Origin of the sequence: Bacillus sp. AM 13(2015) (assembly GCF_001518755.1) — a bacterium.
Classification (GTDB): Bacteria; Bacillota; Bacilli; order Bacillales; family Bacillaceae; genus Bacillus; species Bacillus safensis.
In genome coordinates this window covers 1-56112 of sequence record NZ_LKCP01000057.1, presented here as the reverse complement: position 1 = coordinate 56112, position 56112 = coordinate 1, and the positions used below count along the sequence as shown (strand labels likewise).

Below are 56112 nucleotides of genomic sequence, written 5' to 3'. Positions count from 1 at the left end.
TCCTGGGAATGTATTCGGACCGAGCGGTGAGGGTCATATTCGCTGTTCATATGCTTCATCACTTGATCATCTTCAGGAATCACTTTCAAGAATTCAGCGCTTTTTGCAGGCTCGACAAGTGAAGGAAGAAGCATCAGCCATTTTAAAATAAAAAAAGGCATCAATCCAAATGGACTCATGCCTCACAAATTAGGGGGGAATACTAGAAAGCATTCTTGTTTTCAGGTATTCCCCCTTTTGATCTAATCTAAACCCATTTAAAAAATATTTTGCGTAACTGCCCGTTCTGTGATATAGTTTTTAATTGCGTATAAACGAATAATAAAACATTTATTTAGGAGTTGTTATCATGGCGACAAAGTTTGAAGTAGGCAGTGTTTACACTGGTAAAGTAACAGGATTACAAGCGTATGGTGCGTTTGTTGCATTAGATGAAGAAACTCAAGGACTTGTGCATATTTCTGAAGTAACACATGGCTTTGTAAAAGACATCAACGAGCACCTTTCAATTGGTGACGAAGTACAAGTAAAAGTTCTTTCTGTTGATGAAAATGCAGGTAAAATCAGCCTTTCTATCCGTGCGACACAAGAAGCACCTGAAAGAAAAGAAAGCAAACCAAAGAAACAAAGACCACAGCAAGTGAAAGAAGAAGCTGCTGCACCACAAGGTTTCAATACGCTTAAAGATAAACTTGAAGAGTGGATTGAGCAATCAAACCGTAAAGACCTTATCAAGAAATAATAAAAAAGCACCGCTTCAAACGGTGCCTTAGATTGTTGACAAAGGGCTAAAATGATCTTTATTTTAGCCCTTTTTCTTTTTTTCAGCGTGATAGAAAACCTTTGAAGTCTAGGAAGGGCGAGTACTGCTGGAGCGGAGCGAATTTAGAATTCGTGAGCACCAGCGCGCAGACCTGACAACGAATGCGAGGGTTTGTCTACACGCTGAGGCTGCCTCATGTAGGCAGCCTTTTTTATGTCCTTTTATTTAACGAACCTCTGGATTCGGTTCGTCACGGCGAACAGCTTCTTCGCTTGGCTTGAACAACAGACCAAGGTTGACAAGACCTGCAATTCCAACAAGACCATAAATAATACGTGATAATGCAGAACCTTGTCCGCCAAAGATCGCTGCTACTAAGTCAAATTGAAAAAAGCCGATTAGTCCCCAGTTAATAGCACCGATAATCGTGAGCACGAGGGCAATACGCTGAATAGCACTCATCGTGATTCCTCCTTTCGCTACAGCATCAATACATTTATATTTTGCAGATTTTTAGCCAAACTATGCGTAAGAAAATGGATGAAAGCAAATTACTTTACTTTTGGAATGAATGAGGCGCATAATGTAGCGCGAGGAGGAGATCACATGGATCGATTTACTTATTGGAACCCAACGAAATTAATTTTTGGAAAGGGAGAAGTATCAGCCCTTTCAGATGAACTCAAACACTACGGAAAAAACGTATTACTTGTATATGGTGGAGGCAGTATTAAACGAAACGGCCTTTATGACCAAGTTGTCAGCATCCTAAAAGAATCAGGAGCTGCCATCACTGAACTTGCTGGCGTAGAGCCAAACCCGCGCTTAACGACAGTAAGAAAAGGGGTCGAGCTTTGCAAAGAGAACGATATTGATTTTATTTTGGCAGTTGGCGGCGGCAGTGTCATTGATGCGACAAAAGCAATCGCTGCTGGTGCGAAGTACGATGGAGATGCTTGGGATATCGTGACACGTAAGCACGTCCCAATGGAAGCTATTCCGTTCGGTACTGTGTTGACACTTGCCGCAACAGGCTCTGAAATGAACTCTGGATCAGTTATCACAAACTGGGAAACAAATGAGAAGTATGGCTGGGGAAGTCCAGCAGTTTTCCCGAAATTCTCTATTCTGGATCCAGTCAACACATTCACTGTGCCTAAAAACCATACGATTTATGGCATGGTTGACATGATGTCACATGTGTTCGAACAATATTTCCATCACACGGAAAATACGCCTTATCAAGATCGCATGTGTGAAGGACTTCTTCGCACTGTCATTGAAACGGCACCGAAGTTGATCAACGATCTAGAGAACTATGAGTTGCGTGAAACGATTTTATTCACTGGTACAATTGCGCTCAATGGAATGCTTTCAATGGGGGCACGCGGTGACTGGGCATCTCATAACATTGAGCACGCAGTATCTGCTGTCTATGATATTCCTCATGCAGGCGGACTTGCGATCTTGTTCCCGAACTGGATGAAACATGTGATTCAAGAAAACCCAGGCCGTTTTAAACAATTAGCGGTGCGTGTATTTGATGTAGATCCTGCGGGCAAAACAGATGAAGAAGTCGGCTTAGAAGGAATCGACAAGCTATCAGCTTTCTGGACAAGTCTTGGTGCACCAAGCCGTTTAGCGGATTATGATATCAACGATGAGAAAATTGATTTAATTGCAGACCGTGCAATGGCACGTGGTGAATTTGGTCAATTTAAAAAGCTAAACAAAGAAGATGTTTTAGCCATTCTGAACGCTTCTTTATAATTGAACAACAAAAGATAGCTGCTTGCGGGCAGTTATCTTTTTTTGAGTTCATCGTGTACATATGTTACAGTAGTCTTTCATGTTTTTGGATATATTCGTTGTAAGGAGATGTTTCAACAGATGGAGAATTTTATTTACTACAATCCAACAAAATTGATGTTTGGAAAAGGACAGCTAGAAGGACTCAAAAGCGAACTCGCTCGTTATGGAAAACGAGTGTTACTTGTATATGGCGGCGGCAGCATTAAGAAAAATGGTCTTTATGACAATGTCATCCGTGCGTTAAATGAAGCAGATGCTGAAGTGTTTGAGCTGTCTGGTGTTGAACCAAACCCGCGCCTCACAACAGTGAAAAAGGGAATCGATATCTGCCAAAAGGAGAACATTGATTTCTTATTAGCCGTCGGCGGCGGAAGTGTGATCGACTGTACAAAAGCGATTGCAGCCGGAGCAGAGTATGACGGTGATGTGTGGGATATTATTTCAAAGAAAACAACCGCTCAAAAAGCACTGCCGTTTGGCACAGTACTGACACTTGCAGCTACTGGTTCAGAAATGAACCCGGACTCTGTCATCACAAACTGGGAAACGAATGAAAAATATGTGTGGGGCAGCTCTGTCACTCACCCTGCTTTTTCGATTCTAGACCCTGAGCATACGTATTCTGTGCCAGAGAATCAGACGGTGTATGGCATGGTTGATATGATGAGCCATGTATTTGAACAATACTTCCATAATGTCAAAAACACGCCTCTACAAGATCGGATGTGCTTTGCTGTTCTTCAAACAGTCATCGAGACAGCACCAAAGCTTCTTGAAGACTTACAAAACTATGAACACCGTGAAACCATCCTTTATGCAGGAACGATTGCTTTAAATGGCACGCTGCAAATGGGTTACTTTGGCGACTGGGCATCCCATACGATTGAGCATGCTGTATCGGCTGTCTATGACATTCCGCATGCAGGCGGACTTGCCATCCTCTTCCCAAACTGGATGCGCCACACACTCGATCATAATGTCGAACGCTTTAAAAACCTTATGCTGAACATGTTTGATATCGAAACAGAAGGAAAGTCAGATCGTGACATCGCATTGGAAGGAATCGACAAACTGTCAGCGTTCTGGACAAGCCTTGGTGCACCAAGCCGTTTAGCTGATTATGACATTGGTGAGGATCAGCTGGACAAAATTGCTGACATTGCAGCAAAAGAAATGGAATATGGTGGTTTTGGAAACTTTATGAAACTTAACCGTGATGACATTCTATCGATTTTGAAAGCTTCTTTATAATTCAGATTGCCGCTTCTCCGAATGAGAAGCGGCTTTTTGCTATGCCAGTGACGATCACTTGATTTCAAAAGCTAGTTCCGCTAAAGTGAAAGGGACAGAACTAACGTAATGGAGGGCTTACAAGCGATGACACATATTCAATTTGACTACTCGAAAGCGTTACCTTTCTTTCAAGAACATGAGCTTACATATTTAAAAGATTTTGTGAAGGTGGCCCATCATAATATTCATGAACAAACGGGTGCAGGCAGTGACTATTTAGGCTGGGTGGACTTGCCGAAGCAATATGACCGCGAAGAATTTGCCCGCATTAAAAAAAGTGCAGATAAAATTAAGTCTGACTCTGACGTCCTGCTTGTTGTCGGAATCGGCGGGTCATATCTAGGTGCACGTGCGGCGATTGAGTTTTTGAACCATTCTTTCTATAACACTTTGCCAAAAGGCAAGCGCAAGACACCACAAATCATTTTTATTGGAAACAACATCAGTTCTTCTTATTTAACAGATGTGATGGATCTATTGGAAGATGCAGATTTCTCCATTAATGTGATTTCAAAATCTGGTACAACAACAGAGCCAGCCATTGCGTTCCGCATCTTTAAAAAGCTCCTCATTGAAAAATACGGTGCTGAAGAAGCGAAAAAACGTATTTATGCGACAACTGACAAGGCACGCGGTGCACTGAAAACATTAGCAACTGAAGAGGGCTATGAATCATTTATCATCCCTGATGATGTAGGTGGACGCTATTCTGTATTAACAGCAGTCGGTCTTTTACCAATCGCTGTGAGCGGTGCAGACATTGATCAGATGATGGAAGGTGCGGCAAAAGCAAGCGAAGACTTCGCTTCATCTGAGCTTTCTGAAAATGCGGCTTACCAATATGCTGTCGTCCGCAATGTCCTTTACAATAAAGGCAGAACGATTGAAATGCTGATTAACTATGAGCCAGGTCTGCAATATTTCGCAGAATGGTGGAAGCAATTATTCGGTGAAAGTGAAGGCAAAGATGAAAAAGGAATCTATCCTTCATCTGCTAACTTCTCAACAGATCTTCATTCACTTGGCCAATATGTTCAAGAAGGAAGAAGAGACTTGTTCGAAACAATCGTCAATGTAGACAAGCCTCGACATGAGCTTGTGATTGAAGCAGAAGAACAAGACCTTGATGGCTTGAACTATCTGGCAGGAAAAACGGTTGATTTCGTCAATAAAAAAGCATTTGAAGGAACAATGCTTGCCCATACAGATGGAAAAGTACCGAACCTTATCGTGACAATTCCTGAGATGGATGCTTATACATTCGGATACCTTGTGTACTTCTTTGAGAAAGCATGTGCGATGTCTGGATATTTACTAGGCGTCAACCCATTCGATCAGCCTGGAGTAGAAGCTTATAAAGTGAATATGTTTGCTTTACTAGGAAAACCGGGCTTCGAAGAGAAAAAAGCAGAGCTTGAAAGCCGTTTAAAACAATCATAAGGCGAAAAAGCACACCTTTACATAAAGGTGTGCCCAGATTGTTGACAAAGGGCTAAAATGATCTTGATTTTAGCCCTTTGTCTTCTTTTCAGCGTGATAGAAAACCTTTGAAGTCTAGGAAGGACGAGCACCGGAGCGGAGCGAATTTGACATTCGTGAGCACCGGAGCGCAGGACTGACACAGAATGCAAGGGTTTGTCTACACGCTGAGCACACCTTTACATAAAGGTGTGCCTTTTTTGTTTTCTTCAGGTTCCTGTGCAAGCTTTCCTGTGTACTGTACATAGAATAATAAATGGAGGAGGGTGAAAAATGAGGACGAATCATGTCTATATTCATGATATTTCTGGCCAGGCAATCGTGAACTTTGGCAATGTCGGACGCATTTGTTCTAAGAGTGCTACGAAGGAAACAGCAGGTTCCGGCAGCGATAACGAGACGAATCAATCAACCAATCAAAGCTTATTTGATGCCGCGTTTACAAACAATGTACAAATCGCGAGAGGAAATGTATGAATTCCTCTCTTTAACGAACCCTAATAAAAAAGGAGGGTTTCGTATGATTCATGTACCATCCAGGCTGCCTGGTGAAAGCTTTTCACTTTACCATTTAGAAGAAACGATGAAGCCGCTCGGTTATGTCATTAATGGGAACTGGGATTATGATCACGGGTATTTTGATTATAAAATTGATAACCGTGATGGCTATACCTTTCTCAGAGTTCCTTTTACAGCCGAGAAAGGCCAGCTGGATCAGCCAGGTGTTGTGGTGAAAATGGGACATCCATTTCTCTTAAAGCATGTATATCAAGACAAGTTAGATGATCATGCGATGGTTGGAAATGTGGGCGCATCCTTTAACCAATTCCAAGAACCAAAAGAGAAAGATGGAGATGTATCAAAGGCTTATGCTGAGATTGGCTTTTCGCTCGTCAAGGAATTAGAAGACGCACTGCTTTAAAGGCTGATCAGTTCATCCTCTGGATGAAGCTCATAGCCAAAGGGAGGATTCATCATGGGTCCTTCTTTTTTTTGTACGCCAACGATGATTACATGATGCTCTAAAAAGTGATGGAGCGCTGTTAAGAATGTTTCTCCGGCTAATGAAGCTGGTACAGGTATGATCGTGACGTTTTTATGCAAGGTCATTTGTCGTTTTTTTGTTAACGCCGTAAGCTGTTCCTTTATCAGAAAATGTTCAACCATTAAATGATTGACAGCATCAGAGGTATGAATGACTTGGTTGGCACCAGCACGTTCGGCATTTTTCACGTAACGATCTGTTAAGATTTCGATTAAACAATATAGCGAAGGGTTTAAGCCTTTTGCTGCAAGTAAGGTTAAGACACTCTGCATATCGGCTGTCACTTCATTTTCATGCTGATCTGCGGTAATCATCAGTGCATCTGCACCGGTAATATTGGCTTTACGGAGTGTGCCGTCTTCGGTCCCATGTCCTTTAATAAAATGAACATTTTCCAAAAGAGGCCCCTCTTTCAAGGAGTCATCAATCAGCACAATCGGCATGGCTGGATCAATCGTTTGAAACGACTGAAGTAGTTTGTTCGTCTTCTCATTCCAGCCGACGATAATCAGGTGTCCTTTCCCTTTAAAGGCTACCTTGCCCTCAACATAATGGTGCTGCTTGCTGAACACAGCGGCGGCAAGTGTGGCGAAATAAGCGGTGACAAAGCTGGCTCCGATAAAAATGAGTGCCATACCCGCCACCTGCCCTGGCATGGTTTGCGGCACAAAATCACCGTAGCCAACCGTAGAGACTGTAATGAGCGCCCACCAGATCCCATCAAAGATCGTATGATACTGCTTCGGTTCTAGTAAAACGATTAATTGTCCAAAAAAAGAAGCAAGAAACAAATGATAATAGCAATTCGAAGATAAAGCGGCCACCTTAGCCAAGCGATAAAGATACGATTTGATTTCATCGGACTCTTCCTTTCAGGAGAATGCTAATGTCAGTATGCCCGATTGAGGAAAGATTTTTTCATCTTCGTCATGTATTGAAATAGAACCCATATCTTAAAATAAGGGAGAAGAAGGAGGGAATTCGAATGTCGTTCGTTCAAAAGACCGTACTTCTTTTTATTGGTGTGCACTTTTTATCATCAGCTGTCATCTTACTCGTGTTTGATTTAAATGCTGTGAATCATTTTATGAGTGATTTTTCATGGCTTCACTTTTTTCAAGACCTTTATGGTACAGTGACCTTTTATACAGCTTGCTTAGGTGTGTTCTTCTTTTTCATTGGTGCGGTCATTCCCCTGAAAAAGACCTAGTGCTTTTTGCTGTACATGGTACATAAAAGTCATTAAAATTGTAAATAAATATATAAAATAAAAAGGAAGCTGATGAGCATGCTGTTTTTTTATTTTTTAACATTTGCCGCATTGGGATTATCATTTTGGGCACAATTTAAAGTGAAGAATAATTTTGAAAAGTATTCAAAGGTGGAAGCATCCAGTATGAAAACAGGTGCTGAAACCGCTCGATATATTTTAGATCGCAACGGGTTATACGATGTGCCCGTTGAACCGGTAAGAGGAACTTTGACTGATCATTACGACCCGACTCAGCGTGTGGTTCGTTTATCTGAACCTGTGTACTACGGCCACTCCATTTCGGCCATTTCAGTCGCATCACACGAGGTTGGACATGCCTTGCAGCATCAGGAATCCTATGGTGCGCTTGTTTTGAGACATAAGATCTTTCCTGTCGTGAACTTTGCATCTGGTGTTGCTCCGCTTCTTTTCCTTGGTGGAATTTTGCTCAGCAGCCTTAACTTAATCGGGCTTGGGATCATTTTGTTCTCAGCAGCTGTATTCTTTCAGCTTGTGACATTGCCTGTCGAGTTTAATGCAAGTTCTCGTGCAAAAGATATCATTGTTTCAGAAGGAATCATTAGAAGCAGTGAAGAAAGAGGCGTGAACAAGGTGTTAAATGCTGCAGCTCTTACGTATGTAGCAGCGGCCCTTGTCTCCCTGTTTGAATTGCTCCGTTTTGTAATGATCTTCCTAAATGGCCGTAATGATTAATTGATGCCAGAGGAGGTGAGCCCTTACCAGTGTTAGGTAAGGGTTTTTTTGTACATTTTAAACGTATTTTTAGTCATATTACTCATTGCTGCGACAGCATTTTTTGTTGTCACTGAATTTGCGATTGTGAAAATTAGAGGCTCTAAAATCAACCAGCTGATTGAAAGCGGTGATAAGAGGGCCATCCATGTTCAAAAGCTGATATCAAATCTGGACGAATATTTGTCCGCCTGTCAACTTGGAATTACCATCACAGCTTTAGGCTTAGGGTGGCTGGGTGAGCCGACGGTGGAGCATTTTCTGCATCCGCTTTTTGAAAGAATCGGGCTTCATTCCGCATTAACTGACATCCTTTCGTTTATCATCGCATTTGTGATCATTACGTTTTTACATGTTGTTGTTGGAGAACTCGCGCCTAAAACAATTGCCATTCAAAAGGCAGAGGCCGTCAGCCTTGTGACAGCAAAACCACTCATCTTTTTCTATAAAGTCATGTACCCGTTTATTAAAGCATTAAATGGGGCCGCACGAAGCATCGTGAAATTATTTGGTTATCATTCTGTCAAAGAACATGAAGTGGCGATCAGTGAGGAAGAATTGCGACTCATTTTATCTGAAAGCTATGAGAAGGGTGAGATTAACCAATCTGAGTACAAATATGTGAATAAAATCTTTGAATTTGATAACCGAGTGGCGAGAGAGATCATGATCCCGCGTACAGAAATTTCAGCTATAGAGATTGAACAGACCTTAGAAGATGTGACCCATTATATGCTGAACGAAAGGTACACACGCTACCCTGTTATTAAAGAGGACAAAGATCATGTGATTGGAGTTATTAATAGCAAAGATGTATTTAAAGCGAGTTTCCTAAATCAAGATGTATCTATTGAAGACTTAATGCGTCCGGTGATCCGAGTCATTGAAAGCACCCCTGTTCAAGAATTGCTCATTTTGATGCAAAAGGAACGAATCCATATGTCAGTGCTCGTAGACGAATACGGAGGTACAGCGGGACTAGTCACAGTAGAGGACATATTAGAGGAAATTGTCGGAGAGATTCGAGATGAATATGATCAGGATGAAACACCTCACATCGTGAAAAAAGGTGATTTCCATTATGTGATGGATGGGAAAGCATTGATTGATGAAGTAAATGATTTATTGGATTTAGCCATTGAGAATGATGATGTTGATACAATTGCAGGCTGGATGATGACGCATAAATTTGATTTTGACATTGGAGATACGATTGAAGCAGAAGGCTGTGAATTTACGATCATTGATGCTGAAGACCACCATATTCGAACCATTGAAGTCAAAAAGGTTCATTTTTCTTAAAAACCTCGTACTGCTTGACGAGGTTTTTTTGCTTGGTAAACTTTAGGTAAGAAGATTTGTTTCACATAAAAAGGGTATGAATTTATAGAAACGTCAAAAAGGGGCAGCTCATATGAAAAAAATCAATGTACAAACAGACAGACGCGATGACATGATCGACGTCACACACGAGGTTCTCCAATATGTCAGGGAAACAGGCATACAAAACGGAACTGTCATCGTCTATTGTCCACATACGACAGCAGGGATTACCATTAATGAAAATGCGGATCCAGATGTGAAACGGGATATGCTTCGCCGGCTTGATGAAGTCTTCCCGTGGGAACATCCAAAGGACCGCCATATGGAAGGGAATACGGCAGCACATATGAAAGCGAGTTATATGGGGGCGTCTCAGCATGTTCTCATTCATGATGGAGATCTTGTACTTGGCACGTGGCAGGGAATCTATTTCTGTGAGTTTGACGGGCCGAGACATCGTCATTTTTATGTACAAGTGTCGTCAAACGAGTAAGAGATGGGGGAAGTAAATGGGGGATATCAAAAAGTTACTGCAGATTGAACATGGAATCATCCAAGCGCCAATGGCAGGAGGAGCTGTGACACCGCAGCTGGCAGCCGCAGTTTCGGAATACGGAGGGCTTGGCAGCCTGGCAAGTGGATATGTGCAGCCTGACCATTTAAGACAGCAGATTAGACAGGTCAAACAACTGACATCTCGCCTGTTTCAGGTCAATGTGTTTGTACCAGAGCCAATTCCAGAAGTGAAAAAAGAGGATGTGGCATTTTGGGAAAAGAGACTGCCTGCACGCCCGTCAGCAGATAGGATACCAAGCGAAGAAGAATTGTGGGATGATTTTGAACAAAAAATCAACATTCTTCTGGAAGAAAACGTTCCGATTGTTTCCTTTACATTCGCCTGTCCTAAAGAACAAACGATTCACCGCTTAAAACAAAAGGGAACCTTTTTAATCGGAACGGCCACAACAAAAGAGGAAGCACTTCTTTTAGAGGAAAAAGGAATGGATGCTATTGTTCTGCAAGGAAGTGAAGCAGGGGGGCATCGCGGCACATTTTTACATGCAAAAGGAGACGCACTGCTGGGACTGATCAGTTTGATCTCTGATGTCAAACCGCTCTGCCGCGTGCCATTGATTGCCGCGGGAGGCATCACGGACCGAGCAGGTGTGAAAGCAGTGCTGGCGCTTGGAGCAGATGCGGTTCAAATCGGCACAAGGTTTTTAGCCAGCCAGGAAAGTGCTGCGGCAGAAGTATACAAGAAGGCCATTTTACAGGCAGAAGGCAGTGAAACAAGGGTGACAAGGCTTTTTTCTGGGAAAAGAGCGAGAGGCATTGTGAATCAGTGGATGGAGGATGAAAGCCTGCATGAAGATAGGGTTCTTCCTTATCCGGTTCAGCATGTATGGACAACACCGATGCGAAAAGCAGCCGCTGCCGGCGGTAACCCTGAACAAATGGCTCTGTGGGCAGGACAGGGCGTTGGACGTATTCGCTCAATTTTAACCGTTGAAGACATCATGTACGAACTGACGAAGATATAAAATCATGACGGGTGGTGTGACAGGATGGACATCTTAAAACATTCCTACCGAAAAAAAGGTCAGATTGAATTCTGGTTTGATGATTTTCCTCATTCTCCTGCCGTCCTTACGCCCATTCGTCACTACTATTTTGTTCGATACGTGAAGTGGAGCAGGCACGATCCACCGGTCACAAGAAAAGATTTAGAAGAAATGGAGATCCTTGCGAACACGATGCTTGGCACACTCCAAAATTATCGTAAACGCAAGGCATACAAAAGCCCCTTGTCATAACCAATAGACAAGAGGCTTTTTTTAGCTGCCAAACATTTGCCTGAGATAAATCACATCCATCCGGGTAGTCTGCGGTAATAAATAAGCGGATTGAACTGCACCTGGCCGTCTTCGCTTATTCAGTTTGTCGATAATTTCTGCCGCTGTTAAAATTCCAAGCCCATGACCGTAATATTGATCTTCTCCTAAGTAAATCACATTTTCCCCGCGCCATTGCGACTGCTGATAGCTAAACTCTGGATTTTCGAAATATAAACAATCTCCATAGATAAAATCATTTCCGCGCTCTGTATAAATTGACAAAGTATCATAGTGCCAGTCATACAGTGTTAAACTGCGAAGTCTTCGGTTAAACTTCTCCTCTCCTACTGTTTGCAAGACCCCCATATAAAACACAATGACAATCGCGGTTGCGCATTCAAATGCATATTTTGAACCATTTTCAAAAATGTCTTTAATGCCTCTAGATGGCTCCACTTGATAGCGCAGCTCTAGTGCTCCTGCTTCCGATACACGCCAAAACGCATCATTTGCACGCGATCTTTGAAAGATGGCAAATGAGGCACCGCTTTTATTCAAATCTCTTGCAGCATTCATAATGTTCGATCTTAAAGTGACCTCAAATAACAAATCAGATGCTTGCCTATAGCGGAACGTACCATTCGAGGCCTGTAACTGCATCAAAATGATCCGCTTTTGTCCTTCTAGCTGAAACGATTCCAGCTGCTCATTAGTCACTGGCTGTCCTGAAAGGATAATCATATGAAAAGCGCCCCCTTTAGTATTAGCGTATGCAGGGTGCTTGGGCAAGGAATCAATTTGTGAAAATAAACAAAAAGTCATCCTTTTTATTTGAAAAACATGAAAATAATATCAAGCCGTCCGATATATAAAATAACGTTTAAAAGGAGGAAAAACATGAAAAGTGTCATAAAATGGTTGAAAAAACCATCGATTTCTAAAAGATTGATTATTTCATTCACACTTGTTCTCGTCTTGCCCATTATTACACTCAGTACGATTTCATATCAGATTGCCAAAGAAGAACTAGATCATGAAATCATGTACGGAGCAAATGCAAGAGTCAATGAACTGAATGACATGATCGAGCAAAAGCTTTCGAATAAGGAAAATGCGGTGAAACTTTTTACTGAAACATCTACTGCTGCAGACTTTAAAAAAGAAAAACCAGGACGAACTGTATGAGCATCTTGAGATATACAGCAAAATCAATGAAGAAGATGTGGTTGGTTTTTATGCAGCAAGTAAAAATCGTGATTTCATTCAGTTTCCTAAAGTAGACATGCCAAAAGGCTATGATCCAACAACACGCGATTGGTATCAGCAAGCGATGCAGAATGAAAAAGGAGAGCCAGTTGTCACCAATCCATACATTTCTGCTACAACAAACGGCATGGTAGTCACGATTGCCCAGCGCCTGAAGGACGGGTCGGGAGCGATCGGAATTGACATTGATGTGCAAGACATTGTAGATAAAATAAAAGATATAAAAATTGGACGAGAAGGATATCCAATTATTGCAAATAAAAACAAACAAATTGTAGCCCATCCAGAAGAAAAATCAGGATCTAAGGTCACAGAAAATATTTCATCTATCCTTTACAGCGGCAAAGAAGGAACATCAACTTATGAGAATAAAGGAGAACAAAAACGTATCGTTTTTGTAACAAATGATTTAACAGGTTGGAAAATTGCTGGAACGATGTTTGTCTCAGAAACAGAAGAAGCAGCACAGCCAGTTTGGAATTCTGCCATTATTCTTTTAATTTCTTCATTTATCCTTGGCGGTGTCGCTATCTTCTTTATCGTTCGCTCGATCACAATTGGACTGAGAAGGCTTGTTGATTTCTCAGAAAAAGTGAGTGAAGGGGATTTAACAGAAACCCTCGAAACGAAATCGAAGGATGAAATAGGAGATCTCACAAGAAGTTTCAGCAAGATGAGTGAATCTCTTCGTGACGTCATTCGTGCTGTACAGCAATCTGTCGACAATGTGGCTTCGGCTTCAGAGGAGCTGACGGCAAGTGCCAGTCAAACGAGTCAAGCAACAGAGCATATCACGATGTCGATTGAACAATTTTCAAATGGAAATGAAGCACAAAACGAGAAAGTAGAATCTAGTACGAATCAGCTTGTGGCAATGAACGAAGGATTACAAGATATGTCACAAACCTCATCTGAAGTAGCTGCTGTCTCACTTCAATCAACAGAGGCGGCTGGTCAAGGCGGGCGAATTGTTGAAAGCACAGCGAGCCAAATGAAACATATTGATACATCCGTACAAGAAGCAGAACAGGTCATGAAAGAATTAGAATACAAGTCTAAAGATATTACGAGTATTTTAAATGTCATTAACGGCATTGCGGATCAAACAAACTTACTTGCGCTTAATGCAGCAATCGAAGCAGCAAGAGCAGGTGAATCAGGACGCGGCTTCTCCGTCGTTGCCGAAGAAGTGCGAAAACTAGCTGTCCAATCCGCAGATTCAGCGAAAGAAATTGAGAAGCTTATCCAAGAAATTGTGTTAGAAATTGCTAAATCTCAAGATATGTTCAAAGCAGTCAATCGAGAAGTAAACGCAGGGCTCGGTATGACAGAAGAAGCTAAAGAAAGCTTCCAGCACATTTATGAGGCGGCAGAAGGAATGTCGAAAAAACTGTCACAATTAAACGATACAGCCATTGACCTATCGAGCGGTTCAAAGCTTGTTTCACAAGCGATGCAGGAAATGCGCCAAGTCTCAAGAGAAAGCGCAGCAAACATTCAGGACATTGCGGCTTCAGCAGAAGAGCAGCTAGCATCTATGGAAGAAATCACGTCTTCTTCTGTAACACTTGCTAACATGGCAGAGGAGCTAAAAGAGCTCACAAGTCAATTTAAAATTAATTAAATAATGATGAAAAAATATCCAGAATTGTCTGGGTATTTTTTTTATTTTTAAACGTCATTTCCAGTCTCTAAAAATACACCTTTCATCCGATATTAACTTTAGAGAAGTAAAGGGGGAAAGTTAAAATGGGAAAAATGATCCAATGGTTCAAAAAACCATCCATTTCAAAAAAATTAATCATTGCCTTCTTGGTAGTTCTTATCCTGCCGACCGTGGCACTGACAATTAGTGCGTTTTTTACATCAAAGACAGAGCTAGACAAACAGATTATGGGCAGTGCGATGAGTCAGGTCAATGCATTTGATACCTTAATCAATGAGAATATTGGAAACAAATCAGATGCTGTGACACTGTTCTCAGATTCACTCAAAGCGTCTAATCTTCAAGAAAAAAATAGAAATGCGACCATTAAAGAATTACAGCAATTTGGAAAAATTAATGAAAAAGATGTTTCTGCGATCTATGCAGGCTCTGAAAAGGGGTTGTTTATGCAATACCCAGTTCAAAAGATGCCGGATGGCTACGATCCAAGAGAACGTCCTTGGTATCAAGAGGCATTGAAAGCAGAAAACGGCAAACAAGTCATCACAAAACCATATGTAGCAGCATCCACAGGTAAAATGGTGATCACAATTGCCCAAAAGATGAAAGATGGTTCAGGAGTCATTGGTCTTGATATGGAAATTGACAGCCTGCTCCAAAAACTAAAAGAAATCAAAATTGGGCAAAAAGGCTATGCTTTCATGATGGAGAAAGATCAAACGGTTTTAGCAGATCCAACCCAAAAGTCAGGAAGTCAGGTCAATGAGAATCTGGCCAGTATTATTTATAAAAACAAAGAAGGAAGCGGCAGTTATACCCTCAAAGGAACAGATAAAAAGGTTGCATATGTCACCAATGAATTAACCGGCTGGAAAATTGGTGGAACGATGCTCGTATCTGAAGTAGAAGAAGCGGCAAAGCCCGTTTTCAATACAGCCATTATCGTATTCAGTGTCACACTCGTTGTAGCAGGAACCCTCATTTTCTTTATCGTCCGCTCTATTTCAAAAAGATTATCCAATCTTGCCCGCTTCTCGAAAAAAGTCAGCGATGGTGATTTGCGCGATAAACTTCAGATCCAGTCAGATGACGAAATTGGACAAGTTGGTAAAGGCTTTAATACGATGATTGATTCATTGAGATCCCTCATTGGAGCCGTTCAAACTTCAGTCGAAAATGTCGCATCTTCATCAGAAGAACTGACTGCCAGTGCAGGACAGACAAGTAAAGCAACTGAGCATATTACACTAGCCATTGAACAATTCTCTAGCGGAAATGAAAGCCAAAATGATAAAGTCGAATTGAGCTCAGTCGAGTTAGAGGAAATGAACCGTGGTCTTCAAAATATGAATGAATCGGCTGAATCTATTACGGCTTCATCGATCAAATCAACAGATATCGCAGGAGAAGGCGGACAGCTTGTTGAAAAAACGGCTTCTCAAATGAATGTCATTGATCAGTCCGTGAAAAAAGCAGAGAACGTCATTAGGGCGCTTGAAAATAAATCTAAAGACATTACCCAAATTCTCGGTGTCATCAATGGAATTGCCGATCAAACGAATTTACTTGCACTAAATGCAGCAATTGAGGCAGCAAGAGCTGGTGAATCTGGCAGAGGCTTCTCCGTTGTAGCAGAAGAAGTAAGAAAACTTGCGGTTCAATCTGCTAACTCGGCAAAAGAAATTGAGAATTTGATCAATGAAATCGTGCAAGACATCGACGTATCCCAGGAAGTATTCACTGCGGTGAATCGAGAAGTTCAATCAGGCCTAAGCTTCACTGAACAAACGAAAGTAAGCTTCCACAATATTTTCGAAATGACAAAAGAAATTTCTAACCAGCTTCAAACAATGAATCAAACCGTTGTCCAGCTTTCAAAAGGCTCTGCACATGTGTCAGAGGCTGTTCGTGAGATCGCAGACGTATCACGTGAAAGCTCAGCGAATATTCAAGACATTGCTGCTTCAGCAGAAGAACAGCTGGCATCAATGGAAGAAATCAGCTCATCCTCTGCCACACTCTCTTCGATGGCAGAAGAATTACGCGATTTAATTAGCAAGTTTAAGGTTGAATAGACATGAAGAAAAGAGCCTCCAACTAGAGGCTCTTTTTATTTATTGAATAAAAAGAAATAGGTAATTGTGCTTATTTTTTGGGTTTTTTGAACATTATTCCTTGAAAAATAATTCATATTACCTAAGAATAGAAGAGAAAGACCACAAATCATAAATCAAAAGGAGTAGAGTTATGAAAAAAATCAACTTTTTTAAGCACTTTACGATGTCGAAGAAATTAATTACTGCATTTTTAGCGATTCTCCTAGTGCCAATTCTCGTATTGGCCGCATTTTCTTATGAAGTGGCATCAAAGTCTCTCAATGATGAGATTATGTCTAGCGCTGCAAATGGTGTTCAACAATTAAATGAACTCATTAATAAAGATATACAGCCTAAAATTGACATTGTTTCATACTTATCCAAATCGGTCAAAAAGAGTGAATTGGCTGCTAAAAACAAAGATTTACTCAAAGTGAAATTAGAGCAATTATCGGAAACAGATGACGATGTAGTAGAAGTATTTGTTGCAGATCAAAATGGTAAACTAACTGAATATTCCGAGATACACAAAGATAATGCAAAGAGCGCAAAAAATGAACCATGGTTTCAGCAATCGATGGGAGAGAAGAAGCTCATCATTTCAGATCCTTTTGCCGACAAGTCATCAGATGACCTGCTCATCACAATATCAGAGCAATTAGCAGATGGATCTGGTGTGATCGGGGTAAATGTACGATTAAATACGGTTGTAAAAGATACAAACAGTATCAAAATTGGCCAAGAAGGCTATGCGTTTATCGCCACCTCAGATCAGCGTTATGTTGCCCATAAAACCGATAAGGCTGGGACAAAGCTGACAGGTGACTTTATCTCGAAATTGTATGATAAAAAACAAGGCAGCTTTGAATATGAATACAATGGCCAGCCGAAGCAAATGTTTTTTGACACAAATGAAGCAACAGGCTGGAAGCTTGCTGGAACGATGTATGTGAATGAAGTAAAAAAAGCCGCTCAGCCAGTGCTCGACTTAACAATGATCATCCTTGCGGCTGCGATTGTCATTGGCGGAATCGCGGTTTATTTTATTATTAAATCGATTCGAAAGCCACTGATAGAGCTCTCTGAATCGGCTGAGAAAATCAGTCAAGGTGATTTGACCCAGCATATTGAAGTTCGTACGCACGATGAAATAGGTAAACTTGCGCAAAGCTTTAACGACATGTCAGCAAAGCTGAAACAAGTCATTCAAGCTGTTCAAAATTCGATTGAAAATGTGGCTGCTTCGTCTGAAGAATTAACGGCAAGTGCAGGACAGACAGCTCAAGCGACCGAGCATATCACATCCTCTATTGAACAGTTCTCAAACAGCACTGAACATCAAAATGATATGATCGAAAAAAGCTCAGTTCAGTTAAACGAAATGGATCGCAGCCTATCGCATATGGTCGACACGACCTCTCATATGATGGAATCATCGATCGAATCGAGCAAAACCGCTCAGGCTGGAGGAGAACTCGTTCAAAAAACAGCAGGTCAAATGCAAACTATTGAGCAGGCAGTAAAAGAAGCAGAGCTTGTCATTGCAGGTTTAGAGCAGAAATCAAAGGATATTACAAATATTCTGGGGGTCATCAACGGTATTGCGGATCAAACGAATCTCCTTGCTTTAAATGCTGCGATCGAAGCTGCACGAGCAGGTGAAGCAGGCAGAGGTTTCTCTGTTGTCGCAGAAGAAGTCCGCAAGCTGGCAGAGAAGTCAGGAAGCTCTTCAAAAGAAATTGAAAGCCTGACGAACGAAATTGTGGAGGAAATAGAAAAATCGCAGAAAATGTTTAAACAAGTAGCAGGTGAAGTACAGTCTGGATTAAACATTACAGATGAAACAAAAGTGAGTTTTGAGAAAATCACTGATAAAACATCAGAAATGACAGAACAAATGAAACAAATGAACGGATCAGCCAAAGAGCTATCGCATGGCTCAAATGATATTTCTCATGCGGTGAATCAAATCAAAGAGCTCTCAAGAGAAAGCTCAGCAGGCTTCCAAGATATCGCAGCTTCAGCAGAAGAACAACTTGCATCTATGGAAGAGATCAGTTCTTCCTCTGCCACTTTATCTCAGATGGCAGAAGAACTAAGAGAGCTCATTAAACAATTTAAAATGTAAGAGAGTAGCGAAACACCTGACGCCAAAACGTCAGGTGTTTTTCCATTCAATGCATATAAATTGGGTAATTTGGACTTATTTAGACTTTAATAAGTTAAAAAAGTAAAGAACCTAGTAGTACTTCCGATATATATACTATCTTACTAAAAGGAGTTTTCTTTTTTATGAAATTCATACAGTATTTCAGAAAGCCATCTATATCAAAAAAGCTCGTATTCTCTTTCTTATTTATTCTTTTATGCCCAATCATCGTATTGGCATTCTCTTCATATCATACGGCAAGCACCTCCTTAAATGATCAAATTATGCAAAGCGCAAAGGAAAATGTAGAGCAGCTAGATAAAAATATTACGAAGGTTGTAAAAGTGAAAACAGACGCAGCCGATTTCTTTAGCAAATGGATCACGGAGAAAAAGCTCAAGCAAAAAGGCACGACCGATATTCAAGGACGCTTTGAGCAGTTCATGAGTATGAATGATGATACAGAAGGTATTTTTGTCGCTTCAAGTGACGGCAAAGTGTTTTCAAGATATCCTAATCAAAAAATGCCTGCCGATTATGTCGCAACTGAGCGGGATTGGTATAAAGACGGCTGGGCGAAAAACGGCGAGCTGTCTATATCAGCTCCATATGCAACGGCATCAACCGGTACGCTGGTGGTGACGATTTCTAAAAAACTAGAGGATGGATCAGGCGTCATCGCGATGAACCTAGACATTGCGAATCTAGTAAAAGAGTCCAATAGCATTAACATTGGGAAACAAGGCTATGCCTTTATTGGAAGTCCGGACCGCACATATGTGGCACATCCAAAGAAAAAAGCAGGAACGAAATTATCTGGTGAATGGTTAGAAAAAATGTACTCACAAGATAACGGATCTATGAGTTATATGTTTGAAGGGAAAGAAAAGCAAATGGAGTTCACGACAAACAAGGCGACTGGCTGGAAGATTGTCGGGACGATGTTTGTCAGTGAAGTAGAAGAAGCTGCACAGCCAGTTTTTAATATGGCCGCCATCATTTTAGCCGGCGCGCTTATCATTGGCGGGATTCTGATCTTCTTTATCATCCGTTCCATTACAAAACCACTTTCCACTCTTGTCTCTTCTTCGAAGAAGATCAGTCAGGGAGATTTGACAGAAAAAATTGATGTCCGCTCAAAAGATGAAATTGGACAGCTTGGCACAAGCTTTAATGAAATGAGTGAGTCTCTAAGAGATGTCATTCAAGCTGTACAAACATCTGTTGAGAATGTCGCTTCATCATCTGAAGAACTGACGGCAAGTGCAGGTCAAACAACAAAAGCAACCGAACATATTACATCGTCTATTGAAACATTCTCAAACGGCAATGAAAATCAAAGCGAAATGGTGGAGCAAAGCGCAGTTCATTTAAAACAAATGAATGAAGGACTGAACGAAGTTGCCGAAACGTCTGATGTCATCACAGCTTCATCTGTTCAATCAAAAACTGTCGCAGAAACAGGCGGCCAGCTTGTGGAGCAAACTGTCGGCCAAATGAAGACGATTGACCATTCAGTGAAAGAAGCTGAAGGCGTGATTAACGGACTAGAGCATAAATCAAAAGATATCACAAACATCCTAGGCGTGATTAACGGCATAGCGGATCAAACGAATTTACTTGCACTAAATGCCGCTATTGAAGCAGCACGCGCAGGCGAGTCAGGCAGAGGCTTCTCTGTTGTTGCGGAAGAAGTGCGTAAACTAGCGGTTCAATCATCAGATTCAGCAAAAGAGATTGAAAAGCTTGTGAATGAAATCGTCTCTGAAATTGAAACATCTCAAAATATGTTCAAAGCAGTGAATGAAGAAGTAAAGAACGGTCTTACTATTACAGATCAAACGAAAGAAAGCTTCTCACAAATAAATGAGCAAACAGCGGAAATTGCAGCAAGAATGAATGAAATGAATACAACAGTGCGCGAGCTGTCGAAAGGTTCTGAGCAAATTTCTAAAGCAGTGAATGAAATTGCAGATGTATCAAGAGAGAGTTCAGCAAGCATCCAAGATATCGCAGCTTCAGCAGAAGAACAGCTTGCTTCGATGGAGGAGATTAGTTCTTCATCCACGACTCTTTCCCAAATGGCGGAAGAATTACGCGATTTAATTAAAAAATTCAAGATCAGCGAATAAGGTCAAGTGGTTCTCCTCGAGGGGAACCGCTTTTCTTTTTAAGAGGACATCTCGTACAATAGAGGAAATCGAAAGAAGAGGAGAGATAGAATGCGTTTATCAGATAAGAAGGTCATTGCGTTTGTCAGTGATGATTTTGAAGATTTAGAGCTGTGGTATCCAGTTCTGCGTTTAAGAGAAGAAGGGGCGACTGTCCATCTTGTAGGTGAAAAAGCAAATCATGAGTACATCGGGAAGTATGGTGTGCCGGCAGTATCTGATGCAGATTTTTATTCCATTCAAGCTGATGATTATGATGCTGTGCTTGTCCCTGGCGGATGGGCGCCTGATAAACTGCGCCGCTATCCAGAAGTATTAGACATCGTCCGTACATTTGATGCGAAGGCAAAACCAATCGGGCAGATTTGCCATGCCGGCTGGGTGCTGATTTCAGCAGGAATCCTGAAAGGCAGACAAGTGACAAGTACACCTGGTATTAAAGATGATATGACAAATGCCGGTGCGGACTGGTTTGATGAGGCGGTCGTCACAGATGGCCACCTCATCTCCAGCAGACGTCCGCCGGACCTTCCGCCGTATGTAAAAGCATTTGCGGATGTGTTAGCGGCAAAATAAGCGACTGACACGAAACTTAAAAAACAAAGGGCGAACCAAAAAATAATTCGCCCTTTGTTCATCATTTTATGCCCTATACATTTTGTCTGTCGGCAGGATACATCACGCCCATTTGTCTTCTTGCTTCGTCCATGACGGACATGGTTTGAACAGATAACGCAAATGTATTGACCGGGGACTGCCCCATTCCCTGCTGAATACACTCAATAAAATGATTGATTTCATAAGACATAGCTGGCTGATCATCTTTGAGCGAGATGTCAGTTTGATGTCCGTCACGGTCATGTATCGTGATTCGTGAAGGCCGGTGGAATTGATCAATCACCATCGAGGCATCCTCGCCTTGAATTTCAGCCGATAAATGAGACGTTGAAATTTTAGAATGAAAAAGAAGTGCTTGATGCCCGTCATACCGTAAAAGGACTGAACCATTCCCATCCACACCAGAAGAAAGCTTATAGCCTCTCGCGGTGATTTGATTCGGCAGACCAAATAAGGATATGACTGGGTAAACGAGGTACACCCCGATATCCATTAACGAACCATTGGATAACTCCGGCTTAAAGGCATTTGGAAGCTCGCCGTTTCGATAGGCATCGTATCTTGAGGAATATTTACAGTAATGCGCGACCACTTGCCTGATAGGTCCAAGCTGATCAAGATGCTGTTTGATTTGCAGAAAGTTTGGCAGAAATGTCGTTTTCATCGCTTCCATTAAACACACTTGATGTTTTTTCGCTGCGGCAATCATTTCTTCCACTTCTTTTCGATGAGAGGCGAATGGTTTTTCGCATAAAACATGCTTTTGATGCTCCATCATTAACATGGCTTGCTCTTTATGAAGGGCATTTGGACTCGCAATATACACGGCATCGAACGTATCACTTTCCGCCATTTGTTGTAAGTTCGTAAAAACCGTCTCAATCCCGTATTTTTCGGCAAAGGCCTGTCCTTTTTCAGCGGACCGTGAATAGACGGCTGTACATGTAAAGTCAGCGATTCCTTCACCAGCTTGTAAGAACCGATCTGTAATCCAGTTCGTTCCGATGACAGCAAATCGAATCATGTGATTCCCTCCTTCTGCTTTCCTCTGATTATACATGCTTTGAAAGCGTTTGTATGAAAGAATATTCTTTTTATTGAAAAGCGGATGAAACCTTTATATAGGCTGATGCGTCTTACATAAAGGATATAAATGTACGAAAAGTGGGTAGTTTCTTCCTTCTTCGGGTAATACTCAGGATAGAAGGGAGAGGAGGAAACATGAAGCGCGTCCTGCATATAGGAAGTACATACACCTTTGCGCTTTTATTCATAGTTGCTGGTATTTTTCATGTAATAGAGCCGGGCGGCTTTGCTCGCATGATGCCAGGCTGGCCATTTCCATATGTAATGGTCTATGTGACTGCATGTCTTGAATGGCTGCTGGCCGTGCTGCTGCTTTTGCCGAATTCCAGGCTTGCAGCGGCAAAATTCATTGCTGTCTATCTTGTACTCATTTTCCCGGCAAACTTATTTGCTGCACGTGAGGGAATACCATTTCCAGGTCAAGAAAATACAGAACAAGCTTTGCTATGGATAAGACTTATTGGACAGCCGATTCTCATTGTATGGGCGATGTCTATTGCAAAATGGGAAAAAAAGCTGAAACAATGATCACCATATCATGATCAAGTAGTGTACAATTTACTCATAAAATAGCCCGTGTTTGGAGGAACGATATGAATTCTATGCAAATGTGGAGCAGTCGATTTAGAAAATTTTTTCTTGATAACAAGTTTGTTCTCTTTTTACTCGTCCTGCTATTAATCGGATTGAATATCCTTGTTTTCATGAAAACATCATTTATTTTCACACCGCTCATTGTACTCGTCAAAACCATTGCCTTACCGATTATTTTAACGGGGGTTGTGTATTATTTATTAAATCCAATTGTCAACTTGTTAGAGAAAGCAAGAATCAAGCGGATCTATTCCATTTTGCTTTTATATATTGTCATTATTGGGATTATTACAGTGACCATCGTGTCTATTATTCCTTTTTTACAAGCTCAAACCATGAGTCTATTTCATAATCTTCCGAAATACGTCGATACAGTAGAAGAACAAATTAGACAATTAACAGGAAGTAACTTTATTAATCAAGTGCAAAAAACGATGAACTTTAACGTGTCTGAATTGGTAAGTAAAGCATCTAGTCAAGCGACGAAGATTTTGGAAAGTACCTTTACCGGTGTAGGAACATTCTTAGGGGCGCTCACAGAAGTTATCATCTCGATCGTGACGGTGCCGTTCATTCTGTTTTATCTATTAAAAGACGGCAAAAAGCTGCCTGACTATTTCTTGAAATTCATTCCAAATAAAATGAGAGAACATACACATATCGTGCTTCACGAAATGAACCACCGGCTGAGCTCGTATATTCGCGGACAGATTATTGTCAGCTTCTGTATCGGTGTTCTTCTGTTAATCGGTTATATGATCATTGGACTTGACTATGCGTTGCTGCTTGCTATCATTGCGGCATGTACAAGCGTAGTACCTTACCTTGGTCCAACAATTGCGATTACACCAGCGATTGTGATTGCACTTGTGACGTCACCAGTGATGCTTTTAAAACTCATTATTGTCTGGACAGTTGTTCAGCTCATTGAAGGTAAATTTATTTCGCCTCAGGTGATGGGGAAAAACCTTCATATTCACCCAATTACGATTATTTTTGTTCTATTAACAGCTGGTAAATTGTTCAGCGTCATCGGCATCATTGTCGCTATTCCGACGTATGCCGTTCTGAAGGTTATCACAACCCACTTGTTTGATTGGTTTAAAATGCGGTCCAATTTGTATAAAGAAGAAAAGGTTTGATGTCATAATCTTTTTTTGAAAAAAATATAGTATCATAAAGACGAGCTTTCGATAAAGGAAGCTTGTCTTTATGTGGACATAGCTGTTTGGCGTGTTCAAAAGATCAGAATTGAAAGGAAAGAAAATCATGAATCTATGGGATTTATTCGTGGCACTGGTTTTAGGAATTGTCGAAGGATTAACAGAGTACGCACCTGTTTCATCTACAGGTCACATGATCATTGTCGATAATCTTTGGTTAAAATCAAAGGAAATTATTACGCCAGAAGCGGCTAACACATTTAAAGTCGTGATTCAGTTAGGCTCTATTTTAGCTGTCATGATCGTGTTTAAAGATCGTATTTTAAACTTATTGGGCTTAAAGAAAAATATCACCGAAGAACAAAAGCGCAGCGGGCATAAGCTGACCATCGCCCAAATTGCTGTTGGACTTGTTCCAGCCGTCATTTTAGGATTTTTATTTGAAGATTATATTGATAAATACTTATTTGACGTCAGAACGGTCGCTGTCGGTTTGATTTTAGGGGCAGTGCTGATGCTTGTCGCTGACTGGATCAATAAACGGAAAACAGAAACAAGCTCTGTCGATAACATGACGTACAGACAGGCGCTTTATATTGGACTGTTTCAATGTTTGGCATTATGGCCAGGCTTCTCGCGCTCAGGTTCGACGATCGCAGGCGGGGTTATTCTTGGTTTGAATCACCGTGCTGCGGCAGACTTTACATTTATCATGGCGATGCCAATTATGGCGGGAGCAAGCTTGTTAACCCTTGTGAAAAATGCTGAATATTTAACAACAGACATGCTGCCATTCTTTATCGTCGGCTTTGTGAGTGCGTTTGTTGTGGCTCTCTTTGTTGTTCGATTCTTCCTAAAACTGATCAATAAAATCAAACTGGTGCCTTTTGCGATATACCGAATTATCCTAGGTGTGATTTTATTTATCCTGTTCATGTAATATGTAAACTACTCTTTATAAAAGAGTAGTTTTTTTGTTATTTCGCCTAATTAAACAGTAAAAACACCCTCTTAATTGGTAGAATAAGAATTTTTTTCATAAATTAGTGTTTAAGAGACAGAGAAAGGGGTAGTACATAAACATACCAATTAAAGGAGGAGTTAGAAAATATGAGAAAAACAAGTAAAATGTTTGTTGGTTCTGTCATCGCCACGTCAATGATTGCTGCCCCTCTATCTCTTACGACTTTTGGTCAAACGGCTGAAGCTGCTACAACAACAGGTGTTGATGGAAGTGTCTCAATTGATCCAGTAGCCATTGCCGATAAAATTGAACAAGCAGTAAAATCATCTCAAAATCGTGATGGATTCGTAAAAAACGCGGCATACAGTGCGTTCTATGAAGCAGGTCAAAACTACAACGTAGTTGTCCAAAACTTAAGCCAAGATCACGACTTTAGCGGTCTGAACAATGTTGTCTACTATGATAGTGTTGAATATGACGGTATTACGTTTGGGATTTGGGTATTTGAAGATGGTACGTTTGTCAACAATGGTGACGGTGGATATATTAACTGGACGTTTGTTGGCAGCTTTGACCGAGAAGATGGAAGCGGAACTGTCGATTTTCATAAAAGATTCTAATCTTAGAAGTCTGCCGGTGAATCGGCAGACTTTTTTATAACGCAAATTCTTCTATTTCAAACCCTAAATCTTCAATGATGTGATGATCCGTTTGGACTTGCTGGCCTTTTGTGGTTAAATAATCACCAACGAAAATCGAATTTGCCGCATAAAGTGCGAGCGGCTGGAGTGTCCGTAAATTAAACTCTCTACCTCCAGATACCCGAATTTCCTTTGTTGGATTGACAAATCTCATCATTGCCAGCACTTTCAATGCTTTGATCGGATGTGTCCGTTCTTGATGCTCAAGCGGTGTTCCTTCAATGGCATGAAGAAAGTTGACTGGAATTGAATCCGCATCAAGTGCTCTAAGCGCAAAAGCCATTTCAACGATTTGCTGATTGGTTTCACCCATTCCAATAATGACCCCTGAGCAAGGTGACATGCCAGACTGTTTGACCTGCTCAATGGTCGACACGCGGTCATCGTATGTATGAGTTGTCGTAATGTGAGCATGATGTTCATGATGTGTATTGATATTGTGATTATACCGATGAACACCCGCTTCCTTCAGCCGCTTCGCTTTGTCTTCATTTAATAACCCAAGACAGGCACACACCTTCAAAGGCATCGTTTCAGTGATTTCCTTTACTGCTGCTGTAACTTCATCTAATTCCCTATGAGAAGGCGCTCTCCCGCTTGCCACAATACAATAAGTCCCGGCTTTTCTTTTGAGAGCCTCACGCGCCCCTGCCACAATGGTTTTTTGATCAAGCATTGTATATCTTTCAACCGGTGCTTTTGAAATCATCGACTGTGAACAATATCCACAGTTCTCAGGGCAATATCCACTTTTTGCGTTGAAAATCATATTTAATTTCACCTTTTTTTGAAAAAAATGAAATCGTACTTGATAGGCTACATGCATAATAGGTAACAATTCACTATCGTCAGCTTCAAGAATGTCTAAAGCCTCTTGCACCGTAATCGGTTCATTTTTCATGGCCTTCTCCGCTATCGCTTCCAAAGATAAAGACAGTTGCTCTTTCATCATTAATGCCTCCCTTATTATGTTAACTTATTTTTATTAAAAGTTAACATAATGGAGAGGTGTTGGCAATCACGAATCAAATGAAACCAACTTTAAACATCAAAAGGCGATGACTCCATGTCATCGCCTTCAGATATGTAAAGCTAGATTGCTTATCGAACCGTAATATAGTTAATGACAAGCTCGCCTTGTGAATTATAATAAGAAACGGTTACTGAACCGCGTTGTACGGCACGAATCCAAGTGAAGTTTGGAGCCGTTTGATCTAATTGAATCGCATACGTTGCACCCGACACAGAAATTTGGCTTGCTGGAAGAGAGACGGCGATTGAAGAACCTACAGAAAGCGTACGGTTCACTGTAATTACTTTATTCATAATAGGAGCTTTTGCTATGACTGGTTCTTTTGGCTGTGCAGCTGCATGAGCACCTTCAGTTTGGGAGAACGTAAGAGCACCTAAAGCAGCTAAAGACAATGTACAGACTTTCATGAATTTTTTCATCGGTAACACTCCTTTTTTTGGTATATACATATATTAATATTAATAGAATTATATGTCAATTGAAATGTGTGAAAAAAGAGTAATTATGGTGAAAATTGTCACATATTATGTCGGGAAAGACATATATTTAAAAAAACACATGATTTTTTATTCATATGCTCTTTCTTTTTTAAGGGAAAAAAGAGGTATAAAAAAAGCTGGGTTCATCCCAGCAACGTAAAGCAGATGAAAGAGTGATTACTGGTCGTCTCGCTGTTTTGGCTGACGGCCTTTTTGCTTCTCTTTCTCTCTAATGTAGTTAATAAAATCGATGGTTTGTCTTCGTGCTTCTTCGGAAAAATCTGAGGCGGCTTTAAACGCAATTTGCAAATCAGGATCGTCTGCAAGATCGTCATCGTGTCTGCCTTTGTCCTTACCTGTGAGAAGATAATCGGTTGAGACCCCATATAACTCAGCAATTTTCACAATCATTTCACCGTCGGGCTTTCTCAAGCCATATTCCCAGTTTGCATAAGTGGACATCGCCTTTAATCCGAGTTTTTTAGCAACTGTTGACTTGCTCCATCCATGCTTCTCTCTTAATTCAGTTAAAATCTTCCCAGTCAAATTATCCATCAGAAACACCTTTTTTCATGTTATGAGTAAATTTTATCATGAATTACACGGAAAAGATAAATAAATACACAAAAAGAATAAAAATATGGTTGACTTACTCGTTTTGTGTATATTATCATAATGAATATAACTTACACATATTGAGTAAGAGGTGGAAAGATGAAACTTGAAAATTTACGAGAAGAGCGCATATTGCAAGGAAAAACACAAACCTATATGGCGAAAAAATTAGGTTATAAGTACACAAGCGGCTATGCGAATATAGAGATGGGCAGAACGAAGCCAAGCTTAGAAATAGCAAAGCATATTGCAGATCTGCTAAATACCGGTGTTCAAGAGCTTTTTTTTGGTCAGAAGTTACACAATAAGAGTAATTATCTAGAAGAAGATCAGTTCTTAGAAAAGGAGAGACGAGCAGAATGAATATTGAACATCCAATGGTGACACAGATGAGTAACTTTGGTTATCCAAAAAGCTACTGGTCATATGACATGAAACGATATGGATACCAAACAGAAATTGATGACAGTTTGGAGGGATCTGAAGAAGATGAGACATCAGCTGATGTTTGATGCTAGAAAAGAAGCGCAGCTTTGTTTAGACCAAGCTGGCGGCTGGATCGCCTTTTTTCAACAGAAACCGATGTTTGTTTTTGCCACAGCAGAAGAGAAAGAGACATATATGACCCTCCTGAAAGCTAAGTCGATGACAATAAAGGAGGAATCAGGGCGACGTGAAACGATGGAAGCAAATCATGACATTTTTGAAATGCTTGCTCAAAGCGAGTAAAAACGAACAAGACATCCGCCAGTGGGCAGAGGATGACGGGAGATCATAACATGGTCATCCATTTAATCATTGAACATGAACATTTGTTAACAAAAGAGACATTGATGAAAAGAATACGATCAGCTGCAAAAGTACAATGCCCGCAAAAATTAGAAGGCGCACTATCACTTGAAATTCGTTTATTTGATCACATGCCGCTTAACATTGCTGACTGCCAAAAAAAGCGTACATACGCAGAAAAAGGGTTGATACGCCCGATACACGTCAGCATCTTACAGCCAAGTCTACAGCATATTCAAGAAGCACTTCATTCTATAGCTGATCAAGTCCCTCTGCAGATTGTCGATTTAAGAGTTTCCCAGTTTTATAGTATGTGTGAAAGAGTTGAAATCATTATCAATACGGTAGGTAGTGGCACGAGGCCATCACCAAAAAAGGAGACAAGCATATGAACGAGCCAAAACAACTATTCATTCAAGATAACCAAACATTTGTCGGTGAGATGGAAAAAGGAAAAATTCAAGTCATCGTGTTAGATGGAAATGTAGGAACGGCTTATCAAATGGATGTACCTGAACATGGAAAAACCATTATTCAAACGGCAAAAGGTCATTTTGCAAGAGTAGATCACGAGATTGGTTTTAAAATCAGCTAACTGACTAAACACATCAAATCATAATACGTCCAAGACGGAAAGCCTGCGGACACTGATCAAGACCCTGTTAAAAGGGGACCTGATTGGTGTCCGTTTTTTATTTTCTTAAAAAAGGGAGAGAGCGAATATGCAAGATTTACTCATTGAATATAAAAGAGCCTTAAAGAATGCTAGAAAACAATATGAACCATTTAAAGAAAAAGAAGAACATCAGCTGTCCGTTCAAGACAAGCATGATAAAAAAATGATCGCCAGTATGGTGAGCGATCTAGAATACGTAGTAGAATGGCTACAAATCGGAAGAGAGCCAGGTGCGCGCAGAGGGTTAGACAGACGTTCAGTCTATCAGCGAACCATTCTTGCAAATCCAGAAGTGTTAGAGGCTTTATCACATGAATATACCCTTATTCAAGAGAAAGAAAGAGAAGTCAGTGAGAGAGACAAAAAACGAATTGATGAAGCTTTGTCTGTTTTAACAGATCGAGAAAAGGATGTATTCTTTATGCACACAACACAAGGATTATCGTTTAGCGAGATTGCGGTCATGCTGGATGTCAAAAAAGGAACTGTGCAAAAACATATGGAAAGAGCGCGGACGAAGATGTCCAAAAAAGTACAAGAACGCCTATTCAGAGCTGCTGAATAGGCGTTTTTTCTATCCAAAATAAATCAGCTAAAGCTTGTCTTACAGTTGCCACCTATAGTTAGAAAGACCAAACGAATGTTTGCTAGCCCTACACAAATGATTCCTTCAAAGGGAATCATTCGAATTAAAAGGAGGCGGCAGGTGAATGTAAATGAAAGATAAACGGATAGAGGCCAAGCAGGATTATATGAAGGGGATGACGTACCAGCAAATTGCTGATCATTACAATGTCTCGATCCATACCGTCAAATCGTGGAAAAGGCGATACGGATGGCAAAGACAAAAAACTTCGTCAAAGCAAGCACACTCAATCTTCAATCAATTTCTTTCAGATGAAACGATTGAAATCATGGAGAAAATGGATGGACGCACATCGCTTGATTTAATCTGGGATCAAATTCAAATTCAATATGCAGCCATTATTCGGGCGCAGCGAATCATGTATGTAGCAGATCAAGAGGACATGATCAAAGAGTTGAAAAAGGCGGCATACATGCCTTCTTCATTAGAAGAAACAGGAGAAGGCATTCAGCCAGAACTAGACATCACCTCAGAAGAATATTCGTTTCAATTTTCATGGGATCGGCATGCGACGTTTCTAAATGCACAATCCCGTGCAATGGGTGAACTCAGGCGTTTAATAAAACAGTTTGAAGAGCTCGCACATGCGAAGGATGAACGAAGATTAAGGCTGAAACAAATTGAACTGACGATCGAAAAAACAAAAAAAGCAGTGCGTGAAGAAAAAGAGGAAGATCTTCAAATCATGATCAAGCGAAAAGAGGACGACTCATGACGCCATTGATTGAAAAAGAAGTCAATCCTCACTTTGAACACTTTCTATTCGATTGGAATCAAAAGTTTCAATTTTTAGTTGGAGGCTATGGCTCCTCTAAAAGCTATCACATTGCTTTAAAGCTCGTCTTAAAGCTGCTGGAAGAAAAGCGGACAGCACTTGTCATTCGAGACGTGTATGATACGCACCGCGAATCAACCTTTTCTTTATTACAAGAGATCGTCAGCGACCTCGGCATCGACCATGTGGTGAAGTGCCGAAGTTCGCCGCTTGCACTGACGTTTCGAAACGGCAGCAGCATCTTATTTAAAGGGCTGGACAAACCTGAAAAATTGAAATCAATCAACAACATCTCGATCATTTGGATTGAGGAATGTTCAGAGGTTTCTTATGAAGGATTTAAAGAGCTGCTTGGAAGGCTAAGGCATCCATCCTTACCGCTTTATATGATGTTATCGACCAATCCTGTTGGTCAGGATAATTGGACGTATAGACATTTTTTTCGAGATGAACAGCTGAAGCGTTTTGTTTTAGATGATGAAACCTTATACAAAAAGCGAACCGTTGTTATCAAGGATACGTATTACCATCACTCCACGGCAGAAGATAATCTATTCCTTCCTAAAAGCTACGTGAAGCAGCTGGATGAGCTGAAAGAGTATGATCCAGACCTCTATCGCATTGCGAGGAAGGGATATTTCGGGATCAATGGCACAAAGGTTTTTCCTCAGTTTGAGGTGAGAAGCCATTCTGATGTATTAGAAGCCATTCAGCAGATTGACAGACCGCTGAAACGAGCAGGCATGGATTTTGGATTTGTTGAATCATACAATGCGCTCATTCGGCTAGCTGTCGATCATGAAAAAAAGTACTTATATATTTATTGGGAATATTACGACCGCGGGAAAACAGATGATGAAACAGCCCTTGACTTGAAAGAGTTCATTGAATCAAAAGAACTGATTAAAGCCGATGCAGCCGAACCTAAAACCATTCACTATTTTCGGCAGCGCGGCTTTCAAATGGTGGCGGCACATAAGTTCCAAGGCTCACGTTTACAGTATACAAAAAAGATCAAACGGTTTAAGAAAATTATTTGTTCTGATGCATGTCCATATACCATCTATGAACTTCAATCACTAACCTATAAGGCAGATAAGGATGGACGTCTAGAGGAAGATGAATTTCAAATCGATCCACACACATTATCAGCCATCTGGTATGCGCTGGATGATTATGAAGTGACAGATTTGAAACAGACTGCCTCGGAGCGTGTCCGTCCAAACAGAGAGAGGAGGTCCATACAATGAAACAATTGAAAGCAACCATTATGAAGGCAAACATGTCTGATCATACAAAACAAATGTATGCAGATGAATTTTCCTACGAAAAGGATGACATTGTTCCCCCGCCTTACAATATTAATGAATTAAAAAGTATGGCAGAATATTCAACCATTCTTCAGCAATGTATTGATGCGTATAAGACCAATATTTTAGGCTTTGGTTTTGGTGTAGAATATGCCTTTGACTTTAATGCAGAAGGCGTGAAACCGGCAAAAAAGAAGGCAGCAGAGAAGGAATGGACAAGACTTGAAGAGTTTACGAAATACATGAACTATGATGAGTCTGCTGATGTGGTGCTTGGCTATGTCATCGAAGACCGGGAGAAAACAGGGAATGGTTTTTTAGAAGTTCTCCGAGATGGCCAGGGAAAGCCGGCAGGAATCGAGTATTTAGATGCGCTCCATATCCGCATTTGCAAGCTGAGTGAGCCAGTCGACGTCGAATTTCGGTATACAGAAAACGGCGAATTGAAAACAATGAATCGAAAGAAGCGATTCCGTAAATATGTGCAGGTGATCAATGAAAAGAAAGTCTTCTTCAAGGAGTATGGTGATCCGCGCATTTTACATTGTGAAACAGGCAAATACGATGACACCACCCCAGAGTCGCTGCGTGCAACAGAAGTGATTCATTTTAAAATCGGCAGTGGAACGTATGGGATTCCCCGCTGGATTGGCAACATCGTCAATATGTATGGGGCACGCAAGGCAGAAGAACTGAACTACCTTTATTTTAAACAAGGGCGGCACGTACCTGGTGCCATCATTGTCGAAAATGGAATGCTGTCTGAGTCATCCTATCAGCAGCTTCAAGATTATATGGACGATATTGAAGGCTCTGATCATGCACATAAGTTTCTATTGCTTGAAGTCGAAGGTCTCCCGACGGAAAAAGGGTTAACTGGAGAAGAAGATGTTTCAAATGTCAAAGTGAACTTCAAATCCTTAGCAGAGATCTTGCAAGAAGATGCACTCTTTTTAGAATACGATGAAAAAACAAGAAACAAAATCCGCTCTGCTTTTCGACTGCCGCCTATTTATACAGGTGAGTCTCAAGACTATAACAAAGCGACAGCCGATACGGCGCGGAAAACAACAGAAGAACAGGTATTTCAGCCTGAACGGCATCTCATCACAGGGAAACTCAATACCCTTTTCCTGCCGGATCTTGATATTTGGCATGTCCGTTTCCTATTAAATGGTCCTGACTTTAGAGACCCATTAGAGATTGCCAAGGTTCTGACACCATTTATTCAGGCTGGGGCAGTGTCACCAAACGATTTGCGAGATCTCGCGGGACGTATCCTTGGGAAAACGTTAGAGGAATGGCCGGAGGATCTCTATCACAGACCTTTAGAAAGCCGCATGACATCAGCTGAACAACAGCCTCAACGAGAGCCAGATCAGTTGAAAGAATAAACCGAAGCGCGTGCGCTTTTTTGAAAGGGGGTGAACATATGCCAAGAGAATTAAAAAACGCAAAAATTACGCATGTTTCCTACGTGGACAGAGCCGCAAACAAAAAGAAATTCTTTTTGATGAAGGCAAAGAAAAGCCAGCCTGACTTTCAAAAAGAGGTGAGTGTGCTGACAAAGGCAGAAGATGCTCATCGCCTTGTGTATGGTGTCGTGTATGAACCGAATACACCTGATGCACACCAAGACTTTATGTCTGCCAAAGAAATTGAAAGAGCAGCACATGGTTTTATGCAAGATGCCCGCCACATTGACAAGCAGCATGATTTTCAACATGGTGTTGGAGAAGTGGTTGAATCATACATTGCACCAGCTGATTTTGAAGTAGGCGGTGAGCTGATCCGAAAAGGATCTTGGGTGCTTGTAACAAAGGCTTCTCAAGAGATTTGGGATCAAATTCAGAAAGGCCACATTACAGGATATTCAATGGCAGGAACGGCGGACATCGTAGCAATTGAAGAACAAGATCAGCTCCTATCTCAAAGCACGAATGAGAGAGGGCTTTTTTCTTTGCTGAAAAATTTCTTTTTGAAAGAGGAAGGTGCAAACATGTCACAACAATTTTGGAGCGTTTTAGACCACCTGCTGGAAACCTTACAGTCAAGTGATGGTGATGAGGCGGGTGTAAGATCAGCGCTTGAGCAATTGCTGCCAATCGTGCAGGAGATTTTGAAGACAGAAGATGTGCTTCAAACGATTGGTGAAAGGCCAGCCTCCGTACAAAAACAAGACGCCGCTTTGACGACGGAGCAAGTACGAGAGCTTGAAAAAGCAAAAATGGCCATCGAAAACGTCTTACAGCATGCTGAACAGCAGGAAACAGATCAAACTGGGGAAGAACCTGTCCAAAAGGTGCTTGAACAAGTCGTAGCACCAATTCGTCATCAGCTTTCTTCTTTAGAGAAATCAGCCAGCAGAGAAAAAGCTGCGCTTGAGCAAGTGCTTCAGCAGCAGCTTTTGCCTATTTCAGAGCGGATTCACATGCTTGAAAAAGCGCGCGGCATGTCAAAACAAACAATCCACGATACACAAAACGACAGTACAAAGCCCATATGGGATGGCTTACTATAAGCCTAAATAAGGAGGAAACAGTGTGAGAAATCAAGAGTTGATTCGCAAGGCCGAAATGACACTTGCCAGCTTAAAAACCGGCGGTCTCATGAACGCAACCCAATCCAACACATTCATTAGAATGATGCAAAATACACCAACCGTTTTAAATGATGCACGTATCATTCCAATGGAAAGTGATTCACAAAAAATCGAAAAAATCGGCTTTGGCCAGCGTATTTTGCGCCCAGCAGAAGAAGGCAAAGCGCTTGATGCGAAAGACCGTGTTGTCCCAGCGACAAGCACTGTCCAGCTAAATGCGAAAGAGGTCATCGCAGAGATCCACATGACCTACGACAGCATTGAAAACAATATTGAGAAAGACGGCATTCAGCAGACGATTATGCAAATGCTCGCTGAACGAGCAGCGGTTGACATTGAAGAGCTCATCGTCAATGGCGATACGACTTCAGCAGATCCATTTCTAGCTCAAATGGATGGCGTGAGAAAACAAGCAGTATCTCATATCGTAGATGCAAATGGAGCGGAAATCAGCCGCCAAATGTTTAAGCAAGCTTATAAAGCGATGCCGTCAAAATATTTACGCGTTCCTCAGGATTTCCGTTTCTACACATCCCCAAGCTTAGAAGTTGAATGGAAGGATCAAGTAGCAAACCGTCAGACGGGCCTTGGAGATGCGGCCATTCAAGGCGGACTTTCTTCTGCATTCGGTGTGCCGGTCAAAGGTCTTGCCAATATGCAGCCATATGACGAAGCGGGAACAGATGTATCAGATATTTTGCTGACACATCCTAAAAATATTATCGTAGGTTTCTCTCGAAATATTCGAATTGAAGTAGAAAAAGATATTCGCAGCCGTAAATTTATTATTGTCCTCACAGCGAAGCTAGACAGCAAATTTGAGGAAGAGGATGCTGTAGCAAAAGTGATGAAAGTGAAAGAGTAGGTGACGGCAGACCATGATCATTTCTGCTGAAGAACTGCAGGCCTATTCTGTATTTGATCGTGTGAAAAATCGATCTGTAGAAAGACTGACAGCAGATATTATCGAAGCAGAAGCTGCGGTATTTCAGATCGTAGGTCACGATTTCTCAAGCGAAAATATATCAGCCTCTCCCTGAAAAAGCAAGAATCGCATTATTAAAAATGGCCCAATATTTTGCCATGCTGAATGATGACGAATCTATGATGAAAGGCTTTATGTCAGAGAAAATGGGCGATTATTCATATGCAAAGGCAGCTGATCAAGTGAAAGGCAGACCCTATGTATATGCCCTGCTTGTAGATTACATTGAACCAACATTGACTGCCGGCAGTGCCAAACTAAAGGTGAGATCATTATGAGCTATCAATCTCTATTAACAGATCGCTGTGATCTTTTTCACCTTGAACATAAGGAGTCTGCCCGCGGGAAATTTGGAATACCAGCTGATGATTTACAAATGACACTTTCCTATCCCGATGCTCCCAGCCTGGCCGATCTAGCTTGTTATGTCATAGAAAAGAACCAGTCACTTGTGCAAGAAGAGCCGAATACAGTCATTTATCAATCCTATCTTGTCCATTTTCCTTTAGGAAGTGATATTCGCTTGCATGACAAAATGGTGTGGAATGGCGTGTCACTCAAATTACAGCAGCCTAAAAAAGTGAAAAATCATCACATCGAAGTGATGGCAGTCAGGAAGGAAAATCTATGAAAATTGATGGACTTGACCGGCTGATTTCACAACTGCAGACAGCGTGTGATGGCGGCTTAAAGGCAGAATATCAAGTTTGGCTGGAGGACATGGGCCTAGAGTTTTTAGACATCATTCAGGATGAATTAATCAAGGAGAATGCTGTTGATACAGGACGGCTTCTAAAATCCTTTACACAAGGCGACAAGGAGAATCATTTTTTCCTTTCAAAGGGCGGTCTCACACTTGAAGTGGGAACGCAGCTTGAATATGCCTCCTATGTCAATGACGGACATGCCACTTCTTCAAGTGGAGAGCGAAGATGGGTGCCTGGCAGATGGACTGGCAGCCGCTTTGAATATGATCCGAATGCAAGTACAGGAATGATGCTTGCCTCTCAATGGATTGAAGGTAATGGCTACTGGGATCATGCTGTCATGCTCTATGAGCAAATGTTTGAACAGTCGCTGGATCGAAAGCTGCAAAGCTGGTTCGATCGACATTTTGGGAGGTGATGGAATGAATCAAGAAGTCGGGGCAATCATGCATTATATCTACACACACTTTCCTGTGACAATGTATGATCGTCTTTTGCCAGAACGCTTTCAAGTGCCATCCGTTTATGTGCCGCCTGTGACAGTGATCAGTGGTCCAGATACGGTTTCTACCTTTATGAAATCTTATTCGCTGCAAGTGAAAGTCTTTCATATTGATACAGAAAAAGCACATGATGCGGCAGAAACAATCGTTGATGCATTGCTTGCTGATCGTCAAATCATTCAGATGATGAGTGAAGACGGAGAGGTGCTTGATGATTATGTCCGCATAAAAAGAGTGGAAACAAGAATGATAGATCAAGGCGTAGCAGCGATTGTCCTGACATGGGATAGCAGCTATTGGTACAACCGAGACAAACAGGCAAGCCTTGAAGATATCAACTTTTCAGATGGGGTGATCAAACGTGAGCAAGACTAAAAATGCACAGCCCGCTCAAACAGCCGGCGAAGAAAAAGAATTTGGCTTTTCATTTGAAGCCTTAAAGGAGCACAGCAAGGATCTTTTTGGGGTCAAACCAGAAATCCTTGAAGGGGCTCTTTTTTATATCAAAGATCAACCAATTACAAAAACAGAAGCGAAAAAGCACATTGATGCTTTTTTGTCCAAGGAGGTTTAAAGAATGAACGGAGGCACTTTTACACCAGGTACAGAGAAAAAGCGTCCTGGCATTTACTTTAATTTTAAAACAACAGCAGAGCAGCGAATTACTTTAGGCGACCGAGGTACGGTGGCACTTCCTCTTGTGATGAGCTGGGGAGAACCAAAAACCTTTATTTCCGTTTCAAATATGGAAGACTTAAATAAGAAGGTTGGACTTAACATTGATGATAAGTCACTTCTTCTTTTCCGTGAAGCAAAGAAAAAAGCGCAAACGGTCTTGCTTTACCGCTTAAATGAAGGGGAGCCGGCTAAAGCTGAAATTGCTGAAAACTTTGTGGTCACAGCAAATTATGGCGGCCTAAAAGGAAATGAGATCACAGTACAAGTGGCAGAAAATGTACTTGATAGCACAAAGCGCGATGTTATCACTTATCTTGGAACAGATATTGTGGACAAACAGGTTGTCACTGATGTCAAAGATCTTGTGAAAAACAAGTACGTTCAATTTTCTGGTGAAGGTGAAGCAGTCATCACAGCTGGTGTGGCACTAAGCGGCGGGAAAAACGGCGTGGCAAGTGTTGCAGATTATACAGCTTTCCTAGAAGCAGCAGAAACAGAATACTTCGATGTCATTGCCCTTCCAGTCGATAATAGTGAGCAATTAAAAGCAACCTTCGCTTCATTTATCGAGCGTTTACGTGATAAGCAAGGACGTAAGGTGCAAGGGGTTGTGGCTAATTACGCAGCTGACCAAGAAGGAATCATCAATGTGACAAGCGGTGTTGTACTCGAAGATGGAACAGAACTAACACCTGCTCAAACAACAGCATGGGTCGCAGGTGCAAGTGCCGGAGCAAACTTCAATCAGTCACTCACCTTTGTTGAATACGAAGGAGCAGTCGATACATTAGAACGCCTTGACAATGATCAAGTAGAATACCGATTATCACAAGGGGAGTTCATTTTCACCTTTGATGCGAGAGATCGCACCGTGAGTGTTGAAAAAGATATTAACTCTTTGACAAGCTTCACAGCTGAAAAGAACCAGCAAATGGCGAAAAACAAAATCATTCGTGTGCTTGATGCGATCAACAATGATTTAACTTTCGAATTAAAAAATCTGATTAAATTACGCAAAGCCAATGGCAATGACATTCCAGCATCAGATGATGGTGTGCAGCTTGTGAAAACACTGATTACCCAGTATCTCACACAGCTTCAAGATGGCAGCGGCATTACAGGCTTTAACTCAGAAACAGATATCGTGATCGGCCTCAATGAAGATCGTGATGGATTTATCATCGATTTAGCGGTTCAACCAGTAGATGCAGCAGAAAAATTCTATTTCAATGTGGAGGTGAAGTAAGATGGCTTTTAAAGCGCAAAATACAATTTCAGGTAAAGAAGGTCGTCTTTTCTTAGAAGGTGAGGAGCTTGCATTTATCAAAACCTTCGAAGCAAACGTGGAGAAAAACAAATCAGAAGTGAACGTCATGGGCCGCCGAATGACTGGTCATAAAACAACGGGAGCAAACGGAACAGGAACGGCAACCTTTTATAAAGTTACATCTCGTTTCGTTCAATTGATGCTCAATTACGTGAAAAAAGGAGAAGATCCATATTTCACTCTTCAAGCTGTCATTGACGATAAATCATCAGGCCGTGGCACTGAGCGTGTGACATTATTTGATGTCAACTTTGATTCAGCTAAAATCGCTGGATTGGATGTTGATTCAGAGGCGCTTGAAGAAGAAGTTCCTTTCACGTTTGAAGACTTTGATCTTCCTGAGAAGCTGAAGAATACTTTCTAAGAAAAGTGGAGGAAATCAGCTAATTAATTAGCAAATTAAAAACTGAATATGCTATAATGCAGTTGTAATACAGCCGTCTTGAAGCCGTCTAAATTTCGTCTGGCAGCGTCTTGTATTCGATTCATTAAAATATGTTTACATGCAAAGCTATTTGCATACAATAAAAAAGCCAGGATGCTCTAACATCCCGGCAATGTACAATGAGGCCCTCAAAGGGGCTGGCTAATCAATTTAGATAGTTTTTAGGATAGACTTCCCCTTCAACCGTCCAAAGCTCAAGGGGAGTCTATTTTTTGTTTATATAAGTCAACAAAGTAAGGATAAACATCCCGAATAAAAACATGAGGGAAATCGCTTCAAATGTTGACATATGCATCACCCCCTTCCTATCGGGGATGAGCCAGACGCCCTTGAGCAAGCCATTCAATTGTACAATTAAAATTATACATGAAAAGATTGGAAAGCACATTCAAAAAATGGATGTGCTTTTTTGCATTCAAAAAAACATAACAAAGGGAGTTTTTAAACATGAGTGAAAAACAAACATTTGATCTTTCATTTTTTATGCCAGGACAAACAGTAGAAGCGGAAGAAGTCAAAGTACCGATTTCTAAGCGTTTTGTTGATAAAAAAGGGAATGTCATTCCTTTTGTCTTTAAAGCTATTACAACTGAACGTATTGATGAACTGGAAAAAGAAAACACAACCTTCAAAAATGTCAAAGGCAGAGGACGTGTAAAAGACTTAGACAGCCAGCGCTTCTACGCACGTATTGCAATTGAATCGACGATTTACCCAGATTTCCGTTCAAAGGAATTAAGAGAAGCCTACAGCACACAAGATCCAGTTGAAGTAGCAAAACGTGTCCTGTCAGTTGGCGGTGAATATGCGAACTGGTTAAACAAAGCGATCGAAATCAACGGATTCGAAGATGAAATTGAAGATTTAGAAGAAGCAGCAAAAAACTAATAAAAGATGGGGATAAAGAAGCCGTGTTTTTATATTACGCGATGCACGAACTTCACTACTCCCCATCTGAACTCCTTGATTTATACGAATCACCAAGACCATTCAAAGCATTTCTTTTCGGACTGATCAGCTACAAACTAGACATGCTAGAAAAAGAAGCAAAGAAAGGAGGTAAGTAAATGGCGAAACTTACAGCGCGATTTGAATTAGAAGACCGGGTGTCGAAAAAGCTATTACGCATTCAAAAACGGTTTCAAACGTTTGAGAAGCAGCTCAAACCATTTAGAAAACCGGTGAAAATAAGCCTAGAAATGGATGAAAAGAAGCTGAGAAATCTCACTTTATCTCTCCGGAAAATTTCAGCTGTTTCCATGACACTGGATCAGGGAATCTATCGTGATCTAAAATCATTAAAAAATCAGTTAAATATGTTACCGAATCATATGGTCATATCCATTCAAGCAAAGGGACTGGATGTCATTAAAACCAGCATAGATCGTTTGAGACAAGTGGGGACAAGTCCCATGATGATGACGTTTAAATTGAACGATCAATTATCAGGTAAAATATCATCAATCAAAAAATCAATCCTTCAGCTCATCAACAGAACGTACTATATGCGATTAAACATGGTTGACCAAGCCACCGCAGCAATTCAACGAATCAAAAAGACACTCAAAAGCTTGACGATGTCCAAACACGAAATCAGAGTGTCAGTTCAAGACAATGCAAAAAGTAAGCTGAAAAAACGAGATCAGGCAGAGTCTGTTGTGAAAGAAAAAACCATAAAAAAAGAGCCTGAGGCTGCTAGTCCATCAGCTAAAACGGATGAACCTAAACAGAGTTTGCTACAGAACTTTGCCAATAAAGGATTAAATGAAATTCAAAAATATGCAGGTGACGTTGCAGACAAAGTGAAGGAAAAATTGAGTCCTAGAAAGTTTTGGGATGAAAAAGCACTTCCTTGGGTTGAAAATAAAATGGAAGAGTACAAACAAGATGTGATCGGAAGAATTAAAGAGAAGATTAAATTTAATCCTGAAAAAAAACTAGATCAATGGGTGAAGACTGGATTAGATCGTCTCTTTGGAGCAAGTGATCAATCAAGTGAAAATAGCAGTACCACTCCGGCACCAACAACAGCACCAACAACAGCGCCAACAACAGCACCAACAACAGCGCCAACAACAGCGCCAACAACGGCTCCGACAACTGCACCATCTAATTCGGCTCCTAAAACGCAGCCTAAGCCGCGAGGTGGAAAAGGTTTGTTTCGCAGTAGTTGTTGCCCTTGTTGTGCAAGAGGTATAAGCAGCCGAGGATCGACTAAAGCGAGAAATGGCCGTTCACCGAGACGACCAACAAATCCAAATGCCACATCAAGAACCGAAATGAATAGAAGGCCTCCAAGTAAATTAGGGAAACTGAAAACAAATGCAGGTAAGTTATTTGGAAAAATCCCTAGTGGACTAAAGAAAGGTGCGGGTATCGCAGCTTCAGTTGGCGGACTTACGGGTCTAATGAAAGGTGGCAAGGGGTTAAGTGGACTAGGGGATGCGGTAAAAAATATCGGTAAAGGGAGCGGCAAATTATTAAAGAAAGTTCCTATTCTAGGTGGTTTACTTAGTGCAACAAATTTAATCGGTATGAAAAAAGAGAATGCTGGTGAAAAGATCGGTACGACTGGAGGCGGTATCGCCGGCGGGATGGCAGGTGCAGCAGCAGGTGCAGCTATTGGAAGCGTAGTTCCAGGAGTAGGTACAGCCATCGGTGGTCTAGTAGGCGGCATTGCTGGAAGTATGGGCGGCGAATCTATCGGTGAAACGATCGGAAAATGGTTTGATGGCGGCGGATTTGAAAAGATTGGCCAAAAAGCCATTGAAATTAAAGATCAAATTGTTGAAGTTTGGTCAACAGTTGCGACTTGGTTCACAGAAAATGTCTGGACACCAATAAGCAGCACGGTTGTCACAGTAGCATCATCCATCTGGTCGAGTTTAGTCAATGCCTGGACATGGATCCAAGAAACATTCAGTACAGTTGCGGGGTGGTTTATTGAAAACGTCTGGACACCGTTAAGCGATACAGTCGTTACGGTAGCAACAACCATCTGGTCAAGCCTAGTCAATGCCTGGACGTGGATCCAAGAAACATTCAGTACAGTAGCAGGCTGGTTTATCGAAAACGTCTGGACACCGTTAAGCGGTACAGTCGTTACGGTAGCAACGACCATTTGGTCAAGCCTAGTCAATGCCTGGACGTGGATCCAAGAAACATTCAGTGCAGTTGCAGGGTGGTTTATCGAGAACGTTTGGACGCCGCTAAGCAGCACAGTTGTTACAGTCGCTACAGGGATTTGGACAGCATTATCAAATGCATGGAAAAAGATACAATCAATCTTTGGGGTTGTATCGACATGGTTTATGGAAAATGTGTGGAATCCTCTTGTAGATACGGTAGGAACCATTAAAGACAGTTTCGGGGAAAAGTTTGAAGAAGCGTATAAAGTCGTGACAGATATATGGGATGGATTATCCAAATGGTTTGAGGACAACATTCAAAAGCCGATTGTAAAAGTAGCAGAAGCTATTGGTGAGGGGTTTTCTAAAGCGTTTGGCTGGGTCAAAAAGATTTTTGATAAGGCTGGCGGTGGTATTGATTTTGTTTTGAAACATGTCTTTGGAGGCGCTGATAATAATGCCACAGGCGGCTATATCACTCAGCCAACCTTATCATGGGTCGGTGAAGCAGGTAACGAATTTGTCATTCCAACTCAAAATAACCGAGGACGCGGAAAGATGCTGCTGGCACAGGCAGCTTCTCAACTTGGAATGTCTGTTGTACCAAGCGGAGCGGCAGGAAATTCAGTGTCAAGCTCTCCAGCTCCTACAGCAGTAGCTGCATCATCTTCTGTCGGTTCAATAGACGGATCGGTCTCGGTGACGGGGGACATTCAAGCCTCCAGCATTGGCGAGCAATTTAATAACGATTTTGAACAGGGGTTAAATCGTAAAGTAATCTCCCTTGATCAATGGAAACAAAAGAATATTCAGCAGCCGTTTGGTCAATTGACATCAGACTCAGGAAAGTATGGTCAACAAACGGTTTCAGCTTTTGCAAATGGTCAGCAGATGACACCAACAGGTACAGCCAGCTTCTTGCAAAGTCGTGTAAAAACACCATACCAACAAGTCATGACCGCATCACCAACTTGGGGTTCTGGAACGGTTAGTGGTTTTGCAGCAGGCCAAAATGCCACATCAATTGGCACGAGCCAATACGTAGATCAACACATCAAACAACCATTCCTGCAAGCAAAACAAGAATCACCAAGCTGGGGTTCAGGAATGATTGACGCCTTTAATAACGGCATGCGTTCCAAAGGAAGCGAAGTCACGCAAGCGGCCAAAGAAATGGCGAAGAAAGTAGAACAGGCGTTTAGAGAGGAATTAGACATTCATTCCCCTTCACGCGTCATGATGAGTCTTGGGAAATTTGCATCAATTGGTGTCGTCAAAGGGCTCGACTCAGTTGATGTGAAAAAGTTTGCTGAAAATCAAGCTGGTTCATTAATCGGTGCCTTCAGCGGTATGGGAGCTTCAGGGCTTAATATTAAACAATGGCTCATGGCGGCTATCATGGCAACTGGCACATCTATGAGCTGGCTTCCAGGTCTGATGACCATCGCGCAGCATGAGTCACGTGGAAATCCGAGAGCGATCAACTTATGGGATTCCAATGCCAAAAAGGGAACACCTTCTAAAGGTTTAATGCAAACCATTGGAACGACGTTTAACGCCAATAAAGGCAAGGGCATGAATGACATTTGGAACCCAATTCATAATGCCGTAGCAGCCATTAACTACATTAAGGGCAGATATGGAACAGTCTTCAACACGCCGGGATTACGAAGTATGAGAAGAGGCGGCCCTTATAAAGGCTACGCAAATGGCGGATTGATTACTCAAGAGCAGGTGGCTAGAGTCGGTGAAGGAAACAAACGTGAATGGATTATTCCCGAGGAAAGAGGCATTCGCGGAAGGTATTTATTGACGCAGGCAGCTAAGGCACTTGGGATGCAAGTATATGATCCATCAAATGCATCTGCTCCTTTACCAGAAGCACAGATGCAGCAAGTCACCTCAGCTCAGTCAACAGGCAGTACAACATCATCGTCAGGTAATAAACAAATCACGATTCAATTCAATGGAGATCAGCATTTCCATAATGGACAAGATCAACAATCGCTAGTCGAAAAAATTAAACAAATGCTTGTAGATGAACTTGAAGTAGAGCTTCATACAGGAACGAAGGGGGTCGTGATTGATGGGTAAATCAGTGTATCAATTGTGGATTTCCCAAGGAAAGGACAAGTTGCGATTCCCTGTCCTTCCATCCGAACTCGAAATCACAAATAACGTACAAAATGAAACGGTAAAGGTCGCTTCTTTTGGAGAACTGACTTTTATTGACGTACCATCGGCTAAACAAGTATCATTCACCTCATTATTTCCTAAGAAATATTCGCCGATTGCTGAATATAAAGGCATTCCATCACCAGAGAATGCAATTGCGAAAATTGAACGAATGATGCGTTCTAAGAAATCCGTGCGATTGATTGTAACTGGGACAAAAATCAACATGACGTGCAGCATTGAAAGCTTCACCCACAAGGAAGGGTCATATGATATTGGAGATCGTGAATTTACGATCGAGTTAAAGGAATATAAAACTGCATCGCCTAGGAAAATCAAACGAAAGAAAAAAGCAAAACAAACGAAAAAGAAACGGCCTTCAAAAACACCACCAAAAATGTACACCGTCAAAAAAGGAGATACGCTATGGGCCATTTCTGGCAGGTTTTATGGCGACAGTACAAAATGGCGGCGTATTTGGAATGCCAATAAGTTAGCGATGATTAAACGTAGCAGACGTAATATTAAGCAGCCGGGGCATTGGATTTTCCCTGGACAAAGGTTAAAAATACCACAATAGGGGGGCTGGCATTGATCGAGCTTTTTGCCATCAGAAGCGGCACCATGTATGAGCTTGTCACAGAGAGTGTGACACTTCAGGGGCAAAGGTATCAAGCCCCTCGCTCAATTCAGGCAAATATTATCACAAAGCAAGGCAGTCAAACTTATTACCGTGTCTCGGAAGGGGACACGGTTCTTTTTAAATGGAAAGGAAAAGAGCTTTTTAGAGGCATCGTTTTTTCCCGGACACCTGTTGAAGGGAAGATGACTTTTACCGCATACGATATGCTTCAATATTTGGTGAAAAACCAAGATGTCTATGTTTTTTCAAATCAAAGAGCAGATCAAATCTTAAGGCGGATTGGAGCTGACTTTCAAATTCCAATGACCTCAATCGCCAATACAGGACATGTCATCAAATCACTAGTCTTTAAAAATGATACGAGCCTGTATGACATGATATTGAAAGCATTGAAAGAAACGAAGCGGCAGACGGGAAGAAACTATCAAATCTATTCTGCTAAAGGCAAGATGGGGCTGAGAGCCTGGCCTGATCCAGAGGACGTATGGGTCATTGAATCAGGCGTCAATCTCATCAGCTATCAATACAGCACCTCGATTGAAGAGACAGCCACTCGTGTTAAGATGCGTACGTCTGCTGATGAACAGGGGAAAAATAAGAAAAAAGGCAGTAAATCCGAGATTGTGGTGATCGAACAGGATAAAGCCGGTCAGAATAAATACGGTATTTTACAGCATGTTGAGACAGTCACGGGGCAAATTAACCAGCCGCAGCTGCAAAAGAGAGCCAAAGTACGGCTGGCAGAGAAAAAAGGCGTCAAACAAGAAGTCAAAAGCATCCAAGCGCTAGGAATTCCTGAGCTGCAAAGCGGTCTCCCAATCTATTTGAAAATTCCTGAAATCAACGTAAAAAAAACTTACTGGATCGATCAAGACAAACATGAATTCAGTGGGGTGAAACACACCATGACCATTGATGTTGTTGAGAAAAATTCCATGCCAAAGGGTGATCAAGCGTGAGATTAAGTGAAGCGATTAAACGATTGGCAGTGAATGCAGTAGACGCAGAATCTCCAATCGATCTTGTCATTGGAGAAGTCACGGCAGTTTCCCCGCTGAGCATCCGATTAAATGAAAATCATAAGCTGATCATTCCAGAAGAATTACTGATTTGGCCGAAGCGCTTAAATAAGGGTGAGGATGATGAGCTGAAAAGAGGAGACAGTATTATGGTGCTTGCAATGGCAGGAGGACAGTCCTTTTACATCATCGACAAATTGTAAGGGAGGTGATGAACGTGGCACTTTCACCAGAGGAAGAAATCGAGGAAGTAGAAGAAGACGAAGAGGTTGAAACCTCGACGACGTATCGAATAGATTTTGAAACTGGCAGACTGACAGGCGAAACCATCTCAGGTATTGAAGCAATCCGGCAATTTATTTATATGACACTTAGGACAGAGCGGTATGCACATCCTATCTACAGTCACGACATTGGCACTGAAATTCAGGAGCTGTTGACGGATACAGAAGCCACGGATGAATACAAAGAAATGGAGATTCCAAGGCTGCTAGAGGAGGCACTGCTCGTTGACGAGCGGATTGATCATATTGAAGAGTTAGAGGTCACAAAGCAAAATGACTCGTTTCATGTCAAATTAGCTATTGTCACAGATGAGGGAACATTAGAAATAGAGGAGGTGATGGAGGGCGATGTTTGAGGAACAGACGTACGAAGCATTAATGGAAAGAATGCTGGACAGACTGCCAGATGATATAGATAAAAGAGAAAACAGCGTGATTTGGAATGCCTTGGCACCTGCTGCCGCTGAACTGGCCCAATCCTATATTTGGCTTGATCAAGTGTTTGAGCTGGTCTTTGCAGATACAGCACAAGGAGAGTTTCTAGATCGGCGGGCTGCTGAAGTAGGAATTGAAAGAAAACCAGCCACTAAAGCGGTTTGGTCAGCGGCCATTCAGCCAGAAAATATCAATATTCCAGCTGGCTCACGTTTTTTTATTGAAGACGTTTATTTCCAATATTCGAAGGATGGCACGCTAGAATGCGAGACACCTGGTAAAGCAGGCAATGTTCAATTAACAGATCAGCCGCTGCTGTCACTTGATACAATTCCAGGACTTGAATCGATTACGATGAAAGAACTGGTCATACCTGGTCAAGAGGAGGAAGATGACGCTTCATTATACGATCGATATTTAATACGTGCGAGGCGAGAGGCTGTCAGTGCCAACAGGGCGCATTATAAAAAATGGGCTGAGGAAGTAGCTGGTGTTGGCAGAGCGAAAGTGTTCCCGCTTTGGAACGGAGAAGGGACGGTCAAAATCGTCATCACAGATGGCAATCTAGATGTTGCATCAGACCTTCTTGTCAAAAGGGTACAGGAATATATCGACCCAGTGCCAGGTGAAGGAGAAGGACAAGCGCCTATCGGTTCAAAAGCAACCGTTGAAAGCGCCAAATGGCTGGATATCGACATAGAAGTGGCTGTCGAACTTCAAATGGACTGGACCCTTGAAGGAGCTCAGAAAGAAATAGAAGAAAAGGTCAAGACGTTGTTGAAATCAATCGCATTTGAAAAGAGTACCATTCGAATGTCCGCCTTAAATGATATTTTGTATCATTCAGAAAGTGTGTCAGATTATGCAGATGTGTTATTGAATGGCGAGTCGAAAAACTTAGTATTACAGGACATTGAGATTCCGCGTCTTAGGCAGGTGAAGGTTATTGAGCAAACAAGATGAAATGAAAAACTATTTGCCGCCATATTTTACAGAAATTTATGAAGTGGTTCACCTGCTCAAGACAGAGGCACCGGAATTTGAGCAATTGGACGAATCCATTTTCGATTTAACGGATCAGTTCTTTCCTTTAACAGCGACATGGGGATTGAATAGATGGGAAAGGATGCTGAAGGTGCAGCGGGAATCAGATGATTCAATTGAACTGCGTAGAGCACGTTTACTCAATATGATGTCAAATATTCCGCCAATCACGTATCTTTCATTAGAGAAATCAGTGAATCGCTTTCTCAAGAATCCAAGTGCTATCATCCGTCTCACAACCAATCGTTATCACTTCGCCTTACGTGTGAACCTTGATGATCTGCAAAACACGAGATATATTGTAGAAATTCTTGAAACGTTAAAGCCTGCTCACTTGGCTTATACGTTCACGGCTTTTCATCATACCGACGTACATGAAAAAAATGATCATCACGTGAGGCTCACACTGCGAAGCAGGGTGGGTTTTTTCGATCATATCCCGATTTTACTCAATGGTGAATTTGTCTTAAATGGTACGTTTTATCTCAGTGGAACACGAGGTACAACGGATGTGCCTGCTCGTTTTCGGCATTCATTAAACATGAGAATGCGGCTTCAACATCAGTCGGAAACAGCACATCGCATGAACTATGTCATGACTGGAGCGGTACATGAAACGAAGCAAGAAGCGGCATTGACTTTACGCACAAAAAATCAGCTTCAGCATCAAACCAAAAAGAAGATGACATTCCGTCTGCCAGTACATGTCCAAACTGAGCAGGGTGGAAGCTTACTAATCAAGGACCATTACTGGATTCTTGATGGATCTGTTCCGCTGGACGGATCAAAAATGCTCGCAGCAACTTCTAAAAAAATAGATTTATAAGGAGGATCACAATGGCTGATCAATTAACCGTAACAACACTGTATGCACGTCAACAAATGGCAAAGGCAAGAGCAGAAGGAACAAAACTCACAAAAGTCGTCAAAATGGCATTTGGAAATGGGGGAACGAAGGATGGAAAACCGATCTCACTAGACGGCACGGAACAAAAACTCAAAAAAGAACTAGTCCAAAAAAATATTGATTCATTTACCTTCATGGAACCAGCAAAAATCCGCTACACCTGCACGATCGCCGAAGGAGAACTGGCAGGAGAAGTGATCAACGAACTAGCACTCGTCGACGAAGACGGCAAATTCACGGCCATCCGCACCATGACAGACAAACAAAAAGACGGTGACATCGAATTCGTTTTTGAGATTGATGATATTTATTAATGGAGGGATTTTAATGGAAATAAATTCACCGAAAACATTTGAAACTAGTGACAAAGCTCATGCTGATTTATTCAATGAAATGGTTCAAACCTTGCTTGAAAACGACAATGGACTGTTAGAACAGCTTACGAGTCACACTCAAGATATGAACTTACATGCATCTGAAGAAGAAAAGAAAAAATGGAATGACTCGCAAATCTATAAAATAACTGCAGATAATGGTATGCAGCTTATCAATGTCTCAGCGGATTCAAAAATATTTGATGCAATTAAGGATAAAGGAACATGTACATTTTACGCAGCTCCTGGAGTAGAAGATTCTCCATCATCTTCAAATATATCACTAAGAGGTATGCAGATAGTAGGCCAAAATAACATAGGGGCAGGCTTTGCGGTAGATATAGCAGGGAAGGCATACAGCTTTTACTACAATCATGGGCATACAACTATTACTTGGACACCTCTTCCGAGTATAAACGATTTAAACAAATGGAATGGAAGTCAATTAATTAAAATTACTAATGACACAGGTGGTGTTCGTGTATCTGTAGATGTAGCAGATAGTCTTCTTGATAAAATATCTGAAACTGGTAAAACATTCGGCACTTTTTATTCCGTGGCTGGTGCAAAAGATAATCCTTCTGAGTCATCTGCCAGAGGATTTTATCATTTTACTTCATCTGATAGTAATAATAAAGGAACTTATGGATGGGTCATTGCTATTGATAACAAAAACAATATGTATACGAATTACCTTGATCTAAATTTAGGCTGGCAAGGTTGGAGACGTAATTTGAGTGAAGCTGATCAACAAATTACATGGACCACTCCAAGACTTTTAAACGGATGGAAAGAATATAGTTCAAGTGCACTGCCTATTCGTTTTGGTAAAAATGCTTTGGGAGAAGTGGAGATAAATGGTGCTGTTAGAGATGGTGCCTTAGGTGAAATTCCTGTTTTTGTCCTTCCAGAGGGATACCGCCCGAAACATTCTGTTTATTATGTGGGGGTTGCTTCAAGTCTTGGTACATCTGGGGTACCACAATATCATCGGACATTTATTACAAACGACGGAAGAGTATGTGTACAATTATCCTCTAACTCTGCCAATCCTACAGAATTCATTACGTTTTTAATCAAATTCAGTACATTATAGGAGGAACTAAAATGTGGATTTATAAATATAATGATCAATTGATTTATGTGCCTGGTGAAGAGAAACTCATCAATGAACATGAAAAAATTCCTGAAGGTTTTACTGATGTACCTCCTCCTGTTGAATCGTATATTGCAAAATTTAATCCTAAAGAAAAGAAATGGGAGGAAACAGCTACGCAAGAATATATCGATAGCCTAAAAACAAAACCATTACCTAATGATCTTGAAATATTAAAGGAGCAAAATGCCTTTTTAACCAAACAAATGACACAGATATTACATGACATAAAAGAGTTGAAATCACTTTAAAACTTTATAAGGGGGAGAAATATGGTTTTAAAAACACCGCGTTCTTTTGAGATAAATGACAAAGCGCATGCAGATTTATTTAATAAGATGATGCAGACCTTGATTGAAAATGATACAGAACTATTAGCTCAAATTCATCAGCATGCAGAAGATACAAACCCTCACGTCTCTGGTTCAGAAAAGAAGAAATGGAATGAATCCCAGCTATATAAAATGACAAATGATAACGGGTCCCAATTGATTAATATCCCTGCTGGTGGCAGTATCTATGAGGAGATTAAAGCGCTAGGTGCTTGCTCATTCTATGCCCCAGGAGGTTCAGGAGTAGTTGATTCTCCTGCTATTGGGAACGCTGCATTAAGAGGCTTCCAGCTTGTAGGACAAAACAATATTGGTGTAGGAATTGCAATTGACACATCAGGCAACTCATTTTGTTTTTCCTATCATGTGAAAGACATTGGAATCCACTGGGTGCAAATGCCGACCCAAAATGAAAAAAACAAATGGGATGCAGGACAATTATCTAAAATCACTGCTGATGATGGAAAAGCTTTTGAAAGAATTAATGCAGATGATCCTAGTATTTTAGATAAATTGATAAAATTGCCTGGAGTTCACTCATGGTACATCCATGAAGCACATCCAGATCTTCCGACAAGAAGTTCCATGAGGGCTTTGTCTGTTTTTAGTGAAAATACCTACGGCTGGGTCATCGGTGCAAACAATACAGGAGATGTCTATATTAACCGTTCTACAACTGATGTAACAGGTACCCAACAAGAGTGGAGCGGTTGGAAGCGTCTCAATGACCATAACCTATTAAACTCAAAGGGATTAAGACTTTCAATGCCAATAGGTACCGATATATTAACGCTGCCATCCGGATTTTACTTTGCTGTTGGATCTAATGTTTTAAATATGCCTGTCGATAATGATTCTTCTTGGTTTAATATTGATATCTTAGAAACTGTAAATGGTAGAAAGACTATTCACATCATTAGAAGTTATGACAACACTCATTGGTTTGGTACTGTTCATACTGACGGTGTTTTCAAAGGGTGGAAAAAAATAGTAACTGATGCTGATTTTGAAAGTGTCAAGTGGCTAGATGTCACATTAGATAATGGTTCTTCTATTGGTGACAGACCAGTTCAATATGTTAAATGGGGAAACTTATTATTGTTGAGAGGTCATCTAGTAGCGAATAGAGAAGTTATTTGTGGTAAAATTCCAATTAATGGATTACCTGATAAAGGCATAGTAGTATCAGTACCAGTATCGGGTACAACCGGTCATAGTAAATTATATATATATAAGACAGGAGAGCTAAAATTAACCGGTTTACATGCAGTGAATAACAGTGCAGTAACTGGCTATTATTTTGACACAGTCGTCCCATTAAATTAAGGAAGTGATAAAGATGATACAAGCCTATGAATACAATCATCAAAATGAATTGGTCAGACCTATCGAAGTGTTCGAAAGGGATGATGAAGGTAATTATGTCATTCCAGATCAATGCACAACAATCGCTCCACCCAATAATCCTTCTTTTTATAAAGCAGCTTTTGATGTGGAAAAACAACAATGGTATGAATCAGCGACACAGGAGTATATAGATAGCTTAAAATCAGCCCCTCTCCCACCAAGTGATATAGAACTTTTAAAGAAACAAAATGCTTTATTATCAAAACAATTAACGCAACTACTGGCTATGCAGAAAGGGGGGACTTCAGAATGATGTTTCCAACTGTAGCAGATATCAAACAATTTTGGGACTGGCAATGTTACGGCCCAGAGGACATTGCATTTTATGTAAGCATTGGCTGGATTTCGGCAGATGACTATGAAGACATAACAGGAGACAAATACGAAGCCTAATGGCTTTATTTTTTTGCCGGAAAAAAGGTTGTTGCGATGGCGTTAAAAAACTATTAAATCATAAATTATTCTCAATCTCATTGAAACAAAGGAGAGAACAAATTGGATATAAAAACTCCTCGTTCTTTTGAAACGAGTGATAAAGCTCATGCTGATCTATTCAACGATATGTTGAAAATACTGATTCATAACGACACTGGTATATCAGAACAATTAACTCTTCATATCGGTGATTCTAGCCAACACTCTTCAGAACTAGAAAAAAAGAAATGGAATGAGTCGCAGCTGTATAAAATTACAGGAGATAATGGAGTACAACTTTTAAATATTCCTGTCGGCTCAAAAATTTATGACTCAATTAAAGACAAAGGGACATGTACATTTTATGCGCCCAGTGGAATAGAGGATAGCCCTTCACAATTCGCCATTAGAGGGATACAGACAGTGGGACAAAATAACATTGGAACAGGTTTTGCGATAGATACATCAGGCAATGCATATTACTTCTACTATAATTCTAGCCATTTATCTATCACTTGGACTCAAATTCCGACAGCAGCTGAAAAAGATAAATGGAACAACAGTCAGCTTCATAAAATAACAAGGGATAACGGTCAACCCTTTTATAAAGGTACAAGTGAGACCACCGACTATAACGAAATTACGGAAACAGGAATGTATCTCGTTTATAATGCAGGTCTAAATGGTCCAAAAGAGATCAAAAGGGCGTTTATGATTGTTATCAGTTATGGGAATACCCTGCTACAAGCTATCTATGATGCAGTCAATGGTCTGAACTCTTTTTATAGAATTAGGAAGACTGACTATACATGGACTGAATGGGAAAGGCAGCTCACAGCTAAAGATTTAAATGCTATTCAAGCATTTCCTATTACCAATCCAGATGGTTTTGGAAAATTTCACATAATCAATTCTGTTGATTTTCATGACATACTACCTCGTTATAAAGGTTTTGTACATTTTACCTCAGACACATCAGCTATTAACGGACCAGGTGTTGCTTTACGAGGGGTTTGGGTATGTAATAGTGCAGGAAACTACGGTTCTATTATTGCTTTTGATAATCTCGGCCGAACATGGCGAAAAACAGTTGTAAATAGCGTATGGTCAAAATGGGAACGTTTGTTAACCAGCGCAGAGCAAATAGAATGGAAATCCCCGACAACAATAATAAACGGATGGAAACAATACGGCACTCAAAAAGTGCAATTTTATAAGAATCCATTTGGAGAGGTAGAGTTAATTGGTTCTATTACAGGGGGAACTATCGGTTTTGCAGTACCTGTTTTTACATTGCCAAGTGGTTATCGTCCAGTACAGGATATTCATTTCATAGGGGTAGCATCTAGTATCGGCGCTGGTTCAACACCACAAACACACAGAACACATATTGATACTGATGGTAATGTGTATATACAAAGTGTCTCCAATTCAACAAACCCAAATGAATTTATTACTTTCGGCTTTAAATTCATGGCGGCACAGGAGGGATGAAATGAACTGGATATATAAATACGACGAAAAATTCAATTACCTTCCAGGGGAAGAAATAGAAATTGAAGAGGATGCAGACATCCCAAAAGGATATACAGATGTAAGACCTCAAGATGGTTTGTACAAAGGTAAATACAATGAAACGAAAAGAGCATGGTATGAGTCGGCAACACAGGAATACATTGATAGCTTGCAGCCAAAACCGCTGCCACCATCAGAAATTGATCTATTAAAACAGCAAAATGCTGATCTGCTTCAGCAGCTGTCAGAGTCAGAAAAGAGAGTAGAAGAACAATCAAAAACAATATCAGAACTTATCATGTTGCTGAATGAAAAGGGGGTCATTTAATTGGATTGGTTCCGTAGTATTTCATTGTTCTATCAATGGAAGTGTTATGAAAATGAAGATGTAGCAAAATTTGTTCGTTTCGAGAAGATTACGCCGGAACAATACAAAGAAATAACAAAAGAAGAATATCCAACAAACGCTGAATAGGCATTTTTATTTTGCCTTCTTTAAAGACGCGCAAAGTGAGGGAGTAGGTGAGTGCAGTGGAAATGGATTTGACTCAATATTTAATGACACAAGGACCGTTTGCAGTGTTGTTTTGTTGGGTGCTGTTTTACGTATTAAACACAACAAAGGAACGAGAAAACAAGCTCAATGAGCAAATCGAGGCGCAAAATGATGTGTTAGCAAAGTTTAGTGAAAAGTATGACGTCGTGATCGACAAACTCGACAAAATAGAACGAAATTTAAAATAGGAGGAAAGATCATGAAAACATTCGACAAAGGCACTGTGATTCGCACAGTGCTTCTTTTTATTGCTCTGATCAATCAAACGCTTGTCATGTTTGGACAGACGGTGCTGCCGATTAGTGAGGAGCAAGTACAAACCGCAGGTGAAGCACTTTATGTGGCAGGTTCTACGATTTTTACTATGGTCACAGCGGTAATAGCTTGGTTTAAAAACAATTATGTGACCTACAAAGGCCAATTACAAAAAGATGCTCTGAAACAAAGAGGGCTAACAAAATAATACTTGAAGGAGAAACGACATGGTGAAAATCATTCAAGCATTGATCCCAAAACAACATCGCAACAGACCAGGAAACACGATGAAGCCGCTCTATATTACAGTGCATAATACGTCAAATAGTGCAAAAGGTGCTAATGCGGCCAGTCATGCAGCGTTTGTTGCACGTTCAAGTACCGGTGTCAGCTGGCATTACACTGTTGATGATCAGGTGATTTATCAGCATTTACCGTTAAACGAAAACGGCTGGCACGCAGGGGATGGCAGAGGCACCGGCAATATGAAGTCAATTGGAATTGAAATTTGTGAAAATGCAGACGGTAACTTTGAACAAGCAGTCGAAAATGCCCAATGGCTCATTCGCAAGCTGATAGGAGATTTGGGGATTCCTTTATCAAATGTAGTGCCTCATAAACATTGGAGCGGGAAAGAATGTCCAAGGAAACTTCTCGGACGATGGGATCAGTTTAAAGCTGGCATAGCCACAGCGCATACCGGCAGCAAAAGCACAAGAAAACCAGTTCAGGCAGAAAGCTTGAGCCACAAAGCACCTGTTTCCAAACAGAAATCGTCAAATCTGCCATCTGGCATTTTAAAAGTCACCAAGCCCTTAACAAAAGGCCCTCAAGTCACATCATTGCAAAAAGCCTTATCTTCCCTCTAT

At 41.1% G+C, this 56112-nt stretch carries 68 protein-coding genes and 5 pseudogenes (1 of these 73 only partly in view); 65 read left to right on the top strand and 8 right to left on the bottom strand.

All coding sequences use genetic code 11. The features are described 5' to 3' along the window. Positions 1-151: the 3' portion of an aminotransferase gene (locus AOQ70_RS09175; RefSeq protein WP_039181074.1), read on the top strand. The gene continues 1043 nt to the left of window position 1, outside the view; 151 of the gene's 1194 nt are visible here — the last part of the coding sequence; its start codon lies beyond the left edge, outside the window; its stop codon occupies positions 149-151. A 198-nt stretch (positions 152-349) separates the two neighbouring features. Beyond that, positions 350-742: a S1 domain-containing post-transcriptional regulator GSP13 gene (gene yugI / locus AOQ70_RS09170; RefSeq protein WP_008345795.1), complete on the top strand. Its 393-nt coding sequence runs from the start codon at positions 350-352 to the stop codon at positions 740-742. A 246-nt stretch (positions 743-988) separates the two neighbouring features. Here yugI and AOQ70_RS09165 read toward each other — a convergent pair whose 3' ends face one another. Then, positions 989-1225 carry a DUF378 domain-containing protein gene (locus AOQ70_RS09165; protein ID WP_003212952.1) on the bottom strand — a complete coding sequence of 79 codons (237 nt, stop codon included), beginning with the start codon at positions 1223-1225 and terminating at the stop codon, positions 989-991. 144 nt (positions 1226-1369) lie between these two features. On the opposite strand from AOQ70_RS09165, the gene AOQ70_RS09160 reads away from it, so the two are divergent. The 5 genes from AOQ70_RS09160 (at position 1370) to AOQ70_RS09140 (ending at position 6269) form a co-directional block, all read left to right on the top strand. Further along, positions 1370-2533 (top strand): iron-containing alcohol dehydrogenase, encoded by a 1164-nt coding sequence (locus AOQ70_RS09160; RefSeq protein WP_034282535.1) that lies wholly within the window; start codon positions 1370-1372, stop codon positions 2531-2533. Positions 2534-2653: 120 nt separating this feature from the next. Further along, on the top strand, positions 2654-3826 hold the full coding sequence (locus tag AOQ70_RS09155; protein WP_047203925.1) for an iron-containing alcohol dehydrogenase: 1173 nt from the start codon (positions 2654-2656) through the stop codon (positions 3824-3826). A gap of 126 nt (positions 3827-3952) precedes the next feature. After that, positions 3953-5308 carry a glucose-6-phosphate isomerase gene (locus AOQ70_RS09150; protein WP_024423293.1) on the top strand — a complete coding sequence of 452 codons (1356 nt, stop codon included), beginning with the start codon at positions 3953-3955 and terminating at the stop codon, positions 5306-5308. A gap of 312 nt (positions 5309-5620) precedes the next feature. Continuing rightward, on the top strand, positions 5621-5824 hold the full coding sequence (locus tag AOQ70_RS09145; protein ID WP_231730856.1) for a spore germination protein: 204 nt from the start codon (positions 5621-5623) through the stop codon (positions 5822-5824). A 43-nt stretch (positions 5825-5867) separates the two neighbouring features. Then, a complete protein-coding gene (locus tag AOQ70_RS09140) occupies positions 5868-6269 on the top strand; it encodes a YugN-like family protein (RefSeq protein ID WP_024423291.1) in 402 nt (133 codons plus the stop codon). Here AOQ70_RS09140 and AOQ70_RS09135 read toward each other — a convergent pair. Then, positions 6266-7251: pseudogene (locus tag AOQ70_RS09135) on the bottom strand (potassium channel family protein). The gene AOQ70_RS09140 and the pseudogene AOQ70_RS09135 sit on opposite strands and share 4 nt — an antisense overlap. Before the next feature lie 126 nt (positions 7252-7377). Between AOQ70_RS09135 and AOQ70_RS09130 the strand changes: the two are divergent. The 6 genes from AOQ70_RS09130 to AOQ70_RS09105 all read left to right on the top strand — a co-directional run bounded on the left by AOQ70_RS09130 (position 7378) and on the right by AOQ70_RS09105 (position 11534). Continuing rightward, positions 7378-7602, top strand: a complete 225-nt coding sequence (locus tag AOQ70_RS09130; protein WP_059375867.1) for a hypothetical protein — start codon at positions 7378-7380, stop codon at positions 7600-7602. A gap of 81 nt (positions 7603-7683) precedes the next feature. Then, positions 7684-8358, top strand: coding sequence for a zinc metallopeptidase (locus AOQ70_RS09125; RefSeq protein WP_024423288.1), 675 nt, complete (start codon positions 7684-7686; stop codon positions 8356-8358). A 48-nt stretch (positions 8359-8406) separates the two neighbouring features. Next, positions 8407-9699 (top strand): hemolysin family protein, encoded by a 1293-nt coding sequence (locus tag AOQ70_RS09120; RefSeq protein WP_059375864.1) that lies wholly within the window; start codon positions 8407-8409, stop codon positions 9697-9699. A 112-nt stretch (positions 9700-9811) separates the two neighbouring features. Then, positions 9812-10213: a secondary thiamine-phosphate synthase enzyme YjbQ gene (locus AOQ70_RS09115; protein WP_039181060.1), complete on the top strand. Its 402-nt coding sequence runs from the start codon at positions 9812-9814 to the stop codon at positions 10211-10213. Between the two features lie 16 nt (positions 10214-10229). Beyond that, a complete protein-coding gene (locus AOQ70_RS09110; protein WP_059375863.1) occupies positions 10230-11261 on the top strand; it encodes a nitronate monooxygenase in 1032 nt (343 codons plus the stop codon). Positions 11262-11285: 24 nt separating this feature from the next. After that, positions 11286-11534: a hypothetical protein gene (locus AOQ70_RS09105; protein ID WP_058838062.1), complete on the top strand. Its 249-nt coding sequence runs from the start codon at positions 11286-11288 to the stop codon at positions 11532-11534. A 21-nt stretch (positions 11535-11555) separates the two neighbouring features. Here AOQ70_RS09105 and AOQ70_RS09100 read toward each other — a convergent pair whose 3' ends face one another. Then, entirely contained in the window at positions 11556-12296 is a 741-nt protein-coding gene (locus AOQ70_RS09100) for a protein-glutamine gamma-glutamyltransferase (protein WP_059375860.1), read from the bottom strand. A gap of 156 nt (positions 12297-12452) precedes the next feature. On the opposite strand from AOQ70_RS09100, the gene AOQ70_RS20215 reads away from it, so the two are divergent. From AOQ70_RS20215 to AOQ70_RS09075, 9 genes and pseudogenes are all read left to right on the top strand, one after another. Beyond that, positions 12453-12740, top strand: coding sequence for a hypothetical protein (locus tag AOQ70_RS20215; RefSeq protein ID WP_442854377.1), 288 nt, complete (start codon positions 12453-12455; stop codon positions 12738-12740). Beyond that, positions 12685-13455 (top strand): annotated as a pseudogene (locus tag AOQ70_RS20210) (cache domain-containing protein); the annotation flags it as partial. The gene AOQ70_RS20215 and the pseudogene AOQ70_RS20210, both read left to right, overlap by 56 nt. 39 nt (positions 13456-13494) lie before the next feature. Continuing rightward, on the top strand, positions 13495-14445 hold the full coding sequence (locus AOQ70_RS20205; protein ID WP_369880190.1) for a methyl-accepting chemotaxis protein: 951 nt from the start codon (positions 13495-13497) through the stop codon (positions 14443-14445). A 125-nt stretch (positions 14446-14570) separates the two neighbouring features. Beyond that, positions 14571-15617: pseudogene (locus AOQ70_RS20200) on the top strand (HAMP domain-containing protein); the annotation flags it as partial. Then, positions 15612-16562, top strand: a complete 951-nt coding sequence (locus tag AOQ70_RS20195) for a methyl-accepting chemotaxis protein (protein ID WP_442854379.1) — start codon at positions 15612-15614, stop codon at positions 16560-16562. The pseudogene AOQ70_RS20200 and the gene AOQ70_RS20195, both read left to right, overlap by 6 nt. Before the next feature lie 172 nt (positions 16563-16734). Next, positions 16735-17772 (top strand): annotated as a pseudogene (locus AOQ70_RS20190) (HAMP domain-containing protein); the annotation flags it as partial. Next, positions 17764-18711, top strand: a complete 948-nt coding sequence (locus AOQ70_RS20185; RefSeq protein ID WP_442854378.1) for a methyl-accepting chemotaxis protein — start codon at positions 17764-17766, stop codon at positions 18709-18711. The pseudogene AOQ70_RS20190 and the gene AOQ70_RS20185, both read left to right, overlap by 9 nt. Before the next feature lie 164 nt (positions 18712-18875). Further along, complete coding sequence (gene tlpB / locus AOQ70_RS09080; RefSeq protein ID WP_059375854.1) at positions 18876-20864, top strand: methyl-accepting chemotaxis protein TlpB; 1989 nt, start codon at positions 18876-18878, stop codon at positions 20862-20864. A gap of 90 nt (positions 20865-20954) precedes the next feature. After that, a complete protein-coding gene (locus tag AOQ70_RS09075) occupies positions 20955-21479 on the top strand; it encodes a type 1 glutamine amidotransferase domain-containing protein (RefSeq protein WP_024423278.1) in 525 nt (174 codons plus the stop codon). 73 nt (positions 21480-21552) lie between these two features. Here AOQ70_RS09075 and AOQ70_RS09070 read toward each other — a convergent pair whose 3' ends face one another. Further along, positions 21553-22545: a Gfo/Idh/MocA family protein gene (locus AOQ70_RS09070; RefSeq protein WP_058838058.1), complete on the bottom strand. Its 993-nt coding sequence runs from the start codon at positions 22543-22545 to the stop codon at positions 21553-21555. Between the two features lie 197 nt (positions 22546-22742). Here AOQ70_RS09070 and AOQ70_RS09065 point away from each other — a divergent pair, with 197 nt between their 5' ends. The 4 genes from AOQ70_RS09065 to AOQ70_RS09050 all read left to right on the top strand — a co-directional run bounded on the left by AOQ70_RS09065 (position 22743) and on the right by AOQ70_RS09050 (position 25948). After that, positions 22743-23135 carry a DoxX family protein gene (locus tag AOQ70_RS09065; protein WP_058838057.1) on the top strand — a complete coding sequence of 131 codons (393 nt, stop codon included), beginning with the start codon at positions 22743-22745 and terminating at the stop codon, positions 23133-23135. A gap of 65 nt (positions 23136-23200) precedes the next feature. Continuing rightward, the gene (locus AOQ70_RS09060) at positions 23201-24343 is read left to right on the top strand and encodes an AI-2E family transporter (protein ID WP_058838056.1); all 1143 of its coding nucleotides are present in this window, start codon (positions 23201-23203) and stop codon (positions 24341-24343) included. Between the two features lie 127 nt (positions 24344-24470). Beyond that, positions 24471-25304, top strand: a complete 834-nt coding sequence (locus tag AOQ70_RS09055) for an undecaprenyl-diphosphate phosphatase (RefSeq protein WP_059375903.1) — start codon at positions 24471-24473, stop codon at positions 25302-25304. A 170-nt stretch (positions 25305-25474) separates the two neighbouring features. Next, positions 25475-25948 carry a hypothetical protein gene (locus AOQ70_RS09050; RefSeq protein WP_024423274.1) on the top strand — a complete coding sequence of 158 codons (474 nt, stop codon included), beginning with the start codon at positions 25475-25477 and terminating at the stop codon, positions 25946-25948. A gap of 34 nt (positions 25949-25982) precedes the next feature. On the opposite strand, the gene bioB is transcribed toward AOQ70_RS09050, so the two are convergent. The 3 genes from bioB to AOQ70_RS09035 form a co-directional block, all read right to left on the bottom strand. Further along, complete coding sequence (gene bioB, locus AOQ70_RS09045; protein WP_059375851.1) at positions 25983-26978, bottom strand: biotin synthase BioB; 996 nt, start codon at positions 26976-26978, stop codon at positions 25983-25985. A 152-nt stretch (positions 26979-27130) separates the two neighbouring features. Then, on the bottom strand, positions 27131-27481 hold the full coding sequence (locus AOQ70_RS09040) for a hypothetical protein (protein ID WP_039181025.1): 351 nt from the start codon (positions 27479-27481) through the stop codon (positions 27131-27133). Between the two features lie 237 nt (positions 27482-27718). Beyond that, the gene (locus AOQ70_RS09035) at positions 27719-28096 is read right to left on the bottom strand and encodes a helix-turn-helix domain-containing protein (RefSeq protein WP_059375849.1); all 378 of its coding nucleotides are present in this window, start codon (positions 28094-28096) and stop codon (positions 27719-27721) included. A 159-nt stretch (positions 28097-28255) separates the two neighbouring features. Between AOQ70_RS09035 and AOQ70_RS09030 the strand changes: the two genes are divergently transcribed. From AOQ70_RS09030 to AOQ70_RS08950, 18 genes and pseudogenes are all read left to right on the top strand, one after another. Further along, positions 28256-28519 (top strand): helix-turn-helix transcriptional regulator, encoded by a 264-nt coding sequence (locus AOQ70_RS09030; protein ID WP_059375848.1) that lies wholly within the window; start codon positions 28256-28258, stop codon positions 28517-28519. Continuing rightward, a complete protein-coding gene (locus tag AOQ70_RS19715) occupies positions 28516-28668 on the top strand; it encodes a hypothetical protein (protein WP_180272436.1) in 153 nt (50 codons plus the stop codon). Before AOQ70_RS09030 ends, AOQ70_RS19715 begins: the two co-directional genes overlap by 4 nt. Next, the gene (locus AOQ70_RS09025; protein WP_099663602.1) at positions 28646-28885 is read left to right on the top strand and encodes a hypothetical protein; all 240 of its coding nucleotides are present in this window, start codon (positions 28646-28648) and stop codon (positions 28883-28885) included. The genes AOQ70_RS19715 and AOQ70_RS09025 overlap by 23 nt, the downstream gene beginning before the upstream one ends. 50 nt (positions 28886-28935) lie before the next feature. Continuing rightward, positions 28936-29337 carry a hypothetical protein gene (locus AOQ70_RS09020; RefSeq protein WP_059375845.1) on the top strand — a complete coding sequence of 134 codons (402 nt, stop codon included), beginning with the start codon at positions 28936-28938 and terminating at the stop codon, positions 29335-29337. A 50-nt stretch (positions 29338-29387) separates the two neighbouring features. Further along, the gene (locus tag AOQ70_RS09015; protein WP_371412189.1) at positions 29388-29540 is read left to right on the top strand and encodes an XtrA/YqaO family protein; all 153 of its coding nucleotides are present in this window, start codon (positions 29388-29390) and stop codon (positions 29538-29540) included. Positions 29541-29667: 127 nt separating this feature from the next. Continuing rightward, positions 29668-30186: a sigma-70 family RNA polymerase sigma factor gene (locus AOQ70_RS09010; protein ID WP_039181011.1), complete on the top strand. Its 519-nt coding sequence runs from the start codon at positions 29668-29670 to the stop codon at positions 30184-30186. Positions 30187-30337: 151 nt separating this feature from the next. Next, positions 30338-30982 carry a phage terminase small subunit gene (gene terS / locus AOQ70_RS09005; protein ID WP_024423266.1) on the top strand — a complete coding sequence of 215 codons (645 nt, stop codon included), beginning with the start codon at positions 30338-30340 and terminating at the stop codon, positions 30980-30982. An 8-nt stretch (positions 30983-30990) separates the two neighbouring features. Beyond that, positions 30991-32292, top strand: coding sequence for a PBSX family phage terminase large subunit (locus tag AOQ70_RS09000; protein WP_180272438.1), 1302 nt, complete (start codon positions 30991-30993; stop codon positions 32290-32292). Next, positions 32289-33746, top strand: coding sequence for a phage portal protein (locus AOQ70_RS08995; RefSeq protein ID WP_058838049.1), 1458 nt, complete (start codon positions 32289-32291; stop codon positions 33744-33746). Before AOQ70_RS09000 ends, AOQ70_RS08995 begins: the two co-directional genes overlap by 4 nt. Positions 33747-33784: 38 nt before the next feature. Further along, a complete protein-coding gene (locus AOQ70_RS08990) occupies positions 33785-34873 on the top strand; it encodes an XkdF-like putative serine protease domain-containing protein (protein WP_059375842.1) in 1089 nt (362 codons plus the stop codon). Positions 34874-34895: 22 nt separating this feature from the next. Further along, positions 34896-35819: a phage major capsid protein gene (locus tag AOQ70_RS08985; RefSeq protein ID WP_024425904.1), complete on the top strand. Its 924-nt coding sequence runs from the start codon at positions 34896-34898 to the stop codon at positions 35817-35819. Between the two features lie 13 nt (positions 35820-35832). Further along, positions 35833-36217: pseudogene (gene yqbG / locus AOQ70_RS19265) on the top strand (protein YqbG). Continuing rightward, positions 36214-36570, top strand: coding sequence for a YqbH/XkdH family protein (locus AOQ70_RS08975; RefSeq protein WP_059375836.1), 357 nt, complete (start codon positions 36214-36216; stop codon positions 36568-36570). The pseudogene yqbG and the gene AOQ70_RS08975 overlap by 4 nt, the downstream one beginning before the upstream one ends. Further along, positions 36567-37064: an HK97 gp10 family phage protein gene (locus AOQ70_RS08970; protein ID WP_059375833.1), complete on the top strand. Its 498-nt coding sequence runs from the start codon at positions 36567-36569 to the stop codon at positions 37062-37064. Before AOQ70_RS08975 ends, AOQ70_RS08970 begins: the two co-directional genes overlap by 4 nt. 4 nt (positions 37065-37068) lie before the next feature. Beyond that, on the top strand, positions 37069-37524 hold the full coding sequence (locus tag AOQ70_RS08965; RefSeq protein ID WP_039180991.1) for a phage tail terminator family protein: 456 nt from the start codon (positions 37069-37071) through the stop codon (positions 37522-37524). Continuing rightward, a complete protein-coding gene (locus AOQ70_RS08960) occupies positions 37511-37723 on the top strand; it encodes a hypothetical protein (RefSeq protein WP_039180988.1) in 213 nt (70 codons plus the stop codon). The genes AOQ70_RS08965 and AOQ70_RS08960 overlap by 14 nt, the downstream gene beginning before the upstream one ends. A 3-nt stretch (positions 37724-37726) precedes the next feature. After that, positions 37727-39073, top strand: a complete 1347-nt coding sequence (locus AOQ70_RS08955; protein ID WP_039180985.1) for a phage tail sheath family protein — start codon at positions 37727-37729, stop codon at positions 39071-39073. A gap of 1 nt (position 39074) precedes the next feature. Beyond that, entirely contained in the window at positions 39075-39518 is a 444-nt protein-coding gene (locus AOQ70_RS08950; protein WP_024423257.1) for a phage tail tube protein, read from the top strand. A 286-nt stretch (positions 39519-39804) separates the two neighbouring features. Here the strand turns inward: AOQ70_RS08950 and AOQ70_RS19940 are convergent, their stop codons facing one another. Further along, positions 39805-39861 (bottom strand): putative holin-like toxin, encoded by a 57-nt coding sequence (locus AOQ70_RS19940; protein ID WP_231730857.1) that lies wholly within the window; start codon positions 39859-39861, stop codon positions 39805-39807. Positions 39862-40046: 185 nt separating this feature from the next. Here AOQ70_RS19940 and AOQ70_RS08945 point away from each other — a divergent pair, with 185 nt between their 5' ends. From AOQ70_RS08945 to AOQ70_RS08855, 21 genes are all read left to right on the top strand, one after another. Then, complete coding sequence (locus AOQ70_RS08945) at positions 40047-40487, top strand: phage tail assembly chaperone (protein WP_012011040.1); 441 nt, start codon at positions 40047-40049, stop codon at positions 40485-40487. Between the two features lie 41 nt (positions 40488-40528). After that, a complete protein-coding gene (locus AOQ70_RS19570; protein ID WP_095285871.1) occupies positions 40529-40666 on the top strand; it encodes a hypothetical protein in 138 nt (45 codons plus the stop codon). Further along, positions 40667-44821, top strand: coding sequence for a transglycosylase SLT domain-containing protein (locus tag AOQ70_RS08940; RefSeq protein WP_059375829.1), 4155 nt, complete (start codon positions 40667-40669; stop codon positions 44819-44821). Beyond that, a complete protein-coding gene (locus AOQ70_RS08935) occupies positions 44814-45482 on the top strand; it encodes a LysM peptidoglycan-binding domain-containing protein (protein ID WP_058838044.1) in 669 nt (222 codons plus the stop codon). The genes AOQ70_RS08940 and AOQ70_RS08935 overlap by 8 nt, the downstream gene beginning before the upstream one ends. A gap of 11 nt (positions 45483-45493) precedes the next feature. Next, the gene (locus AOQ70_RS08930; protein WP_041085439.1) at positions 45494-46504 is read left to right on the top strand and encodes an XkdQ/YqbQ family protein; all 1011 of its coding nucleotides are present in this window, start codon (positions 45494-45496) and stop codon (positions 46502-46504) included. Next, complete coding sequence (locus tag AOQ70_RS08925; protein WP_024423253.1) at positions 46501-46767, top strand: DUF2577 family protein; 267 nt, start codon at positions 46501-46503, stop codon at positions 46765-46767. Before AOQ70_RS08930 ends, AOQ70_RS08925 begins: the two co-directional genes overlap by 4 nt. Before the next feature lie 14 nt (positions 46768-46781). Further along, positions 46782-47204, top strand: coding sequence for a DUF2634 domain-containing protein (locus tag AOQ70_RS08920; protein ID WP_059375825.1), 423 nt, complete (start codon positions 46782-46784; stop codon positions 47202-47204). Then, a complete protein-coding gene (locus AOQ70_RS08915; protein WP_059375823.1) occupies positions 47197-48246 on the top strand; it encodes a baseplate J/gp47 family protein in 1050 nt (349 codons plus the stop codon). The genes AOQ70_RS08920 and AOQ70_RS08915 overlap by 8 nt, the downstream gene beginning before the upstream one ends. Next, positions 48230-49153, top strand: coding sequence for a YmfQ family protein (locus tag AOQ70_RS08910; protein ID WP_059375820.1), 924 nt, complete (start codon positions 48230-48232; stop codon positions 49151-49153). Before AOQ70_RS08915 ends, AOQ70_RS08910 begins: the two co-directional genes overlap by 17 nt. Positions 49154-49164: 11 nt before the next feature. Continuing rightward, positions 49165-49548, top strand: coding sequence for a phage tail-collar fiber domain-containing protein (locus AOQ70_RS08905; protein ID WP_024423249.1), 384 nt, complete (start codon positions 49165-49167; stop codon positions 49546-49548). 13 nt (positions 49549-49561) lie between these two features. Beyond that, positions 49562-50704 (top strand): hypothetical protein, encoded by a 1143-nt coding sequence (locus tag AOQ70_RS08900; protein ID WP_059375817.1) that lies wholly within the window; start codon positions 49562-49564, stop codon positions 50702-50704. Between the two features lie 11 nt (positions 50705-50715). Continuing rightward, a complete protein-coding gene (locus AOQ70_RS08895; protein WP_059375814.1) occupies positions 50716-51015 on the top strand; it encodes a hypothetical protein in 300 nt (99 codons plus the stop codon). 21 nt (positions 51016-51036) lie between these two features. Further along, positions 51037-52422 carry a hypothetical protein gene (locus AOQ70_RS08890; protein ID WP_059375812.1) on the top strand — a complete coding sequence of 462 codons (1386 nt, stop codon included), beginning with the start codon at positions 51037-51039 and terminating at the stop codon, positions 52420-52422. 13 nt (positions 52423-52435) lie between these two features. Continuing rightward, positions 52436-52756, top strand: coding sequence for a hypothetical protein (locus tag AOQ70_RS08885; RefSeq protein ID WP_059375809.1), 321 nt, complete (start codon positions 52436-52438; stop codon positions 52754-52756). Next, complete coding sequence (locus AOQ70_RS08880; protein WP_059375807.1) at positions 52753-52896, top strand: XkdX family protein; 144 nt, start codon at positions 52753-52755, stop codon at positions 52894-52896. Before AOQ70_RS08885 ends, AOQ70_RS08880 begins: the two co-directional genes overlap by 4 nt. A 102-nt stretch (positions 52897-52998) precedes the next feature. Further along, complete coding sequence (locus tag AOQ70_RS08875; protein WP_059375804.1) at positions 52999-54411, top strand: hypothetical protein; 1413 nt, start codon at positions 52999-53001, stop codon at positions 54409-54411. Position 54412: 1 nt separating this feature from the next. After that, a complete protein-coding gene (locus tag AOQ70_RS08870; RefSeq protein ID WP_058838035.1) occupies positions 54413-54760 on the top strand; it encodes a hypothetical protein in 348 nt (115 codons plus the stop codon). Beyond that, complete coding sequence (locus AOQ70_RS19255) at positions 54761-54907, top strand: XkdX family protein (RefSeq protein ID WP_008361668.1); 147 nt, start codon at positions 54761-54763, stop codon at positions 54905-54907. Positions 54908-54963: 56 nt separating this feature from the next. Beyond that, complete coding sequence (locus AOQ70_RS08865; protein WP_008344062.1) at positions 54964-55176, top strand: BhlA/UviB family holin-like peptide; 213 nt, start codon at positions 54964-54966, stop codon at positions 55174-55176. An 11-nt stretch (positions 55177-55187) separates the two neighbouring features. Next, positions 55188-55451 (top strand): phage holin, encoded by a 264-nt coding sequence (locus tag AOQ70_RS08860; RefSeq protein ID WP_019743388.1) that lies wholly within the window; start codon positions 55188-55190, stop codon positions 55449-55451. A 19-nt stretch (positions 55452-55470) separates the two neighbouring features. Then, positions 55471-56112 (top strand): peptidoglycan recognition protein family protein (locus AOQ70_RS08855; protein WP_059375800.1); only part of this gene is annotated, 642 nt, incomplete at its 3' end.

Bases quoted from the DNA above. Each gene is read 5' to 3' on its own strand.
- AOQ70_RS08940 (WP_059375829.1), top strand. From the start codon at position 40,667: ATGGCGAAACTTACAGCGCGATTTGAATTAGAAGACCGGGTGTCGAAA.
- AOQ70_RS09040 (WP_039181025.1), bottom strand. From the start codon at position 27,481: ATGAAAAAATTCATGAAAGTCTGTACATTGTCTTTAGCTGCTTTAGGT.
- bioB (WP_059375851.1), bottom strand. From the start codon at position 26,978: ATGAAAGAGCAACTGTCTTTATCTTTGGAAGCGATAGCGGAGAAGGCC.
- AOQ70_RS08870 (WP_058838035.1), top strand. From the start codon at position 54,413: ATGAACTGGATATATAAATACGACGAAAAATTCAATTACCTTCCAGGG.
- AOQ70_RS20215 (WP_442854377.1), top strand. From the start codon at position 12,453: ATGAAAAGTGTCATAAAATGGTTGAAAAAACCATCGATTTCTAAAAGA.
- AOQ70_RS09065 (WP_058838057.1), top strand. From the start codon at position 22,743: ATGAAGCGCGTCCTGCATATAGGAAGTACATACACCTTTGCGCTTTTA.
- AOQ70_RS08900 (WP_059375817.1), top strand. From the start codon at position 49,562: ATGGAAATAAATTCACCGAAAACATTTGAAACTAGTGACAAAGCTCAT.
- AOQ70_RS08915 (WP_059375823.1), top strand. From the start codon at position 47,197: ATGTTTGAGGAACAGACGTACGAAGCATTAATGGAAAGAATGCTGGAC.
- AOQ70_RS09150 (WP_024423293.1), top strand. From the start codon at position 3,953: ATGACACATATTCAATTTGACTACTCGAAAGCGTTACCTTTCTTTCAA.
- AOQ70_RS09100 (WP_059375860.1), bottom strand. From the start codon at position 12,296: ATGATTATCCTTTCAGGACAGCCAGTGACTAATGAGCAGCTGGAATCG.
- terS (WP_024423266.1), top strand. From the start codon at position 30,338: ATGAAAGATAAACGGATAGAGGCCAAGCAGGATTATATGAAGGGGATG.
- AOQ70_RS08895 (WP_059375814.1), top strand. From the start codon at position 50,716: ATGTGGATTTATAAATATAATGATCAATTGATTTATGTGCCTGGTGAA.
- AOQ70_RS09110 (WP_059375863.1), top strand. From the start codon at position 10,230: ATGGGGGATATCAAAAAGTTACTGCAGATTGAACATGGAATCATCCAA.
- AOQ70_RS09075 (WP_024423278.1), top strand. From the start codon at position 20,955: ATGCGTTTATCAGATAAGAAGGTCATTGCGTTTGTCAGTGATGATTTT.
- AOQ70_RS09130 (WP_059375867.1), top strand. From the start codon at position 7,378: ATGTCGTTCGTTCAAAAGACCGTACTTCTTTTTATTGGTGTGCACTTT.
- AOQ70_RS20185 (WP_442854378.1), top strand. From the start codon at position 17,764: ATGTCAGCAAAGCTGAAACAAGTCATTCAAGCTGTTCAAAATTCGATT.
- AOQ70_RS09105 (WP_058838062.1), top strand. From the start codon at position 11,286: ATGGACATCTTAAAACATTCCTACCGAAAAAAAGGTCAGATTGAATTC.
- AOQ70_RS08965 (WP_039180991.1), top strand. From the start codon at position 37,069: ATGAATCAAGAAGTCGGGGCAATCATGCATTATATCTACACACACTTT.
- AOQ70_RS09115 (WP_039181060.1), top strand. From the start codon at position 9,812: ATGAAAAAAATCAATGTACAAACAGACAGACGCGATGACATGATCGAC.
- AOQ70_RS09165 (WP_003212952.1), bottom strand. From the start codon at position 1,225: ATGAGTGCTATTCAGCGTATTGCCCTCGTGCTCACGATTATCGGTGCT.
- AOQ70_RS08975 (WP_059375836.1), top strand. From the start codon at position 36,214: ATGAGCTATCAATCTCTATTAACAGATCGCTGTGATCTTTTTCACCTT.
- AOQ70_RS08860 (WP_019743388.1), top strand. From the start codon at position 55,188: ATGAAAACATTCGACAAAGGCACTGTGATTCGCACAGTGCTTCTTTTT.
- AOQ70_RS09155 (WP_047203925.1), top strand. From the start codon at position 2,654: ATGGAGAATTTTATTTACTACAATCCAACAAAATTGATGTTTGGAAAA.
- AOQ70_RS09055 (WP_059375903.1), top strand. From the start codon at position 24,471: ATGAATCTATGGGATTTATTCGTGGCACTGGTTTTAGGAATTGTCGAA.
- AOQ70_RS19570 (WP_095285871.1), top strand. From the start codon at position 40,529: ATGCACGAACTTCACTACTCCCCATCTGAACTCCTTGATTTATACGAA.
- AOQ70_RS08990 (WP_059375842.1), top strand. From the start codon at position 33,785: ATGCCAAGAGAATTAAAAAACGCAAAAATTACGCATGTTTCCTACGTG.
- AOQ70_RS08905 (WP_024423249.1), top strand. From the start codon at position 49,165: ATGGCTGATCAATTAACCGTAACAACACTGTATGCACGTCAACAAATG.
- AOQ70_RS08880 (WP_059375807.1), top strand. From the start codon at position 52,753: ATGATGTTTCCAACTGTAGCAGATATCAAACAATTTTGGGACTGGCAA.
- AOQ70_RS09025 (WP_099663602.1), top strand. From the start codon at position 28,646: ATGAGACATCAGCTGATGTTTGATGCTAGAAAAGAAGCGCAGCTTTGT.
- AOQ70_RS08955 (WP_039180985.1), top strand. From the start codon at position 37,727: ATGAACGGAGGCACTTTTACACCAGGTACAGAGAAAAAGCGTCCTGGC.
- AOQ70_RS09145 (WP_231730856.1), top strand. From the start codon at position 5,621: ATGAGGACGAATCATGTCTATATTCATGATATTTCTGGCCAGGCAATC.
- AOQ70_RS19715 (WP_180272436.1), top strand. From the start codon at position 28,516: ATGAATATTGAACATCCAATGGTGACACAGATGAGTAACTTTGGTTAT.
- AOQ70_RS08945 (WP_012011040.1), top strand. From the start codon at position 40,047: ATGAGTGAAAAACAAACATTTGATCTTTCATTTTTTATGCCAGGACAA.
- AOQ70_RS09010 (WP_039181011.1), top strand. From the start codon at position 29,668: ATGCAAGATTTACTCATTGAATATAAAAGAGCCTTAAAGAATGCTAGA.
- AOQ70_RS20205 (WP_369880190.1), top strand. From the start codon at position 13,495: ATGAGTGAATCTCTTCGTGACGTCATTCGTGCTGTACAGCAATCTGTC.
- AOQ70_RS08950 (WP_024423257.1), top strand. From the start codon at position 39,075: ATGGCTTTTAAAGCGCAAAATACAATTTCAGGTAAAGAAGGTCGTCTT.
- AOQ70_RS08970 (WP_059375833.1), top strand. From the start codon at position 36,567: ATGAAAATTGATGGACTTGACCGGCTGATTTCACAACTGCAGACAGCG.
- AOQ70_RS08935 (WP_058838044.1), top strand. From the start codon at position 44,814: ATGGGTAAATCAGTGTATCAATTGTGGATTTCCCAAGGAAAGGACAAG.
- AOQ70_RS08995 (WP_058838049.1), top strand. From the start codon at position 32,289: ATGAAACAATTGAAAGCAACCATTATGAAGGCAAACATGTCTGATCAT.
- AOQ70_RS09160 (WP_034282535.1), top strand. From the start codon at position 1,370: ATGGATCGATTTACTTATTGGAACCCAACGAAATTAATTTTTGGAAAG.
- AOQ70_RS20195 (WP_442854379.1), top strand. From the start codon at position 15,612: ATGATTGATTCATTGAGATCCCTCATTGGAGCCGTTCAAACTTCAGTC.
- AOQ70_RS09140 (WP_024423291.1), top strand. From the start codon at position 5,868: ATGATTCATGTACCATCCAGGCTGCCTGGTGAAAGCTTTTCACTTTAC.
- AOQ70_RS09015 (WP_371412189.1), top strand. From the start codon at position 29,388: ATGGAAAAAGGAAAAATTCAAGTCATCGTGTTAGATGGAAATGTAGGA.
- AOQ70_RS09030 (WP_059375848.1), top strand. From the start codon at position 28,256: ATGAAACTTGAAAATTTACGAGAAGAGCGCATATTGCAAGGAAAAACA.
- AOQ70_RS09060 (WP_058838056.1), top strand. From the start codon at position 23,201: ATGAATTCTATGCAAATGTGGAGCAGTCGATTTAGAAAATTTTTTCTT.
- AOQ70_RS09050 (WP_024423274.1), top strand. From the start codon at position 25,475: ATGAGAAAAACAAGTAAAATGTTTGTTGGTTCTGTCATCGCCACGTCA.
- AOQ70_RS09020 (WP_059375845.1), top strand. From the start codon at position 28,936: ATGGTCATCCATTTAATCATTGAACATGAACATTTGTTAACAAAAGAG.
- AOQ70_RS08885 (WP_059375809.1), top strand. From the start codon at position 52,436: ATGATACAAGCCTATGAATACAATCATCAAAATGAATTGGTCAGACCT.
- yugI (WP_008345795.1), top strand. From the start codon at position 350: ATGGCGACAAAGTTTGAAGTAGGCAGTGTTTACACTGGTAAAGTAACA.
- AOQ70_RS08890 (WP_059375812.1), top strand. From the start codon at position 51,037: ATGGTTTTAAAAACACCGCGTTCTTTTGAGATAAATGACAAAGCGCAT.
- AOQ70_RS09070 (WP_058838058.1), bottom strand. From the start codon at position 22,545: ATGATTCGATTTGCTGTCATCGGAACGAACTGGATTACAGATCGGTTC.
- AOQ70_RS09035 (WP_059375849.1), bottom strand. From the start codon at position 28,096: ATGGATAATTTGACTGGGAAGATTTTAACTGAATTAAGAGAGAAGCAT.
- tlpB (WP_059375854.1), top strand. From the start codon at position 18,876: ATGAAATTCATACAGTATTTCAGAAAGCCATCTATATCAAAAAAGCTC.